Here is a 43,646-nt window from a genome sequence, read left to right as displayed (position 1 = left end):
CATTGAGTTAGTATGAGGTCTCCTAGGAAAGTTTATTATGTAAATGGAATTATAAGGAAAGCACCTACTTATGCTTTTTCGAATCCCTAAAAGTTAGGGACGTTTCTTAATAATATATTTAGGTGGAACTTTATACGGACTAGGTACGGACTATGTACGGACCATCTACGGACTAGCTACAGACCTGACCAGACGCAAAACAGGTATACAGGTTGTAAAAAGAGTTCAATACATTCTTTGAGAGCCCTATATAGGGTTTTAAATAAAACTTAGACTGTTTGTAAAGGCTATATGTATGCGTAAAAAAAAAGAGCCAAATGCTATGACTCTTTTTTAAAACCTTATTTTATGGCTTGCATAAGCCTTATTCGCTTCCTTTAACAAAAGCTTCCATAACTTCGTTACTTACTCCCATATTGCTAAAACCACCATCGTGGAATAAGTTTTGCAAGGTGACCATTCTTGTTAAATCACTAAACATGGCTACCGTGTAATTGGCGCAGTCTAAAGCGGTAGCATTTCCTAAAGGCGCCATTTTATCTGCATAAGCTATAAAACCATCAAAACCTTTTACACCACTTCCTGCTGTTGTTGGAGTTGGCGATTGTGAAATGGTATTTACTCGAACCGTTTTATCTTTTCCGAAGATATAACCAAAACTTCTGGCAATACTTTCTAAATAGGCTTTATTATCTGCCATATCATTATAATCTGGAAACACACGCTGTGCGGCCATATAGGTTAATGCAACAATGCTTCCCCATTTATTCATAGCATCCTTTTTATATAAAGTTTGCATAACTTTATGAAAAGACATGGCTGAAATATCTGTACCTTTTTGAGTCCATTCGTAGTTTTGATCTGAATAGGCATTTCCTTTTCTTACATTAATTGACATCCCAATTGAATGCAAAACAAAATCCAGCTTGCCTCCTAAAATCTCGACTGATTGTTCGATCAGGTTTTCCAAATCTTCCAAAGAAGTAGCGTCGGCAGGTATAATTTGCGAGCCTGTTTTTTCGGCCAATGCGTTTATTTGCCCCATTCTTAATGCTACTGGTGCATTTGTTAATACAAAAGTACCGCCTTCTTCGTGAACACGTTCGGCTGTTTTCCAGGCTATAGAATTTTCATCAAGCGCCCCAAATATAATTCCTCTTTTTCCTTTTAATAAGTTGTTAGACATATCGCTAGTTATTTTTGTTTGGTGTTACGTTCTTTAAAGGTCAAAGTTAATAAAACTTTCATCTATAAACTTCACTTTTATTTTATTAATTAAGTAATTGCTTGGCGTGCGCTAAGGCCGAACTTGAAATTTCTGTTCCTCCAAGCATTTGTGCTAATTCTACCAAACGTTCGTCGTAGTTTAATTCTTTTAGATTTGATAAGGTTACATTATCCACATCTTCCTTAAACACTTTAAAATGTGTATGACCTTTGGCGGCAATTTGAGGAATGTGCGTTATGGCAAATACTTGCATATATTGACTCATTTCCAGCATGATCAATCCCATTTTATTGGTAATTTCTCCAGAAACTCCAGAATCTATCTCGTCGAACATTATGGTCGGCAATTGTTTGTATTTAGATAAAATAGATTTTATAGCCAGCATAATTCTAGAAAGCTCCCCTCCAGAAGCCGCTTTTTTTAGCTCGTTAAACTGCCCTCCTTTATTGGCAGTAAACAAAAACGACAACTCATCTTTTCCGTTTGCAAAAAAGGCATCACTTATATGTAATGTGATTTTAAACTTGGCATTTGGCATGCCTAAGGTGCTTAGAATTTCTTCCAATTGTTTACTCAATTCTGGAATGGCTTTTAATCGGTTGTCATGCAACAGTTTTGCCAGTTTGTTTAAAGCCTCGTTTTCGGCCTTTAACTCCTTTTCTTTTTTCTGAATGTTTTCGTCTAGATTTTCAGTTTCCGAGACTTTTATACTCAAACTCTCCTTGATTTCAATTAATTCTGAAACTGAAGTTGTCAGATGTTTTTTAAACAAGTTGTTAAGCAACAAGAGTTTCGCATTTACTTTTTCCAAGCGTTCCGGATCTGCATCCAATTGCTCCTGAAATTTTTCGACTTCCGAAAACACATCATCCAACTCTATAAAACTACTTTCAATTCTTTCAGCAATACTTTGATATTTATGTGCAAAAGAACCTATTTTTTTAAAATTAGCCTGTAGTTGATTCAACAGGAATAACACACCAATCTCCTCTTCATTCATGACTTGGGATGCGTGTAAAAGAGATGCCTTAATTTCTTCGACATTGCTTAAGGTTTCAAATTCTTCCTCAAGCAATTCCAATTCACCGTCAAGCAGGTTTGCTTCAGTAAGCTCCTTTAATAGATATGAATTATAATCGTATTCCTTAATCGCTTCTGCTTTAAAAGCCAATAGGATGTCCAATTCTTTTTGAAGGGTTTTATGTTGTTTCAGCTGAAGGGCGTAGGATTTTAATACGTCTTTATTGTTTGCCAAGGCATCGATAATTTCAAACTGAAAAGAATCGTCTACCAACTGAAGGGTTTCGTGTTGTGAATGAATGTCGATAAGTTGTTCGCCTAAAAGTTGCAAACTATTTAAATTTACAGGCGAATCGTTTACAAAAGCCCTAGATTTTCCAGAAGGCAAGATTTCTCGCCTTATAATGGTTTGGGTTTCATAATCGAGATCGTTTGCCAAAAATAAGTTCTCTAAATTATAATTGCTTACATCGAAAACGGCTTCAATTACACACTTTTTTGAAGTGTCTTTTATACTACTTAAATCGGCCCTTTTTCCAAGAATAAGAGATAAACCTCCTAACAAGATGGATTTTCCAGCGCCGGTTTCGCCAGTAATTATAGAAAAGCCTTGGTTAAAATTTACCTGAAGGCTATCTATTAAAGCATAATTTTTTATGGATAAGGATGTAATCAAAAGTATTTCTAGAATTTAGGTTAAAGGTAAGTAATTTCAAGAAATGAAAGCAACAAAAACACTTGATATAATAGCTGTTTCTTTGTTAGCAGATTTAGAATTTAATCTCTCTCCACTTACTAGAATACATGGGCGCAATATTGTTTAGCACACCCACCAATTTTGTGATATCTACTTGAGGTCCTGCACTAAAAACATCCAGAATTTCATCAGACTTGGCATCAAAGAAAGTTCGAAGAAGAAAGGAGTTAGGTCTCACTCTATTCATGGCTTCCAAGCTAATTAACGCATTGGAGATATTGGTTTTTGCTTCTTTTAGGTTTTCACTCATCAGGTCCAATCCATTTCTGTGATATTGATACATCGTCTTTCTGTAGCCTTCAAAAGTTTGAGACAACATATTGTCTATTAACACATATCTGGTTTGGTTGCCATCACTTAGTTTCCATCCTTTGGTATTTTCGCCTTGCGAATAGTTAACTATGGTTTGAGCCTGTTTAAAATGTGGGTCTCCACCATTTAAGGAAAAGGTGTCGGCGTCTATGCCTAAAATCATATATACATGAAATGCCAAGACAGAAATTAGATTGGATTCAAACGAATTCGGATTATAAACCATATTTTGGAATTCGAGGTATCTAAAGCCAAAATCCTTGTCGTTTATGTTGTGTACAGTCGTTGTATAGGAGGACCCAAAAACAGGTCTGGAAGATTGCACTTGAATAGTAGCGTTAAAAACATCACCAGAATACTCCGTAATATTAATATACATGGAGCTTTCTATACGTTCTAACGAAGAAAAATCCTTAGTGGTCCATTTGGTATTATTAACAAACTCGAAGATTTGCTTTTCCAAGGTTTTAAATACAGGTAAATTACTGTTTCCTGTTTGTTCCGCATTGATAACTACTTTACAGTTTAATTCTTGTGCATGCATTGAAACACCAGAAATCAACATTAAAAATATAAGGATCCTATTCATGTAATACTTTTATAATTTCGTTTAGAAGATCTTGAGCTACTTCTGCTTTTGACTTTAATGGATATGCTGTAACCTTTTCTTTATTGTCTATTATGGTTACTTTATTGGTGTCGAGTTGAAAACCTGCTCCTTTATCTTGCAACGAATTTAAAACAATTAAATTTAAATTCTTTCTTTTTAATTTTCCTTTTGCGTTTTCAAGTTCGTTTTCTGTTTCTAAAGCAAAACCGACCAAGATTTGTTTTTTCTTAATGGCACCTAAAGAAGCTAAAATATCCTTTGTTTTTTCCAATTCGAGCGTTAAACTGGAGTCGTTTTTCTTTATTTTCTGATTGGCTACTAGTTTCGGTCTATAATCTGCCACTGCAGCTGCTAAAACAGCCACATCCACTTGGTCGAAATATTTATGTGATTCCACATACATATCTTCTGCCGAAGTTACACGGATAACATGCACCAAGCTATGATTCAAATTAAGATGTGTTGGTCCAGTTATCAATATTACCTCAGCACCCAGATTGGCTGAAGCGTTCGCAATTTCGAATCCCATTTTTCCACTGGAGTGATTTCCTATAAAACGAACGGGATCTATAGCTTCGTATGTTGGTCCGGCAGTAATTAATATTTTCTTTCCGTGAAGCGGTAACTTGCCAAGAACATCATTTTCAATAAACGAAAGAATGTCTTCTGGCTCGGCCATTCTGCCTTCACCAAATAAACCACTGGCCAATTCGCCACTGGTAGCAGGAATAATAATATTCCCAAAACTCTCCAATTTCTTAAAAGATTGTTTTGTAGTAGGGTGCTTGTACATGTCCAAATCCATTGCTGGCGCAAAATAGACTGGGCATTTAGCTGATAAGTACGTTGCCAACAGCAAATTATCGCATATACCATTTGCCATTTTTGACAAGGTATTGGCTGTTGCTGGGGCTATAATAAAAAAATCTGCCCAAAGACCTAATTCTACGTGGTTGTTCCAAAGTTCGCTATCCACATCGTCCACAAAGGTTGAGTAAACAGGGTTTTTAGACAAGGTAGATAGTGTTAACGGAGTAACAAAGTCTTTTGCAGATGGTGTAATAACTACTTTTACATGGGCTCCAGCTTTTACAAAAAGCCGAACCAATGTTGCAGCCTTGTAAGCGGCAATTCCAGCACTAATGCCTAACAGGATATTTTTGCCGCTTAATATAGACATGGTGTTTATGCTTGAGTATCGTCTTCGGTGTTTCTGTAATAAATTTTATTGTCTAACCATTCCTGCACTGCTAAAGCATAAGGTTTTGGTAGTCTTTCATAAAATTTAGACACTTCAATTTGCTCTTTATTTTCAAAGATTTCTTCTAAACTATCGTTAAAAGTAGCAAACTCTTCAAGTTTTTCAATTAACTCTTTTTTAATTTCAGAATTAATTTGCTCTGCTCTTCTAGAAATAATAGAAATAGCTTCGTAAATATTTCCCGTAGGCTCTTCAATTTTATTTCTGTCGTAAGTAATTGTATTAACAGGAGCTTTGATTTTTTTTAAATCCATTTTATTCTATTTAGCTTTTAGTACTATATTTTTCTAATTCTTTAACAATATCTTCTATCATCTCGTTGGCTTCTTCCATACGTTCCGAATTGCTGTAATTCTTTTTGTAGTTGTTGTAGTGCACTTTTGCTTTTTCAAGACGTTCTTGTTTCTTGGATTCCACACTATTCATAGCAACTTTATAAGCCGAGTCCAATTTGTAATAAAATGCATCTTCTCGATACACAGACCCTGGAAACTCTAATATAAAGTTATCAAAGGCTTTAATAGAAGCGTTATAATCTGCTGTATAACCTGCAATAGTATTGTATTGCTTTGCAATTTCGAAGGCCTTTTTCTCTAATTTAAAATCCAATTCCTGAACCAATTTATTTGCTTCAGCTAAATATTCTGAGTCTGGAAATAAATTAATAAACACCTGTAATTTTTCTAATGCTTCTTTAGTCTCTGTCTGGTCTTTAGAGAAAACAGGAGATAGCATATACGCACTCTTTCCACTTAAAAAAGCGGCTTCATCTACTTTTTCACTTTCAGGATATGAGGCTACAAAACGCTCAAATTGGTAACTGGCCAAATAGTAGTCATGCATTTCATAAAACGTATTGGAGTACAAAAACATGAGCTTTTCAGCTTGTGGTTTTCCTCTATAATTTGGAACTATTTGAGCAAACAACTTATTTGCTTTGGCATATTTCCCTTTATTGTATAATTCTTCCCCTAACCTAAATTTTTCAGCTATATCCGGCCTTTTCAAAGCTTTTTGATATTGGCTACAAGAACTTAAAACAGTGAAAGTTATAAATAAATAAAAAAGTTTCTTCATAATTTTTAAACAGGATGCAAAATTAAGCTATTATAATGGATTTTAAAAATATTATTTTCAGCTAAAATAAACGGTTGAACACGCTTTATATTAGGTTTAAGTATAATTTAACTATTTTGAAAATTATTTGTAAAGCTTCCAATCTTTGTTTTTAAGGAATTTGTAGCAACAACTAGTGGCAATCTAACGGTATCGTCACACAGGTCTAATTGTTCTAAAACAGCTTTAATTCCAGCGGGATTATTTTCAGAAAAAATTAAAGAAATCACTTCCATAAACTGATAATGAAGCTTATAGGCTTCCTTCGAATTTCCTTCCAATCCTAATCGAATCATTTTCGAGAATTCCTTCGGAAAAGCTTGTCCTATAACCGAGATAACCCCTGCTCCACCTGCTAAAGCTACTGGCAGGGCTAAATCGTCATCACCCGAAATAATCAAGAAATCTTCAGGTTTATCTTTTATTAACTGAAAATACTGGGAAAGGTTTCCTGCTGCTTCTTTAATGGCTACAATATTCTCAAAATCCCTTGCTAATCTAATAACCGTTTCTGGTAACATGTTAGACGCCGTTCTTCCTGGAACATTATATAGAATTATAGGTTTTGGCGAGGCTAACGAAATGGCTTTAAAATGCTGATAGATGCCTTCTTGAGTTGGCTTGCTGTAGGCTGGAGAAACTGATAAAATGGCAGAGATATGTGTAAAATCCGTTGTTTGTAATTCTTCAATTATATCTGCTGTATTATACCCTCCTATTCCCAAAACCAAAGGCACACGATTGTTGTTTGTCTTTACTATGGCAGCAATAATCTCCTTTTTTTCTTCTTTGGTAATTGTAACGCTTTCTCCAGTTGTACCACTTATTACTATATAATTGGTGCCGTTTTCTATATTAAAATTCACAATGTTGCTCAAAGCTTCATGATCGATACTTAAATCGTTTTTAAAAGGCGTAACAATAGCAATTCCTAAACCCGTTAATTTGTTTTTCATGCGTGTAATTTGTTTAATACGTTTAAATATTTCTTTAATTCGGTTTTAAAAAGATCCAACTTATTAAAATCTGTTTTAATAATCAAATCGTTAATCCGTTTGTCCAATTGAAAAATCCCGACTTTTAACGGTGCTTTAGATGCTGCTGTTAAATATTTCAGTTCCAAAACATCTGTCGCATAATAACTAATTAACAAATCGAATTCAGTATCAATAAATGCTTGTAATTCGGCGTTTTTAACTTTTCCGTTCCAGGTAAAATCCTTCGTATTAAAACAGGCATCCCAAGAATAGGCAAGCACATCTTTACTTGATGTAAACGCAACAATCTTCAATTTATTAGGTCGTACATCCAAGGTTTGGGCAATAGCCTTTAGGGCTTCAAGATCGCTTGTTTCATCGGCATTTAAAATAATCCCTAAATGTTCTATTTTAACTGTATTAAAATGTGCTTCTCGATTTTTTAGAATGCTATTCAACCTCTTTTTTATAGATTTTTCTTTTAAACCCTTTAAAATCATTATATCTTTATACTTTGTTACAAAGGTAGTAAAAGTACACACAAAAAATTATTAAAACATACATGTTTCATCATGAATTTTAAACCACTTTTCGCTCTATTTTTTATTGTTTTTATAGTTGGCTGTAAACAGGAAACGCACTATTTAACACGAATTGAAGGAAAACAAATAGCTATAACGGATAGTCTGGCAACTGACGCACATATTGAAGCCTTTGTGAAACCTTATAGAGATCATTTAAACAAAGATTTAGATAGTGTTATTAGCTATGCCACAAATACTTATTCCAAAAGCGATGGTGAATTAAATACGGCTATTGGGAACCTGTTTGCCGATGTAATGTTCGAGGAAGGAAATCCAGTTTTTAAACAACGTACCGGAAAAAACATTGATATGGTTTTAGCCAATCATGGAGGTATACGAGCCATAATTTCCAAAGGCAATATTACTACAAGAACAGCTTTCGAAATCATGCCTTTTGAAAACAGCATAGTGGTTGCCCCCATAAAAGGATCGCAAGTAAACCAAATGATTGCTTATTTGCTTGAGGCCAAAAGAGCGCATCCTATTTCCAAACTAAAAATCGTGGTCGATAAAAACTATCAGTTAGTTGAAGCCACCATAAATAACAAGCCAATAGATACTTCTAAAATTTACTATGTGGCCACAAACGATTATCTATATAATGGTGGAGATGGAATGGATTTCTTCAAACCTAATGATACCTTATATATTTTAAATTATAAAATACGAAATGCCTTTTTGGATTATTTCCGTAAACATGATACCATTAATCCTGTTATTGACGACAGGTTTATAAAATTAGACCATTAAGTTTGGAAAACATCCATGCCTAATCTTTAAACCTCAATAGAGATAATGATATGGTTGTATGTGACAAATAAAAAATACGATGTTTAAACCCATGAAAAGAAGAAATTTTATTCAAAAAACTACAGCAGCAACCGCTTTAGTTACTGTAGGTGGCTTAAGTTTACCTTCATTTATATCGGCTGACAAAAAAACTCAAATTACCATTCTACATACGAACGATGTGCATAGCCATATTGATCCTTTTGGACCTGAAGATGGTAGAAACCCTAACAAAGGAGGGGTTGCTAGACGAGCAAGCTTGATTGAAACTATTAAAAACGAAAATCCGAATACGCTTTTATTGGATGCTGGAGATATTTTTCAAGGCACACCTTACTTTAATTATTATGGAGGTGAATTGGAATTTAAACTCATGAGTAAATTGAAATATGATGCGGCAACCATTGGAAATCACGATTTCGATAATGGCATAGACGGTTTATACGCACAATTACCACATGCGGAATTCGATTTCCTTTCGGCCAATTACGATTTTTCAAATACCATTTTAGATACGCATGTTAAACCATACAAAATCTTTAACAAAGCAGGTATAAAAATTGGCGTTTTTGGATTAGGAATTCAATTGGATGGCTTGGTATTAAAAGATCTTTATAAAGAAACCGTGTATCACGACCCTATCGAAATAGCACAGGATATGAGTCGGATTTTAAAAGAAGAAGAACACTGCGATTTGGTTATTTGCCTCTCTCATATAGGCTATAAATACAGCAATGACCCAGAAAAACCAAGTGATTTAAAACTTGCTACTAGTACAAAAAATATTGATTTAGTTATTGGAGGGCACACACATACGTTTTTACCAAAACCTACGGTTGCTCAAAATATTGAAGGTAAAAATGTGCTTGTAAACCAAGTAGGCTGCTATGGGATTAATTTAGGACGCATCGATTTCTTTTTCGATACCGACAAAAACAAAACAGCTAACGGAACCTCTATTATTGTCTAGGTAGAGAAAATATAGTTCTTGATGGAATTAATTCTGAATTCATTTTATCGGTAACCAATTGTCTTTTACGCAATCTGTTTTCTCCTATAATAAAGTTGAACAAGAGGAAGAGGCCAACCAAGTGCAAAACATGATTTAGCATAACAAAACTCCAATTGTAAATATAGTAATTACTGATATAGTACAACACATCCGAAAATACAAAACACAAGGTTGTAAATAAAAACAAGATTGCTTGTTTGGTATCTGAACTCAAATAAACCACAAATGAAATTAAGCTCAACACCAACAACGAAATACTTTTAGCGGCAAATAAATTAACTTCGGCAGTATCGATAATCTGGGCTTTGACTACTCCAAACAACTCGTATAAAAAATAGGAGTTAATACTAATTACAACCACTAAATAAGCAGCAACCACCTTATCAAATCTAATGCGTTTTATTTTGGACCCTATAAAAATCGTAAGTGCCAAATAACTTAAAAAATGCATAAATCCAGAAAATTTCATGAGGGTATTATTGGTCAGAAAAAGTGAGGAAAAATCACCAATAAACGACAGAATGAAAAAGATGATAAACAAAACGTGAACATACCGGTTTTTAATATAATAAAACATTATAAAAATGGGTATAAACAAAGGTTTTGTAATTTGAATCAATACATCGCTTTCGCTTAAAGAAGCAAAAATATTCAGTAGAATAAGTAGGAACAGAACACCAAGAAATATCCTGTTATAACTATAATTTAGCCATTCTTTCACAATAAAAAACATAAGTAGGTTGAGTCAAATATATGTAATTACATCGACACAAACGTGCCGTTCATCGAAAAGTGTGTTAAATTTAGAAAAACAACTTCTATATGTTTTAAGAAAACTGAAAAGACAGCCAATAAGTTAGGAGTAAAAAATGCAACGCTTAAAGATTTAATTAAACAATCGAAAAGTTTTTACACTCCTCGTTCTTGCATAAAAATAATAGAACCCAAAGGCCATGACAAATAAAAATGTAGAAATAAAATTTAGCATGTTCTTATCGGAAATATAGAAATACGCTATTTGTACGAATTCCGAAAACACGATAAATAAGGTAGCTATAAAACAAAGTAAGGTCTTTTTATTGTCGTTATAAAAGTAGGATATTAAAGAAAACGTCAGCAATAAAAGTATTACTGTGTTATAAATTAATTCTAAATAAATCCAATTAGTATTCTTTATAATGGGATTTACAATACTTAAAAGCATATATACAATGTAGATATTCAATACACCCAACACAAAAAGTTGTAGCTTATAATTTTTAAAAACTTTCTTAAAATTTAAACCTTTAATTATATCAATCAACAAGGATAAATAAGCTAAAATATACAAGAGGTTGCCTACAAAATAATAAACGTGCAATTGTTTACCCGTTTGCAAAAAGTATTCAGTAAAAACTATGAGCTCCGAAATAGAGAAAAACAAAAGAAACCAGGAGAAATACAGAGATCTATCTCTGGTATTCATAAAATATAGCACCGTAATTAAAGGCACAATCAATGCTCTGGAAACAGCGGAAATATAGAATTCCTCCTGAACTTGAAAAAGAGTAAAAGAAACACATAGCAAGATTATAAATGCTAATAAAATGTTCGACTTAGTTAAAACCATACAACTCTGATTTGAAAGCAAATATATACAAAATTAACTATTTGTCGGTAATTATACACATTTAATCGATAAAATGTGATTTTTTAAATTATCTTTTAGAATAAAACAAGCTAAACAAAGCAGTACCATTAGCCACCAAGCACTTATAAGCATTTTAATATTCCTTCTAAAAAATATCCTTTATATAACTATTGGGCCGTGAATTTCTTGATTTCATAGTAGCGTAGAAATAAAACAACAAAAACGCACTTAACTCTAACAATATAGAAACAAGCCGAATAAGGAACATTTGTTCCGAGAAATAAAAATATCCTAGCAATAAAAATTCTGAAAAGGTGACGGCTAGACAAGCACAAAATAAGAGCAGAGCTTTATTGTTTTCGTGAAGTATATAGTTAAAAAAGGACATGCTTAAGATGGCCAAAAGAATAACATTATACGTCTGCTCCACAATCTGAATCATTATTAAATGATTTGTTACGAATAAAATAGGATTGATTATGGTAACCATAACAAAAATAATATAAATATTAAGCAAGGTCAACACAACAAAGTGGATGGGAAATTTTTTTACAATAATCGTCATGTTTACCGTTTTTACTATTTCTAACAATAAGAAAACATAGGAGAACATATATAATCCATTGCAAATAAAATACATGACTTCAACAAAACTTTCCTGATCGAAAAAATTTATAAGATCTGAAATGGAATAAGTAAGCAAAAACAAGCTAAAGAGTAAAGATTTCTTTTTAACTTTTATAAAGTAAAAAATAGTAATTATGGGTGCAATTAGCATTTCAAGAAAGAGACCATCACTAAAGTGAAAAAGCTCAAAAAAAGAAAAGGCTAATACATGGTTTGCCATAATGCCCTAGTTATTTATTAGTTTTCGGAACAAATGTATTTAATAAAATACAATTAATTGATAGACAAATTCACTTTATCCATTTTTTTCAATATAACTTAGGAAACCATATCTATAAAGTCCTGCTCCGTTATTATAGAGACCCCTAATTTTTCTGCTTTTGTTTTTTTACTTGGCCCCATATTATCTCCAGCCACAATATAATTGGTTTTTCCGGATATAGACGAGGACACTTTTCCTCCATTATCTTCTATCAACTTTTTTAGCTCATCTCTGGAAACTGTATGGAATACACCCGAAACCACGAAAATATTTCCTTCTAGTTTATTTGTCTGATTGGCTAGTTTTTCAGCCGAGATTTCCAATTGAACTCCATAATTTCTCAATCTTTCGATGATTACCTTATTGGTTTCGGCATTAAAAAAATCGATAACACTTTCGGCTATTCTCACACCTATTTCATCCACATTAATTAAATCGTCGTGAGTTGCTTGAGCTAAAGCATCAATGCCCTTATAATGCTTGGCAAGCTTTTTTGCAACGGTTTCACCCACATATCTAATGCCTAAAGCATATAAAACACGTTCGAATGAAACTTGTTTAGATTGTTCAATTCCATTAATTAAATTTTCGGCACTTTTTTCGGCCATTCGTTCCAAAGGCAAAACTTGACCTTTAGTCAACTCGTATAAATCTGAATAATTATCTATTAAACCTTCGTTTACCAATAAAGCAACTGTTTCTCCTCCTAAACCTTCTATATCCATAGCTTTTCTGGAAATAAAATGTTGGATCCTACCTATAATCTGCGGTTTACATCCATTGTAATTTGGACAGTAGTGCTGTGCTTCCCCTTCGGTTCTAACCAATTCAGTTTCGCATTCTGGACAATGGGTGATGTATATTGTTGGTTGGGAATATTCTGGTCTTTTACTTAAATCGACGGCAATAATTTTAGGAATAATCTCTCCTCCTTTTTCAACAAAAACCTCATCTCCAATACGAATATCCAGCTTTTCAATTTGATCGGCATTATGTAAAGATGCTCTTTTAACAGTTGTTCCAGCCAATTCTACAGGTTCCAAATTTGCAACTGGAGTAATAGCTCCTGTTCTACCAACTTGATAACTTATACTGTTTAATCTGGTAGAAACCTGTTCTGCCTTAAACTTATAAGCAATGGCCCAACGTGGTGCTTTTGCTGTATACCCAAGTTCTTCTTGTTGTTGCAAATTATTCACCTTTACAACCACACCATCCGTTTCATAGGGTAAATTGTGCCTGTGTTCGTCCCAATAATTTATAAATTCTAAAACCTCATCAATGGAATTTACAAGTTTAGCAGCTTGCGGCACTTTAAAACCCCAAGAGCGGGCCTTTTCTAGGCCTTCAAATTGTGTACTTATATTTAGATTGTTTCCTACAATACTATATAACAAACATTCCAAAGGTCTTTTAGCAACTTCGCTACTATCTTGAAGCTTCAAGCTTCCAGAAGCTGTATTTCTAGGATTTCTATAAGGCTCCTCTCCTATTTCTATACGCTCTTCGTTCATTTTGTTAAAACCGTCAAACGGCAAAACAATTTCGCCACGAATGTCAAATTTCTCTGGATAATCGCCTTTTAATTGTAAGGGTACAGATTTAATGGTCTTGATGTTAGCTGTTACATTATCACCTTGAACGCCATCTCCTCTAGTAACGGCTTTTATTAGACTTCCATTTTCATAAGTCAAGCTAATGGAGGCACCATCGTATTTTAGTTCGCAAGTAAATTGCAGTTGGCCATCCACCAATTTTTCAATTCTGGTTTCCCAATCCAATAAATCTTCTTTGGAATAGGAATTATCCAAAGAATACATGCGCTGTTCATGAACAAGGGTTTCAAAATTTTTGGTAATTTCACCTCCAACCCTCTGACTCGGAGAATTGGCATCAAAAAATTCTGGATGCTGTTGTTCTAAAGCAATAAGTTGATTAAGCTTGACATCAAAATCATAATCGGAAATGATGGGATTATCCAACACATAATAATTATAATTATGTTTATTAAGCTCTTCGCGTAATTGTAAAATCTGTTCTTTAATAGTCATCGATTAAAAATTCTTTATACCTTTTAACATGCGGTTATTTCCAAAAATATCCGGTTTTAACTCTAAATCGGTAAAGCCTTTATCTTGTAGCAATTGTTTGGTTTCGTTTCCAAGATATTGATTAATTTCAAAAAACAAACAGCCTTTTTTGTTCAAATTATCCATGGCAAAATTGGCAATAGCCTCATAAAACTGCAACGGATTATCATCTTCAACAAATAAGGCCAAATGTGGTTCGTAATTTAAAACGTTATTCTTTATTTCCTTTTTCTCCAAGTGTCTCACATAAGGCGGATTGGAAACTATGATATCAAATTCCAAATCTTTAAATTCCAAATTCCAAGTACTAGAGTTTAAAATATCTACTTTAAAAAAATGAATGTCTGCCTTATTTAACTCTGCATTATGTTTCGCTATTTTTAAAGCCTCTTCACTAACATCTATGGCATAAACTTTGGCGTTTGAAATATTTTTAGCCAAAGAAACAGCTATGCAACCCGATCCTGTACCAATATCCAAGATGGTTAAAGGCCTTGAATCTTGAACTTTGAATCTTGAACTTTCAATTACAAATGTGACTAGTTCTTCCGTTTCAGGCCTTGGAATCAACGTATGTTCATTCACTTTAAAAGGCAAACCAAAAAATTCGGTTTCGCTAATAATATATTGAATAGGTTCTTGCACTTTCAATCTGCTCAACGCTTCAAATAAAGGCTGTTCCTCATTTTTTGAAATAGTTAAATCTGGTTCTAGAACCAATGCAATTCTGTTTAGCTTTAAATAATGTGAAATTAAAATATTAAAAAAGCTGCTAACTTCGTTGGCACCAAAAATGCCATCTAATTCTGTGTGAAAAATGTTTTGAATTTCCTTTAATCTCATAATGCTTTTATCATCCAAACATTACAAGAATAATGTCCTGTGTTTCCCATAGGTTTATCTAAAGATTCAAATCCCACTTTATTGTATAATTTTTTAGCATCTTTCATATATGGTAAGGTTTCCAAATAACACTTTTTATAACCAAAAGCTTTTGCACTTTCTAAACATTTTTGCATCATTTCCTCTCCCAAACCTAGACCTCTGGCCTCAGGTAAAAAATACATTTTTTGAAGTTCACATATTTGATCTTCACAACCAACTAATGGCGCAACTCCCGCTCCTCCAAGTATCTTTCCTTCCCGTTCAATTACAAAATAAGCAGACTTTTCGCTCCTATAAGTTTCTGTCATCTTATCCAAAGACACATCTTCATAAGCTGTCCCCACTTTAGGAGCTCCTAATTCGACTAAAACATCACGAATTACCTGTGCCATTTGCTTATTATCTGCTACAGATATTTCTCTAATAACAATATTATTATAGCTCACTTTATTATGTTATTTTTACACTGAAATTTCTCGGGATGAAGATACATGAAAAATACCTAAAACGCTGTATTGAAATTGCTAAAAATGGGCTCGGAATTACTGCTCCAAACCCAATGGTTGGTTGTGTTATTGTGTATGAAAACAACATTATTGGCGAAGGTTTTACGAGTGCTTATGGCGGAAATCATGCTGAAGTAAATGCCATTGAGGCTGTTACAGATAAATCCTTATTAAGCAAAGCCACGCTTTATGTAACCTTAGAGCCTTGCAGCCATTTTGGAAAAACCCCTCCTTGCAGCGATTTAATCATAAAACACAAAATCCCTCAGGTGATTATTGGAGCCACAGACACACATAGCCAAGTAGCTGGAAAAGGTATCGAAAAATTGAAGGCTTCTGGATGTCAAGTTACAGTTGGGGTTTTGGAAAACGAATGCAAAGAGCACCACAAACGCTTTTTCACTTTTCATAACAAAAAACGGCCTTATATTATTTTAAAATGGGCTCAAACCGAAGATGGATTTATTGCTCCAGAAACCAGAAACGAACAAAAACCAGTCTGGATAACCAACGAATATTCTAGGCAATTGGTACATAAATGGCGCACAGAAGAACAAGCTATTTTAGTGGGAACTAAAACGGTACTTGACGACAATCCAAGTTTAACGGTTAGAGATTGGACTGGAAAAAATCCCACTCGTGTGGTTTTGGATAAAACAAACAAGCTTTCAAAAGAATATCAAATTTTTAATAACGAAGCCAAAACCCTGATTATTACAGAAAATGAAATAGATTTTTCAAGTAATCTGGCCAATCAAATCTGCAGTTATTTACATAAAAAAGACATTCAATCTATTATTATCGAAGGAGGAAGACAAACACTTCAAACTTTTATAGATGAAAATCTTTGGGATGAAGTTCGGGTTTTTAAAGGAAAATCCATCTTTAATAAGGGTGTAAAAGCCCCTAAATTTAAAGGAAAACAAATTCAAGAAGTTTCTATTTTAGAAGATATATTACAAATATATTCAAATCAATAATAAAAAAGTTTCGAGATAATTATGATTAAAACCCTCATATTCGATTTTGGTGATGTCTTTATCAACTTAGATAAAGAAGGCGCCATGAATCACGCCCTAGAAATATTTAAACTACAGAGCTTTTCTGAAGAAATGATTGCTTTTAACAGCTTTTACGAACAAGGCCTAATTTCAACAGAAGAGTTTTTGGAATTTTATTTGGAAAACTTCCCCGATTTAACTGAGAACGATGTGCTTCATGCCTGGAATTGCATTATAAAGGATTTTCCAGAACATCGGTTGGAGTTTATTAAAAAATTAGCATCCGAAAAAAAATATCAGCTTATTTTATTGAGCAACACCAATACGCTCCATATAGATTTAATAAAAAATGATGTTCCGTTCTACGAAGATTTTAAAAATTGCTTTGATGTGTTTTATCTGTCACATGAAATCAATCTTAGAAAACCCAATGCCGATATTTACCAATTTGTTTTATCTGAAAATAAATTGTCTCCAGAAAGCTGTTTATTTATAGACGACACAGAAGAAAACACAATTGCAGCAGCTAAATTAGGAATCCATACTTGGAACATTGATCCAAAAACAGAAGATATTATCAACTTATTTACTGTTAAAAAAGACCTCTTTTGATCTACTTATTATTAAGTATTCTAGCCTCAACGCTTATTTTTTTAATCTTCAAACTATTTGATAGATTTAAAATAAACACACTTCAAGCCATTGTATTTAACTATATAACTGCTTGTTTTTGTGGTTTTATAACTTCTAAAAACAGTTTTGATGTTCAGGAAATTATCCATTCTCAATGGTTTGTTGGCGCCTTAGCTTTAGGATTTTTATTTATAAGCATCTTTTATGCTATGGCTATTGCTTCACAACGCAATGGCATATCCGTTGCTTCTGTTGCCACAAAAATGAGTGTTATTATTCCTGTAATATTTGGCATTTACGTCTATCATGAAAGTACGGGGTTTCAAAAACTATTAGGTATTTTATTTGCCTTGATTGCTGTGTATTTTGTGTCGGTTAAAAAAAATGCGCCTTTCAATTTTAAAAGCAATCTAATGCTTCCTTTAATTATATTTTTGGGCTCAGGAATTATAGATACATCTATAAAATACCTAGAATCCACTTATATTAAGGAGGGAGGCATTCCTCTATTTACCGCAACTATTTTCTTCTTTGCAGCATGTATCGGCATTGGGATTCTTATTATAAAAATAATTAAAAAAGAATTCAAATTCAACCCTTTAAGTGTCCTTGGAGGGATTGCTTTAGGGATTGTAAATTATGCATCCATCTATTATATTCTAAAAGCCTTGAATCATGAATCTTTAGAAAGCTCAACTATTTTTACTATTAATAATGTGGCTATCGTTTTATTTACTTCTATGGTTGGCTTATTGATTTTTAAAGAAAAACTATCTTTTAAAAACTGGATTGGGGTTGGGCTAGCAATTATTTCAATCTTATTAGTAACTTTGGCTTAATGGATAAAAAAGACACGTACAAAACCTTAACCAAACCCTCTAATGAAGTTTTATTTAAAGATAAAAACAGCAAGTTTTTTGGCTATGCTTTTCCGGTTTTAAATGAAGATCAAGTAAAAGAACATCTAGAAAATTTAAAAAAACAACATCATTCGGCCAGACATTGGTGCTATGCCTATCAATTGGGTACAGATGAAAACAACCTTCAGTTTCGGGCAAACGATGATGGCGAACCAAATAACAGTGCTGGTATGCCCATTTACGGACAAATACAATCCTTTGAAGTTACAAATGTCCTCATCGTGGTTGTTAGATATTTTGGAGGTGTAAAACTAGGTGTTGGAGGTTTGATTTCAGCCTACAAAACAACTGCACAAATGGCTTTGGAGGCGTCAAAAATAGTATCCAGAACCATAAATAAGCGTTTTGAAATACGTTTTGATTACAAAAACATGAACAAAGTGATGCGCCTCATAAAAGAACAGAATCTTAAAATTGTTAACCAAACTTTAGAATTGGATTGCAAGATTGAAATTTCAGTAAGATTAAAAGACGTTTCAAAAACCGTAGAAAGTTTTCAATCCATTTTTGAGATTGAAATAAAAGAGCTGGACAGTTAGTCTATTAATTTCTCAAAAATATAATCAGGACATTTTATTGGTCTTTTGGTTTTCATGTCAATAAAAGCTAAAACCGTGGTGGCAATTACCAACAATTCCCCCTCTTGATTTGTAATTTCATATTCAAATTCAATTCGAACAGAAGGCTCCTTTTTAAGTTGTGTTTTCACTTTAACAACCTCATCGTAAAGCGCTGATTTCTTATAGTTCAAACTCATGGAAATAACAGGCAACATGATGCCATCATCTTCCATTTCTTTATACGATATTCCCTTCTTGCGCAACCACTCGGTACGCCCCATTTCCAGGTATAATGCATAATTTGCATGATGTACCACTCCCATTTGGTCGGTTTCACCATATCTCACTCTTATTGGTATTTCATCGAAATTCATATAGGACTTTAATTTATTTTTTGTAGTTTAGGCAAAGCTTTAAACATGAGAAAAATTTTATTCATATTCAATAGCAATTGATTTTTTTTTTAAGAAATTTGTTCACATATTTGTCCAGCTATAAAATCAGTCAGAGAATTCAAGTCTCTATAATAATTAATCTATAAATCCTTAAAATTATAATGAGTGTAACTGCGCAATCGGTTTGGAAAAATTGTCTTGAATTCATAAAAGATAACATTCAGCCGCAAGCATATAAAACATGGTTTGAACCAATTATTGCAGTGAAGCTTACTGACAAATCTTTGAGCATACAAGTGCCTAGTAAATTCTTTTATGAATGGCTCGAAGAACATTACGTCAAAATCTTAAAAGTAGCTTTAACAAAAGAATTAGGAGAAACCGCCAAGCTTGTTTACATTATTCGAATGGAAAACACCTATGGTAACAAACAACCATTTACGGAAAAAATCCCTAGTTCTAATCGCTCTGCTGTAAAAGCGCAAGATGTCGATATACCATTAAATAATAAAAGCCCAGAACTACGTAATCCATTCATAATTCCTGGAATTAGAAATGTAAAGATCGAGTCGCAACTTAATCCTAATTACAGTTTCGAGAATTTCCTAGAGGGAGATTCTAACCGTTTGGCAAGAAGTGCTGGATTGGCTGTTGCTTCAAAACCTGGAGGAACCTCTTTTAACCCCTTATTGATTTTTGGAGGAGTTGGTTTAGGGAAAACCCACTTGGCACATGCTATTGGTGTTGATATTAAAGATAAATACCCAGAAAAAACAGTTTTATATATTTCTGCTGAAAAGTTTACGCAACAATATATAGACTCGGTAAAGAAAAACAATAGAAACGATTTTATTCATTTCTATCAAATAATAGACATCCTAATTATTGATGATGTACAGTTCCTTTCGGGAAAAACAGGAACTCAAGATGTCTTTTTCCATATTTTCAATCATTTACATCAAAATGGGAAGCAGGTTATTTTAACAAGTGACAAGGCTCCTGTTGATATGCAAGACATTGAACAACGCTTATTATCTAGGTTTAAATGGGGACTTTCCGCAGAATTGCAAAGTCCAGATTTTGAAACACGCGTATCTATTCTGAAAAACAAGTTATATCGTGATGGTGTAGAAATGCCAGAAGATATTATCGAATATGTGGCGAAAAACATCAAAGTTAATATTCGCGAATTAGAAGGCGCCATTATTTCATTAATTGCCCAGTCGTCTTTTAACAAAAAGGAAATCACGATAGATTTAGCGAAACAAGTGGTTGAAAAATTTGTAAAAAACACAAAGCGCGAAGTATCTATAGATTATATACAAAAAGTAGTATCCGATTATTTCCAAATGGATATCGATACGCTTCAATCTAAAACCAGAAAACGTCATATCGTTCAAGCTAGACAATTAGCCATGTTTTTTGCTAAAAAACTAACCAAAGCATCTTTGGCAAGTATTGGGTCTCAAATTGGAAAAAGAGATCACGCTACTGTGCTTCATGCTTGTAAAACGGTAGACAACCTTTCCACAACAGATAAGCAATTTAGAAAATACGTTGAGGATCTTTCAAAAAAATTAGCTGTTTAATTAAATAATTTCCGGGTTTTACGGAGAATTAACTATGACTAAAATTCTAATGGTTTGTTTGGGTAATATTTGCCGTTCTCCATTAGCCGAAGGCATTTTACAATCAAAACTTCCAAGAGACATGTTTTTTATAGACTCGGCAGGAACAGGAGATTATCATATTGGCAATCCCCCAGATCCTAGATCCATAAAAATAGCCAAGAAGTACGGTTTAGATATTTCGAACCAAAAAGGACGACAGTTTTCCTCATCCGATTTTGATACTTTCGATTACATCTACGTTATGGACAGTTCAAACTATCAAAATGTGATACGTTTAGCTAGAAACGATCAAGATATAGCTAAGGTTAAAATGATCCTTAACGAAATATACAAAAATCAAGATTACGATGTTCCCGATCCATACACAGGAGGTATCCAAGGTTTTGAAAGCACCTATAAAATGTTGGATGAAGCTTGCCAAGAAATAGCAAACAAACTCCTTAAGTAACAGATACTGAGAGATTTTATATTTTTATCTGTTTTTTTCGTACTTTGTAATACTAATTTTTAAAAATTAAACTCAGATGAAAAATAAAGCCAATCTCTTCATTATTTTACTAATTCCTTATTTTCTTTTTGCTCAAGATATCGAATTAAATGTATTCGCATCGGGCCTTAACAACCCATTAGATTTAAAACACGCAGGAGATAATAGATTATTCGCTGTAGAACGCGGAGGTTTAATTAAAATCATTAATCCTGATGGATCCGTAAACGGAACTCCTTTTCTAGATATAGACACCAAAGTTTTAAGTGGTGGTGAACGAGGCTTATTGGGCTTGGCTTTTCATCCACAATACCAAACAAATGGAATTTTCTTTGTAAACTACACGAACAATAGCGGTAACACAGTTATAGCAAAATACACAACAAATCCTCCAAGCTCCAACACAGCGAGTGCGGCTTCAGAAGAAATTTTATTTACGGTCAATCAACCATACAGCAATCATAATGGTGGCGATTTAGCTTTTGGAAACGACGGCTATCTATATATTGGCTTAGGAGATGGTGGCGGTAGTGGAGATCCTCAAAACAGATCTCAAAATCTAACAACCCTTTTGGGGAAAATGCTTCGTATAGACGTAGACAACCCTCAAGGCAGTAATAATTATGGTATTCCTAGCGATAACCCCTTTCCTGATGCTACAAATCCGAATGCTTTACCGGAAATTTGGGCTTCTGGCTTAAGAAATCCATGGCGATTTTCGTTCGATAGTCAAACACACAATCTTTGGATTGCCGATGTAGGACAAGGACAAATTGAAGAAATTAATATGGTTTCAATCAATCAAGCGGGACTCAACTATGGCTGGCGTTGTTATGAAGGCAATCAAACATATGACACCTCTAGCAATTGTCCAGATAGTTCTGAATTAACCTTTCCAATTGGACAATACACCCATTCTTCTAGTGGGAACTTTAAATGCTCGATAACTGGAGGATATGTATATAGAGGAACGCTACAACCAAATTTAAATGGTTGGTATTTTTTCGCCGATTATTGCAGCAACGAAATTGGCCTCCTTAAAAATACAGGTGGAACTTGGAACATGACTTTTACCCAACCCTATTCTGGTAATGGCTGGACAGCGTTTGGTGAAGATGTTAATGGCGAACTTTATGTGGTTGGTATTGATTCTGGATCTATTTTTAAAATTATAGACCCTAATTTAAGTATTGCCGATAACGACTTGTTGAAAGTAAGTATTTATCCCAATCCAGCAGATAATTTATTTACCATTAAAAGTTCGAATCCTCAAATTCTAATAGAAACAATAAACATTTACAACCTTCAAGGAAAATTAATACAATCCATTTCTGGAAACGAAGCTTCTAAAATTCAAGTAAACACTAAAAACATAGCAAAAGGGCTTTATTTAACAGAAATTATTTCCAATACAGGACGTAAAAAAACCCACAAACTTATTATTAAATAAAATTTAATTAATGACAGGCCCACTCGGAAAACTTTATTTAATACCCACTACTTTAGGTGAAACCGCGCCTTTAGAAGTACTCCCTATTTCAGTTAAAAAAATTATCGAACAGGTAGATGTTTATATTGTTGAAAATGAAAAGACTGCCAGACGTTTTATCAAACATATAAAACCAAGTAAAAAACAGTCTAGTTTGCAAATGTTTCATCTAAACAAATTTACAGATGCTTCCGAACTTCCTAGCTTTTTAGAACCTTGTTTACAAGGTAAAAATGTGGGATTATTATCTGAAGCAGGCTGTCCAGCAATAGCAGACCCAGGAGCAGATATTGTAAAATTAGCCCACCAAAAAAACATAAGAGTCGTACCATTGGTTGGGCCTTCGTCCATAATTATGGCTCAAATGAGTTCTGGTATGAATGGCCAAAGTTTTGCTTTTAATGGCTATTTACCTATAGATAAAGATGAAAGGAAGAAAGAACTAAAACGTTTAGAACAACTTTCCTTTAGTCATAACCAATCGCAATCTTTTATAGAAACACCCTATAGAAACAACAAATTACTTGAAGATATCTGCAGTACCTTAAACGACTTAACTATGGTTTGTGTGGCCTGCGACATTACGTTGCCTACTGAGTTTATAAAAACCCAAAGCGTAAACGACTGGAAAAAAAACAGCGTAGATCTACATAAAAGACCTACGCTATTTATTATCCATAAAGACTAATGCCTAAGCCGAGTGTTTTACCTTGGCTTTTTTATTTGGCTCAATCTTCGATGTATCATAACCCGAGAATTTTTTAATGTAATAAGCTACTGAAGTCCCGTATGCATCGGAAAAACCGTCGGCACCAAAACTTCTTAAGTATTTTTTTACATTTCCAGGTCCGGCTAAATGCGCTGCTGCTAGAATTCCAGACTCTGTAATTTTTGTTCCGTTAATTACTTTCCCAGAAAAACGTTTAATGTCTTTCCTTAAAACCCATTTATTACGTTCCGCATTAGCTATAAATGCCTTTTCTTGTAATTCCGGATTACTTAAAAAGTGAACTGGATTGTGGATTCCTATCAACTTTAAAGTTTCCTTTCCAAACTGATACTTTCCTAAATACCCTAAAGTATTCACCGTAAAATAATCTCCTCCAGATTCCTTAAAGCCTAAAGCTTCTTTGAATCCTACAAAAGATTTTCCTAAAGTTGGTGAATAAGGTACTTGGGTTTCGTGCATTGGGAATAAGTTGTCTTGAGAAACTTCTCCGCGATCTTCATCGTTAAATGCATATCGTGGCGAGGTGTAATTTTTCTCTTTTACCGATTCATTCATATAAATCGATCCAACAACTAAGAAACATATTGTAAGTGATAAGACTAAGTAACTTCCAATATTTTTTATCATATCTTTAAATTTCTTCAGTAATTATCTATGTGGTAATCACTTGAAAATTTCAGTGTGCAAAGATAGAACTTTTTTTTAATATCTGAAACTTAATCGATTAAGTGTTTCTAAAAATAGATTCCGTGAAACTTAATGCCATTTTTATCGGTGAACTCCATAGCTGGAAATGGCACTTTTATCACATTAAAAACATCAAAAAGTGTCTTTAATACGTGCGAATTTGTTTTAATTCTGGTTAGGTCCACATCCAAACTCAAGTAATATTGTCGGTAAGGATCTGGATAGGTTACTGGCTCATCTCCTGATGAATTTGTACCAGAAACCATACCTTCTGCCCCATAACCAAAAGCTACATTTAACCATTTGGGAATTTTACTGTCTTTAAAAAAACTATGTAAATTAAAACTTAACCAATAGGTTTGACCGTTATAATCCTTTAAAAACTCTTCTGAAAGCCCACTTCCTAATTTATCTGGATTCTGTGACGCATATTTCGTTCTATGAAAAGAATACTTCAAAGCTATTCGTTGTTCATTCCAAAGCAATTCCTGTCCAACATACAAACCGGTTCCTGAAACATTAGCTGCCATATCTCCCCAAGAAAATCCCCATTCTTCTGAAAAACCATCAAATATTTCTACAGCAGTTAAAAATCCCAATCCTAAACTTGCACCATAAATTAACTGCGATTTTTGGCTGGCTCCACTCCAATTTAAAGTGTTTGCTCCCAACCTACTTAACTGATATGCAGAAAACACATGTCCGACCTTGTCCATTTGAAACCATTCGTTATTATCGTCGAAAGTGTGAAATTTGGATTTTGGATAATTGGCATACCATAACTGATTTAATCCAACCAAAGTTAAGCTGGCAATAGAAACCTCTGAAATTACTACAGCATTCCGTCTAGATATATTTAAAGTATCGCTGGGTTCTAAAAAATTATTTAAACCACTTTGAGAAAAAGAAGCCAAGGTGATTAAACACGCTATTATGGTATGTTTAATCTGCATTTGAATTTATTTGTTGATGCCTTGAGCTGATAAATAACTTTGATATTCTCTAGCATTTGCATTGTGCTGACTTAAGGTTTTGGCGAATTTATGATAGCCTAATCTTTTAGCATCCGCAGCAAAATAAAGGTATGTATGTGTTTCAGGATTTAAAACAGCATCTATTGCGGTAATATCTGGCATAGCAATAAGTCCTGGAGGCAAACCAGCATATTTATAGGTATTATAAGGCGAATCTATATCTTTATGGATATTTAAAACCCTTTTAATAATGGTGTTTTTATATTCTGGTAATTGGTATGCTGCAAACTTTAAGGTTGGATCCGCTTGCAAAGGCATGCCAATGCGTATTCTATTTAAATATACACCTGCAATTCTTGGTTGCTCCTCGGCTTGTTTAGACTCTTCATGCACAATGGAAGCCAAGGTCATCACTTCATTTTCTGTTAAGCCCAAGGCTTTTGCTTTGGCTTTTCTGCTATCATTCCAGAATCGATGGTATTCTTTTAGCATTCTATCCCTAAATTCAATGGCTGACGTATTCCAGAAAAATTCATAACTATTTGGAATATACATTCCTAAAGAAGTGGCTTTTGAAAAGGAATTATTGGTAAGAAATTGCTCATCATTCATAACTTCAAATAACTTTAAACTATCTGCCTCTATTTGCATGGAAACTCTTCCTGCAAGAGCTTTTAGATCTGGCTGATTATTAAATGCTAGATTTAGCGGAAGGTTTTTACTTCTAATGGAATTGATGATATCGTTATTATTCATTCCTTTTTTAATCAGAAATCTTCCAGCCTTGATATTGGAAATGTATTTTTTCTGTTTGGCAAGAGCGTCAAACTTTTCAATATCCTTTAATAAAGGTTTTAATTGTTCCCTTACATCAGAATAATTGGCATTGGTAGGCACATAAATATACGCCTGATCGTTATTGAAGGCTGTGTTGCCCACCAACATAACTCCGTAAATATAGTTGGCAAAAAGACCAGCAATTACTAGTCCGATTAAGGCGATGGCAATAAGAATTTTTTTGAAATACATTAATTAATTCGTTGAAGTAAATATTCGTTTTTATAAGAACCGTTTACGTAGTTCCAATCCTTTTTTAATCCAATAATCTGAAAGCCATGTTTTGCAAAAAGCTTTAAGCTGGCTTCGTTCTCTTCGGAAATATTACAATACAATTGATGTAGGTTTAAATGTGTTTTACAATAATTGATTAATAATCCCAAGGCCTCATTTCCGATTCCTTTCTGTCTTTCGGCAGTTTCCTTGATTAAAATTCCAACTCCTGCCCTACTATTTTTAAAATCGAAATCAAACAGGTCTATCATTCCAAGGGCAATATTACTATAATTTGAAATAACTAAACGCAATTGTTTTACTTCAAATATATCATTATGCGCATTTTCCAGATATTGCATAATTAAAAATCTAGAATAAGGCGTTTGGGTATGACTAATTTCCCAAACAGTTTCATCGTTTTCTACACTGTGTATAAAATCTAAATCTTCAGGTTCCAAAGCTCTTAAATAAATGTTTTCTCCCTTTAATGTTAGCATGTCCAAGTTCCTTTAAATACGTTAACTGCTGGTCCAATAAGCCAGATATTTCTATAAATGCCCTTGTCTTTTTCAAAAGAAACCTGTAAATCGCCTCCTTCAGTTTTAAGCGTTACCATGTTGTTTTTAGTTTGGCCAATTTCAAACATGGCAAGAGCAACAGCAGTTACTCCTGTGCCACAAGATAAGGTTTCATCTTCTACGCCACGCTCGTAAGTTCTTACCTGAAAAACAGCTTCAGAAAGTTTTTTTACGAAATTAACATTGGAACCCGCTTCATTATAAGGTTGTCCATAGCGAATTTTTGAGCCAACTTCTTTTATGGGTAATTCCTTTAAATTGGTTTCCAACTGAACGTGATGTGGTGATCCTGTATTTAAAAACACATGATTTGGATGGTTTTCTACTGAAAGTACGTCCTGCATTTGCAGTTTCACAATATTACTTTCAATAATGGCGTGATGCATGCCGTCAATGGCTTCAAACGAAGCTTTGTTTTGAATAATACCTAAGTGCTTGGCAAAAGCCGTAATGCATCGACCACCATTGCCACACATGGAGCTTTCATTTCCATCGGCATTGTAGTAAACCATTTTAAAATCCCATTCTGGATGGTTTTCCAATAGAATAAGGCCATCGGCACCTATGCCAAAACGTCGGTCGCATAAGTTTGCAACCAGTTTGGTATTGTTTTTGTCGAATTGTTGTTGACGATTATCAATCATCACAAAATCGTTCCCAGTTCCTTGATATTTGTAAAATGTAAATTCCATAAGTCAGGCAAATATAAGAATTAAGACGATGAATCATCTTGTTAAACACACGTTAAATGTGACGTTAAAAATCGTTAAAACTTAAAAACAAATTCAATAATAAATTAATTTTAATCGTTATTAAACTATAAACCTTATAATTCTATTAAATAATGAAAAAGATCATAACTCTAGTTTTAGTTTCGGTGTTAGGTGGAATTATTACACTTTCTGCCTACAAACTTTTTTTAGAAAATAATAACCCACGAGCAAACGTCCTTATGGAGGACGTTCCCGTGGTTTTCCCTGTAAACAATTATTCCAATTCCAGTTTTATTCCAGAAAATAGTATCGATTTTACTATGGCTGCCGAAAAAACAATTCATACCGTGGTCCATGTTAAAAACACCACTTTAGGAAATTCTGGACAGATGACTTTCGAGGATTTATTTTTTGGTAGATCCCCACAACGATCTCAAGTGGGCTCTGGATCGGGTGTAATTATTTCTCCAGATGGATATATTATTACTAATAATCATGTTATTGCAGGCTCGAAAGAACTTACCGTTACCTTAAACGACAACAGCACATACAACGCTAAGATTATAGGTTCAGATGACAAATCGGATATTGCCCTATTAAAAATTGACACGGAACAAGAGTTACCGTATACCACTTTTGGAGATAGCGATCAGGCTAAAATTGGCGAATGGGTGCTAGCCGTTGGAAACCCATTTAATTTAACCTCTACAGTAACTGCTGGTATTATAAGTGCTAAATCCAGGGATTTAACAGGAGGTAGAAGCACACAATCCTTTATTCAAACAGATGCTGCAGTAAATCCAGGAAATTCTGGTGGCGCCCTGGTAAACACCCAAGGTGATTTAATAGGAATTAACACAGCAATTTCTTCGCAAACTGGCTCTTATATTGGTTACTCATTTGCCGTACCAAGTAATATTGCGAGAAAAGTAGTAGAAGATATACTTGAATACGGAAACGTCCAAAAAGGTGTTTTAGGAATTTCTGGGGGAGCTTTGAATAGTAGTTTTGCCGAAAAATTAAGTGTAGCCGAAACTGAAGGCTTTTATATTGACTCGGTAGAAGAACAGTCGGGAGCTTTTGAAGCTGGACTTAAACCTGGTGATATTATAAAGAAAATTGATCATGTGAAAATTTCAAAATTCTCCGATTTAACAGGCTATTTAACTACTAAACGACCAGATGATATTGTGAATATCACCATCTTAAGAAACGGACATTTAAAAGAAATACCAGTTACACTAAATAGAAATCTAACCTTTACCATTCCACAGTTAGGAATTGTAAAAAATGCCACCAAAGAAGAGCTTAAAAAATACAACACCACAAATGGCGTAAAAATCTCAAATTTGGGACAAACCTATTCTAAATATTTAAGAGCCAATGGCGTTCAAGAAGGAGATATTGTAATTTCAATAAACAATAGCAAAGTATATAATATAGATGATGTTCAGGAAATTATATCCAACAAATCAGATTATGAACCTTTAAGGATCGAACTTATAAATTCTAAAGGCGAAATAGAACGTTATAATTTCAAATAAATAAATTAAAGAAAATTAGATACAATCCTCTGGAAAATTCCAGAGGATTTTTATTTTACAAACTGAGTCTAATACAGTTAAAATGTCTTATTTTTGCATCCAAATTCAACTCAACCATTTGTATGGTTGAAAAACATTTAACAACACATACTAAAAATTAAAAACAATGAGTTTTAACGAAACTTTTGAAAACGAGTTAGCCTTTCAAGCAGATAGAAGAAAAGCTACGGTGGAATTTATTAAGATTGTAAGCGACCTTTGGTACGACAAATCGATTGAATTGGTACTTTTTAGAAACCAATTAATCGATAGAAATGTTAGTCAAATTTTAAGTTTACACGAATACGCAGGAGAAGTTGTTGAAAAACCAATTTCTATCTTCGATTCTGTTGAAATTGCCCAAGCCATTCAAACCTTAGATTTGCCACCAGCCAGATTGGATATTGGAAAGTTAACTTACGAATTTCATTTGGAAGAGAAGAAATTTAGTAACGCTTTAGCTTTTGTTGCCGATAAATTAAAGGATGCCAGCAAACAAAATACCATAATTCCTAAAGATGTGGTTCTTTACGGATTTGGTAGAATTGGACGTTTGGTTGCACGCGAATTAATTACACTTACAGGAAGAGGAAGTCAACTACGTTTAAGAGCTATTGTTACTCGTGGCACTATAGACCAAACGGTTTTAGAGAAAAGAGCCTCTTTATTGAGAAACGATTCGGTACATGGAGATTTTCCAGGAACTGTTGTTGCAGATTTAAAAAATAGTGCTTTAATAATTAATGGTACAACTGTTAAAATTATTTCAGCAGACAACCCAGAAGACATCGATTATACAAGCTATGGCATTAACAATGCACTAGTAATAGACAACACAGGAGCTTTTAGAGACAAAGAAGCCTTAAGTAGACATTTAACTTCAAAAGGTGCGGATAAAGTATTGCTTACTGCGCCAGGAAAAGGCGTTCCAAATATTGTTCATGGCGTTAACCATTTAGAACATGACCCAGATCACGTAGATATCTTTTCTGCAGCGTCTTGTACAACCAATGCCATTACTCCTATTTTAAAAGTAGTAGAAGACGCGCTGGGTGTAAAAAGCGGACATCTTGAAACCATTCATGCGTACACAAACGACCAAAATTTGGTTGACAACTTTCATAAAAAATACCGTCGTGGTCGTGCGGCTGCATTAAACATGGTAATTACCGAAACTGGAGCTGGAAGTGCTGTGGCAAAAGCTTTACCTGCTTTAGAAGGAAAATTAACATCCAATGCCATTCGTGTTCCTGTTCCTAATGGCTCTTTAGCTATTTTAAGTTTGGAATTGGAAAAAGAAACCTCTCTAGAAGGAATCAATGCCATTATAAAAAAATCTGCTATCGAAGGCGATTTGGTAGAGCAAATTAAATATGAGCTAAGCGATGAACTGGTTTCGACCGATATTATTGGAAGTTCTGCGCCTGCTATTTACGATAGTAAAGCAACAATCGTTAGAAAAGACGGTAAGAATGTGCTGTTATATATCTGGTACGATAACGAATATGGCTACAGCCATCAAGTCATTAGATTAGCAAAGCACATTGCCAAAGTAAGACGTTATACCTATTATTAGTATTTAAAACATCTAAAATATTATTTCAACCGTATATAATAAAGCCTCACAGTGTGAGGCTTTTTTCATAATTGGCAATTAAAACTTAACTTAATTTCTTATTTTCGTAATTATAAACATCAAAAAAACAAAAATCCCAAATGAAAATTTTTAAATCCTTGTTGTTCGTCCTATGCCTTGTATCTGTTAATACCTACGCACAAGAACAAACAGACGACGATAAACTTTCGTTAACCAGTGGCAGTATTGATAATCAATTCGATTACGTTATAAAACGTTCTAACAACTATCAAGATTACAAAGTAGTTAAAGTCAATTGGTTACATACTCTAAAGGCCCATACCTTAGATTCCTTAAAGGCTATTCAAATCCAATTAGACAGTACAAAATTGGTTATAAGAAATCAAGCAGAAGAAACAGTTTCTTTAAAATCTAATTTATCCAATACGCAACATGAGCTAGACAAAACAACCTTAGAGAAAGACAATATGGCTTTATTTGGGATGCAAATGAGCAAATCTAGTTATAATGCCCTTATGTGGTCTATAATCGGGTTACTGTTAGCTTGCTTACTATTATTTATTTATAAATTTAATAATAGCAATTTAGTAACCAAAGAAGCTAGAAAAAATCTAACAGATATTGAAGATGAATTTGAAGAGCACAGAAAAGTGGCTTTAGAAAGAGAACAAAAAGTAAGACGTCAGTTGCAAGACGAATTAAATAAACAAAAATGAATTAAATAGAAAATGAATTCTATTGATTAAAAATCTGTAAACAATAATTTACAGATTTTTTTTGTTTTTATTTTAAAATTTTTCAATTTAACATACTTACAAAAGCAAACAAAATTCGCTAACTATGGATATATCCAATATAAAAATTTCATATATCCAAATTAAAGGAACTTCCCTATAAAACTCGAAATTACATAAAACATTTCAAGTATATTTGCACTTCTAAAGTATTATCATGCGCATAGATATTATAACTGTTTTACCAGAATTACTTAAAAGTCCGTTCGAAGCTTCAATTTTAAAGCGAGCAATTGAAGCTAACTTGGTGGAAGTTCATTTTCATAATCTAAGAGATTTTACAACGGATAATTACAAAACCATAGACGACTACCAATTTGGTGGTGGCGCTGGCATGGTTATGATGGTAGAGCCCATAGATAAGTGTATCTCTAAATTAAAATCTGAAAGAGATTACGACGAAGTTATTTATATGACACCAGATGGCGAAACTTTAAGCCAAGGCATTGCCAATCAGCTATCTCTAAAAGAAAATATCATTATCCTTTGCGGGCATTATAAAGGTGTCGATCAACGGGTGCGCGATCATTTTATAACCCGAGAAATATCAATTGGAGATTATGTCCTTTCTGGAGGAGAACTTGGAGCTGCTGTTTTATGTGATGCTATTATCCGACTAATTCCTGGCGTCTTAGGAAACGAAACCTCTGCATTAACAGATTCCTTTCAGGATAATTTATTGGCACCTCCAATCTATACACGTCCTAGAGAATATAAGGGTTGGCAAGTTCCTGAAGTTTTATTTAGTGGAAATTTCCCTGAAATTGAAAAATGGCGAGAAGAAAAAGCTTACGAACACACAAAAAACAGACGCCCAGATTTACTGGATGACTAGTTAAAAAGGTCCGATACAATAGAGATTAGGAACTAGCAGTCTAGGAAATAGCAGTACTTAAAGTGTGTATAACTGACAACCAAAAAATTCGTCAAAAAAACTTACAACTCATAACTCAAAACTCAAAACTTTTTACTTATATTTGCACCCAATTTCGGGTTAACCTCTGGCGAGAATCGTATATGTTGTTTCGAATTAATTATAATTAAATATAAAGATATGGAATCTTTAGTAAAATTTGTACAAGACGAATTTGTAACAAAAAAGGAATTTCCTGCATTTAAAGCTGGAGACACAATTACAGTATACTACGAAATTAGAGAGGGTGAAAAAGTACGTACTCAGTTCTTTAAAGGTGTAGTAATTCAAAAAAGAGGATCTGGTTCTACAGAAACTTTTACCATTAGAAAAATGTCTGGAACTATTGGCGTAGAACGTATTATGCCAATTAATATGCCTTCCTTACAAAAAATCGAAGTAAACAAAAAAGGTAAAGTTCGTAGAGCTCGTATCTATTACTTCAGAGGTCTTACTGGTGAGAAAGCAAGAATTAAAGAAAACATGAAACGTTAATAAACGTTTAATAACTTTGAAAAGCCCTGTAAACACAGGGCTTTTTTTATTAACAAAAGTTAACAACTCCAGTTCATAACCTGTTGATATCTAATATGTTAAAATGCTTGGAATTAAAGACATCTTAGCGTATCTTAGTACAAGAATTTATAAACAACGTTTAGTTGGTTTCATGTAAATGAATTAGTTATAGACTCTAAAAGAAACGTTCTTTATTATAATTGTTTTTTGAGGTTTTAAGGATATGTGTGAATACATATATACCAAGAGATCATGATACTTAAAGAAGGTTTGGCTGTTTAGACAGTGAAATCCTGAAGAAGTTGAAAGTTTGTGTAAACTGAATGTTACGAAAGTAAATTTAGCCAACAGATTCAATGTATTTTAGATTGTAGATTGCATAGCAATAAACAATAGGTAATACATCAAGAAAAACAGTTTATCAGAAACATTTCGGCAACAGGTCAATACATTTTGAAAGTTGTATTAAACGAATGTTTCTTTTGAAATAGTCACACTTGAATTTAATGTTGTGAACAAAAGTTTATACTATTTGGTAGCAATGTCAAATTAGATCACGTGAAACTGTTTCAAAGAAAGCCATGTCAAAAATAGATTTATATCTATTGTGATATGGCTTTTTGTTTTATAGTAACTTCTTATAAAGTTCCTATCTTTGGCTTTCCAAAAAAATATCCGTTAAAATGAACCTACCTCTTATTATAGACCAAGATTTTAAAAAAGTCGATTTCACAAAAAACGAATTAGAAAAAGCGGAGTACGATAATTGTAGCTTTATAGATTGTGATTTTTCCGACTCTTATTTGACAACAATCTCTTTTATAGAATGCGAGTTTATTGATTGTAACTTGAGTAATGTTAAAGTAAAGAATACGACATTTAAAGATGCCGTATTTACAGAATGTAAGTTATTAGGGGTTTCTTTTACAGATTGTAATCCATTTCTACTCTCGTTTTCCTTTAATAGATCCAACTTAAATTTCTCTTCATTCTATAAATGCAATCTTAAAAACACTCATTTCGATACTTGTCTCTTAGAAAATATCGATTTCTCTGAAGCGAATCTAAGTCAAGCCATATTTTTAGAATGTAACTTAAACCAAAGTGTCTTCAATAATTCCAATTTGCAAAAGGCAGATTTTAGAACTTCATATAATTTCTTCATAAATCCAGAATTAAACAGCTTAAAACAAGCAAAATTCTCTAAGGAAGGAGCTCTAAATCTACTAAAATCTTATAATTTAGATATAGAATAATCGAAATCGACAACAGACAATTCACTTTATTATCATCTTGACAAAACACACCTATTTAAGGGATTCTTCACTTTAAAACAGTTTATATTTTCATATATTTGCATGGCTTAAAAAACAAGCAATTCTATTAAATAAAACTGAAAATTCTTATGGCAAATCCATCTACAATTATTTATACCAAAACAGATGAAGCTCCAGCTTTAGCAACTTATTCCTTTTTACCAATTGTTCAATCGTTCACCAAACCAACTGGAGTTGATATTGAAACAAAAGACATATCTATTGCAAATAGAATTTTAGCTGTTTTTCCAGATTTTTTAACTGAAGACCAAAAGGTAAGTGACGATTTAGCGATTCTTGGGGAATTGGTTAAACAACCTGAAGCTAATATTATAAAATTACCAAATATTAGCGCATCCACTCCTCAATTGAAATCTGCGATCGAAGAATTACAAGCTAAAGGTTTTAAATTGCCTAATTATCCAGATGAACCTAAAACCGATTCTGACAAAGAAATAAAATCCCGTTACGATAAAATTAAAGGATCTGCTGTAAACCCGGTTCTCCGTGAAGGAAACTCGGATAGACGCGCTCCAAAAGCCGTTAAAAATTACGCCAAGAAAAACCCTCATTCTATGGGAGCTTGGAGCAAGGATTCTAAAACGCATGTAGCAACTATGGACGAAGGTGACTTTGAACATAATGAAAAATCGATGACTTTAGACAAGGCTACTACGGTTTCTATTCAGTTTAAAGGAACCAATGGCGAAACTGAAATCTTAAAAAACAACCTAAACCTTTTAGAAGGCGAAATCATAGATGCAACCGTTTTAAGCAAAAAAGCATTAATTGAGTTTTTAGATACTCAAGTTAAAGATGCTAAAGATCAAGGCGTGCTTTTCTCTTTACATATGAAAGCTACCATGATGAAAATAAGTGATCCAATTATTTTTGGTCATGCTGTAAAAGTGTTTTTTAAAGAACTTTTTGCCAAACATGGAGAAACTTTTAAATCCATTGGTGTCGATGTGAATAACGGATTTGGAAATCTCATAGAAAAATTACAGGATCTTCCTACCAATAAACGTCAAGAAATAGAAGAAGACATTGCAGCTGCTTATAAAAATGGACCAGCATTGGCCATGGTTAATAGTGACAAAGGCATTACCAATCTTCACGTACCAAGTGATGTTATTATTGATGCTTCCATGCCAGCCATGATTAGAACATCGGGAAAAATGTGGAATGCCAATGGAAAACTACAAGATACCAAAGCCGTAATTCCAGACAGTAGTTATGCTGGTATTTATACAGCAACTATCGATTTCTGTAAAGAACATGGGGCTTTCGATCCAACAACTATGGGTTCTGTTCCAAACGTTGGACTTATGGCTCAAAAAGCTGAAGAATATGGTTCTCACGATAAGACCTTTGAAATGGCAGCTAATGGAACTGTTAGTGTTATAGGCGCTTCAGGAAAGGTGTTGATTGAACATAAAGTTGAAGCTGGAGACATCTGGCGTATGTGCCAAGCTAAAGATGCACCCATCCAGGATTGGGTAAAATTAGCCGTTACCAGAGCTAGAGCATCTCAAACTCCTGCTGTTTTTTGGTTGGATAAAAACAGAGCTCATGATATTGAATTAATTAAAAAGGTGAATTTATACTTAAAAGATCACGATACGGCTGGTTTGGATATTAGAATTCTATCTCCTTTCGAAGCTACAAAATTCACTTTAGAAAGAATTAAAGATGGAAAAGACACAATTTCAGTTTCCGGAAACGTATTAAGAGATTACTTAACCGATTTATTTCCAATTTTAGAATTGGGTACAAGTGCTAAAATGTTATCCATTGTTCCTTTAATGAATGGTGGAGGTTTATTTGAAACAGGCGCTGGTGGATCGGCACCAAAACACGTGCAACAAGTTTTGGAAGAAAACCATTTACGTTGGGATTCCTTGGGTGAGTTCTTAGCATTAGCTGTTTCTTTAGAGCATTTAAGTGAAGTTACAAACAATCCAAAAGCCTTAATTTTAGCTGAAGCGCTAGACCTTGCTACAGAAAAATTATTGGATAATAGAAAAGGGCCTTCTAGAAATGTTGGAGAAATTGATAACAGAGGAAGTCATTTTTATTTAGCTATGTATTGGGCTCAAGCATTAGCGCAACAAACTAAAGACAGTAAATTGCAAGACACCTTTGCTCCTGTTGCCAAAAAATTAGAAGAAAATGAAGAGCAGATTCTGCAAGAATTAAATAGCGTACAAGGTCACCCAATAAATCTTGGTGGTTATTACCAATTTGGAGAAACTGAAACTAGAAATGTTATGAGACCAAGCCAAACATTTAATAGCATTTTACAAGCTATTTAGTAAAAAACAATATTTTGTTAATTAAAGCTCCTTCCGGGAGCTTTTTTTATAACTTTAGTAAAAATACGCGCTTAATGAAGATACGAATACTCTGGTTGTTTATAATTTTTGGATTAAAAAATAATGGCGTTTTTGCACAGGATAAAGTAACCCTAAGTGGTATTGTATCCGATGTTAAGAATAACGAAACACTTATTGGAGTAAATATTTTATTTCCTGAATTAAATACTGGAGCGACTACAAACGAATATGGGTTTTATTCCATAACCATTCCAAAAGGAACCTATAGAATAGTTATTAGCTATTTAGGATATCGGGATATATCTGAAACTATCTCATTTGAAACTAATTTAAACAAAGATTTTAGCTTAGCGGAGGCATTTGAAAATTTAAACGAAGTGATTATTACGGAGAATGTGGAAAAATTAAACATTAAAAAACCACAAATGAGTGTTAATACTTTAACTTCAAATACCATAAAGCAAATTCCAGTGGTTTTTGGAGAAGCCGATGTTATTAAAGCCATTACCTTATTGCCTGGGGTTACAAATGCTGGCGAAGGCTCTTCTGGATTTAACGTACGCGGTGGAGCTGCCGATCAGAATTTAATACTACTAGATGAAGCTACTATCTATAATTCCTCTCATCTTTTTGGTTTCTTTTCTGTGTTTAATCCAGATGCCATTAAAGATTTGAAATTATATAAAGGTGGCATTCCAGCAAGATATGGAGGACGTGTTTCTTCAGTCTTGGATATTTATCAAAAAGAAGGAAATAGTAAGGAATTTCATGTAAATGGCGGCATTGGCCTAATATCTAGTAGACTTTTGGCTGAAGGCCCCATCAATAAAGGCCAAGGATCCTTCTTATTAGGAGGAAGAGCTACTTATGCACATTTATTTCTACCCATTTTCGACATTGAAAACAAAGCCTATTTTTACGATTTAAACACCAAGATAAGCTATAAACTCAATCAGAATAATAATGTATATCTATCTGGTTATTTTGGAAGAGATGTACTTAGTTTTAGCGATAGTTTTAAAAATACCTATGGAAATACCATATTAAATTTTAGATGGAACCATTTGTTTTCAGATAAATTATTCTCAAATCTCTCTTTAATCTATTCCGATTATTATTACGGCTTGGATTTAGGTTTTATAGAATTTAACTGGAATTCCGGCATTAGAAACTTCAATTTAAAATACGACTTTAAACATTATCTCAGCAATAAAATAAAATTACAGTATGGTTTAAACAGTATTTACCATAAATTCAATCCAGGTGAAATAGAGCCTTCAAATCCGGAGTCCGGAATTAATGCCCAAAAACTAATAGATAAATATGGTTTCGAAAACGCCATATATATTGATGTTGAACACAAACTAACAAATAGATTAATGGCATCTTATGGTTTACGTTATAGCTCGTTTTTACGCTTGGGTCAAGATGAATTAAACATGTACACAAACGACCAAGCTGTTATTTATAATCAAGATTTGCAAATTTATCAAAAAGCAGTACCTATAGGAGCTGAAAGTTATAAGCGTAGTGATGTGATAGAATCTTTCGGAAATTTAGAGCCAAGATTGGCACTGGCTTACGAGTTAAACTCAAGTTCATCTATTAAAGCTAGTTACAACCGAATGAATCAATATTTACATTTATTGTCCAATACAAGTTCTCCAACACCTCTGGATATCTGGACACCTAGTGGTAAATATATCAAGCCACAACAATTGGATCAAGTTGCTTTAGGATATTTTAAAAACTTTAAAGACAATATCTATTCCTTAGAAGTTGAGACATTTTATAAAAAAGTAAAAAATAGAATTGATTATATCGATGGTGCGGACTTAATTGCAAATAACGCCATTGAACAAGTTATTTTAAATGGGGAAGCCAAGGCTTATGGTTTGGAAGTGCTATTTAGAAAAAACTTAGGTCGCTTTAAAGGTTGGTTTGCCTACACCTTGTCCAATTCTGAACAAAGAACACCTGGAAGAACCCCTTACGAACCTGGAATAAATAATGGTGATTGGTATAAAACACCTTACGACAAAACCCATGACGTCTCCATCACAGCTAGCTACGATTTAACTAGAAAGTGGAGTTTTAACATTAATTTCTTATTTCAAACAGGACAACCAATTACCTATCCAAATGCTCAATACGTATATAATGGACTTAACATTCCAAATTATGGATTGAGAAATGAGTACAGATTGCCAACTTATAACAGATTGGATGTTTCAGCGACTTATACACCAAAACCTGACAAAAACACAGGATGGCAAAGTGAATGGGTTTTTGGAATTTACAACGTATATAATAGAATGAATGCAGCTTCCATTTCATTTAAACAAAATGAGGAAACACGAGTTAATGAAGCTTTGAGATTATCAATTTTCGGAATTGTTCCTTCAATATCATATAACTTCAAATTTTAATACCATGAAGAAACATGTTTTTTTAGTACTTATAACTTTGGCTCTTGTCTCTTGCGAAGATGTTATAGATGTAGACGTACCAACTTCAGATCCACGTTTGGTCATTGAAGCTTCTATAAATTGGGTAAAAGGAACACCTGGAAATAATCAAGTTATCACACTAACCACTACTGCTCCGTATTTTAATGATGGTGTCCCTCCTGCCAATAATGCGCAAGTAAGCATTATAGACCAGCATAACAATGTATTCGATTTTGTTGAAGATGGCGAAACCGGTAAGTATTACAACTCTAATTTTATTACTGAAATAAATGGAGTTTATAATTTAACCGTTATATATAAAAATGAAACTTATACAGCTACAGAAACCCTTTTACCAGTTGCAGAAATTGAATATGTTGAACAAAATTTAGAAGGTGGTATTTCAGGTGAAGACACCGAAATTAAAGCATATTTCACAGATCCTGTAGATGAAGAAAATTATTATTTCTTCGAATATATACCAAACATTCCTGTTTTAGCCACATTGGATACCAATAAAGATGAATTTGTAAACGGAAATCTAATTTTTGGTTTTTATGTAGAAGAAGAATTAAAACCTGGAGACGAAGTTCTTATAAGAAGCAATGGTGTATCAAAACAATTCTACGAGTTTATGTATATTCTATTGCAACAAACGGGTTCAAGCGGGGGCCCTTTTGAAACGCAGCCAGCTACCGTTAAAGGAAATTGTATGAACATTTCCAATCCGGATAATTATCCTTTAGGATATTTTAGATTGTCGGAAGTTTCAGAAGTAAACTATGTCGTACAAGAATAATCTTATCTAAAACGAGTACTTGAAATATAAAATTGAGTATTTTTGAAATCATGGAATTTATAAAAACTACAGAACAAGACTCTAACTATAATCATCTAGAAAAGATGACGGTTCACGAGTTATTATCAAATATTAATGCCGAAGATAAAACGGTCGCACAAGCTGTAGAAAGAACCTTACCACAAATTGAAATCCTAGTTAACCAAATTGTTAAAAAACTTGAAAAAGGTGGGCGTTTATTTTATATTGGTGCTGGTACAAGTGGTAGATTAGGTATTTTGGATGCGTCCGAATGCCCTCCAACCTTTGGTGTTTCACATAATTTAGTAATAGCCATAATTGCTGGAGGCGATTCTGCCATACGTAAAGCAGTGGAATTTGCAGAAGATTCAGCAACAGAAGGCTGGGAAGATCTACAAAAATATAACATCTCAAAAAACGATGTCGTAATTGGTATTGCTGCCTCTGGTACAACACCTTATGTTATCCATGCTTTAAAAACCTGCAATGAAAACCGTATTATTACCGGTTGTATAACTTGTAATGAAAATAGCCCCTTGTCGCTTACAGCAAAATATCCTATTGAAGTTGTTGTCGGACCAGAATTTGTTACGGGAAGTTCTAGAATGAAAGCTGGAACAGCCCAAAAATTAGTTCTAAATATGATAACAACAGCAACCATGATTAAATTAGGACATGTAAAAGGAAATAAAATGGTGGATATGCAACTAAGCAATAATAAACTAGTTGAAAGAGGAACAAAAATGATTATGACCGAACTTAATATTTCAGAAAGTGAAGCTCGATTGCTTTTAAACAAATATAAAAATGTTCGTGAAGCAATAAAAAAATATAAAAATGGATACTAAAAGAACAAATAAAGATGTCTTAATAAAAGGCCTAAAAAAAATGGGGCTTTCCCTATTATGCATGTTTCTTGGTCCTACTTTAATCTATGTAGCTTTTAGCAATCAAGAGAAACCCTTGTATATTCCTATATTAATTGTTGCTATATTAATTTGCGTACTTGCAGTTTATCTCGCTTTTAACGGTTTAAAAACCATTATGGATAGTATGTTCGATAAACCTTCTTCTAAAAAAGCAAGTTGATAAAAAACAGACTGGTAAAAAGAGAGGAATCGCACTTAGCCTTTCAAGCTTTCAAGAACCAATCGTAATTCTCCATACGTATATTTTTCATCGAGCTGATGTTTTAAATCTGAAAGACTTTCAAAAGTTCTCTTAGGAATAAGTTCTTTCAATTCTTTAAAATGTGCTTCAGACATTAAATCTGTTATTTTAACTTCTTTTGAAGGTATAAAACTAGCCAAATGCCCGAAAATTGTATTTTCGTTTAACTCCCTTTCTTCAGAAATATCCTGTATGCTTTTACCTGCTTTAAAGAGTTCTAGTGATATTTTTTTAGTATCCCCTTTCTTTTTATTAATTGGCGTTAGTTCAATTTCATAATTGGTTTGAGGGACTTCTATATGGTTATCTTCACAGAAATCACCAATCACTTTTAAAATAGCATTTCCATATTTTTGGACACGCATTTTTCCCATACCATTAATTTGTAGCAGTTCTTTTGTTGAAGTCGGTAAAACTTCACACATTTCGTATAAAGACTTTTGAGTGAAGATTTGATAGTGGATTAAATCATTTTCCTTGGCAATGGAATCTCTTAATTCCCTTAGTAATTCAAATAATATCACATTAGATGTACCTTCAACAACGGTTTTCCTTTTTGTCTTAGGTTTCTCTTTAGTTATGAATGCAGACTTTGCTTTTAATCCTAAGAACTTACTGCTACTAAATCTATTATGTAACTCTTTAAAGTAAAGTAGTTTTACCTCTAACAATTCCTCAAGTACATCGAAATGTTTTGTTAGTTCCTTTTCAACTTCCTTATTATCTGTTGTAAAACCAAGAGATTCCCATGCAGATACAATAACCGTATCCGTATGTTTCGAAAAATAATCAATAGCCTTAGTAAATCGTTCTTGAACAAGTGTACTATCTTCTGGAAGTTCTCCGTTAATTAGCATACTACTCAACTGATCAATAAAATTGGTGTTAATTTTCAAAAAAGGAATAATAGCTTCATCTTTTATAGATAATAGAGCCTGCTCAATTATTCCTTCTACACTAGTTCTGTTTTTATAATAAATGTCCAAAGCGCGATTAACGGGAAATAGAAAGTCGTGAAAATTGAAGATTTCAAAAATGCAGTCCAATTGAAATTTTCTTTGTGAAAGTTTTAAAATATCTTCATTGGGCGAATTTGCTTCAGATTGTTTAGTAAATGAACTAATATCATCATTACTAATAATCTGACTAGAATTGATTTTACTTTTCAATACCAATCCCTCTAGAGATTTACATCTACTCAATGCCACATAGGTTTGACCATGAGCAAAAGCACCCTGTGCATCTATAATCGCCTTTTCAAAAGTTAAACCTTGGCTTTTGTGAATGGTAATAGCCCAAGCTAAACGTAAAGGCATTTGTTTATAAGAACCTATTCTGTCTTCTTTAATAGCCTTCGTTTCATTGTCTACCGTATAATTGATGTTTTCCCAAACTTCCGGACTTGTGCTTATGTCGAAATCATCTTCTGGACAACGTATAATCACTTCACTTTTATTCAGTTCAATAACCTTTCCTATCTTTCCATTAAAATAACGCTTTTCAGGAGAACTATCGTTTTTAATAAACATGACCTGAGAACCAACCTTTAGCTCCAATTTTTCGTCGTTAGGATAGGCATATTCTGGAAATTTACCTGCTACTTCTGCCTTATAGCTATAAACTCTAGAAGACAATAACTTCAGTTCCTCCAAATTAACTTGCTCTGCCTTTCTATTATGTGTGGTTAAATAAATGTAACCTTCTGAAGGGTTAGGCTTGAAGTCTTCAATATAGCGCATATTGAGTTCATCGGCTGATGCTTGTGTTAGCGTATTATTTCTAACTTCATTTAAAATCTGGATAAATCTCTGGTTATCCTGTCTATATATATGTTTCAATTCAATCGTTAAAGCCTCACAAGATTGAAATACGTTACTGCTAAAAAAAAATCCAGTTTTATAATAAGCTTTCAAAAGATTCCATTCGTGATCTTTAATAACTGGTGATAGTTGTTGTAAATCACCAATCATTAAAACTTGTACACCACCAAATGGTTTATTAGATTTCCTATACCGTTTTAACACCTGATCAATACCGTCCAATAAATCGGCTCGAACCATACTAATCTCATCAATAATTAACAAATCCAACGATTTAATAATATCAATTTTGGTTTTACTAAATTTTCTATTGAAGTTGGAATTTTGGAGATTTTCATCCCCAGGAATTAGAGGGCCAAAAGGCATTTGAAAAAATGAATGTATTGTAACGCCCTTAGCATTAATAGCTGCCACTCCTGTGGGTGCAACAACAATAAGACGTTTAAGAGACTCCTTTTTTAGTTTATGTAAAAAAGTTGTTTTACCAGTCCCCGCTTTTCCAGTTAGAAATATATTTCTGGACGTATTATTGATAAAAGCCCATGCTAAGTCTAGTTCTTGATTACTTTTCAAAAGAATAATATATAAATCGTTTCATTACAAATTTATATAAAGATACAAACATATTCTATAATAAAATTCCAAAAGACCTTTGGAAAAGGTTGGTTGTAGATTCAAAAAAAGTTATAAAAAAAAAGTCCCGATCCATTAAAATGAATCGGGACTCTAAAAAAGGCGATGACCTACTCTTCCACAAATGCAGTACCATCGGCGCTAATGGGCTTAACTTCTCTGTTCGGAATGGTAAGAGGTG

At 33.5% G+C, this 43,646-nt stretch carries 41 protein-coding genes and 1 rRNA gene; 21 read left to right on the top strand and 21 right to left on the bottom strand.

Annotation, left to right across the window (positions count from 1 at the left end; translation table 11 throughout):
• Positions 1-364 precede the first annotated feature (364 nt).
• The 8 genes from VKY47_RS00845 to VKY47_RS00810 form a co-directional block, all read right to left on the bottom strand.
• On the bottom strand, positions 365-1,186 hold the full coding sequence (locus tag VKY47_RS00845; protein WP_324309587.1) for an enoyl-ACP reductase FabI: 822 nt from the start codon (positions 1,184-1,186) through the stop codon (positions 365-367).
• Between the two features lie 85 nt (positions 1,187-1,271).
• Entirely contained in the window at positions 1,272-2,924 is a 1,653-nt protein-coding gene (recN, locus tag VKY47_RS00840; RefSeq protein ID WP_324309585.1) for a DNA repair protein RecN, read from the bottom strand.
• A gap of 94 nt (positions 2,925-3,018) precedes the next feature.
• A complete protein-coding gene (gene porD / locus VKY47_RS00835; RefSeq protein ID WP_324309584.1) occupies positions 3,019-3,906 on the bottom strand; it encodes a type IX secretion system protein PorD in 888 nt (295 codons plus the stop codon).
• Positions 3,899-5,107: a bifunctional phosphopantothenoylcysteine decarboxylase/phosphopantothenate--cysteine ligase CoaBC gene (gene coaBC / locus VKY47_RS00830; protein ID WP_324309582.1), complete on the bottom strand. Its 1,209-nt coding sequence runs from the start codon at positions 5,105-5,107 to the stop codon at positions 3,899-3,901. Before coaBC ends, porD begins: the two co-directional genes overlap by 8 nt.
• A gap of 5 nt (positions 5,108-5,112) precedes the next feature.
• Positions 5,113-5,442 carry a DNA-directed RNA polymerase subunit omega gene (locus VKY47_RS00825; protein WP_324309580.1) on the bottom strand — a complete coding sequence of 110 codons (330 nt, stop codon included), beginning with the start codon at positions 5,440-5,442 and terminating at the stop codon, positions 5,113-5,115.
• Positions 5,443-5,452: 10 nt separating this feature from the next.
• Entirely contained in the window at positions 5,453-6,265 is an 813-nt protein-coding gene (locus tag VKY47_RS00820; protein ID WP_324309579.1) for an outer membrane protein assembly factor BamD, read from the bottom strand.
• 107 nt (positions 6,266-6,372) lie between these two features.
• The gene (dapA, locus tag VKY47_RS00815; protein WP_324309578.1) at positions 6,373-7,260 is read right to left on the bottom strand and encodes a 4-hydroxy-tetrahydrodipicolinate synthase; all 888 of its coding nucleotides are present in this window, start codon (positions 7,258-7,260) and stop codon (positions 6,373-6,375) included.
• Positions 7,257-7,781 (bottom strand): DUF6913 domain-containing protein, encoded by a 525-nt coding sequence (locus tag VKY47_RS00810; RefSeq protein ID WP_324309576.1) that lies wholly within the window; start codon positions 7,779-7,781, stop codon positions 7,257-7,259. Before VKY47_RS00810 ends, dapA begins: the two co-directional genes overlap by 4 nt.
• A 72-nt stretch (positions 7,782-7,853) precedes the next feature.
• Here VKY47_RS00810 and VKY47_RS00805 point away from each other — a divergent pair, with 72 nt between their 5' ends.
• Complete coding sequence (locus VKY47_RS00805; RefSeq protein ID WP_324309574.1) at positions 7,854-8,615, top strand: 5'-nucleotidase; 762 nt, start codon at positions 7,854-7,856, stop codon at positions 8,613-8,615.
• Positions 8,616-8,706: 91 nt separating this feature from the next.
• Entirely contained in the window at positions 8,707-9,624 is a 918-nt protein-coding gene (locus tag VKY47_RS00800) for a bifunctional metallophosphatase/5'-nucleotidase (RefSeq protein ID WP_324309572.1), read from the top strand.
• On the opposite strand, the gene VKY47_RS00795 is transcribed toward VKY47_RS00800, so the two are convergent.
• From VKY47_RS00795 to VKY47_RS00775, 5 genes are all read right to left on the bottom strand, one after another.
• Positions 9,614-10,135, bottom strand: coding sequence for a hypothetical protein (locus tag VKY47_RS00795; protein WP_324309571.1), 522 nt, complete (start codon positions 10,133-10,135; stop codon positions 9,614-9,616). The two genes, VKY47_RS00800 and VKY47_RS00795, sit on opposite strands and share 11 nt — an antisense overlap.
• A 1,306-nt stretch (positions 10,136-11,441) precedes the next feature.
• A complete protein-coding gene (locus VKY47_RS00790) occupies positions 11,442-12,143 on the bottom strand; it encodes a hypothetical protein (RefSeq protein WP_324309570.1) in 702 nt (233 codons plus the stop codon).
• A 98-nt stretch (positions 12,144-12,241) separates the two neighbouring features.
• Entirely contained in the window at positions 12,242-14,236 is a 1,995-nt protein-coding gene (gene ligA, locus VKY47_RS00785) for an NAD-dependent DNA ligase LigA (RefSeq protein ID WP_324309568.1), read from the bottom strand.
• A gap of 3 nt (positions 14,237-14,239) precedes the next feature.
• A complete protein-coding gene (prmC, locus tag VKY47_RS00780) occupies positions 14,240-15,118 on the bottom strand; it encodes a peptide chain release factor N(5)-glutamine methyltransferase (RefSeq protein WP_324309567.1) in 879 nt (292 codons plus the stop codon).
• Positions 15,115-15,606: a GNAT family N-acetyltransferase gene (locus VKY47_RS00775; RefSeq protein WP_324309566.1), complete on the bottom strand. Its 492-nt coding sequence runs from the start codon at positions 15,604-15,606 to the stop codon at positions 15,115-15,117. Before VKY47_RS00775 ends, prmC begins: the two co-directional genes overlap by 4 nt.
• A gap of 35 nt (positions 15,607-15,641) precedes the next feature.
• On the opposite strand from VKY47_RS00775, the gene ribD reads away from it, so the two are divergent.
• The 4 genes from ribD to VKY47_RS00755 are packed head-to-tail and all read left to right on the top strand — an operon-like array spanning position 15,642 to position 18,759.
• Positions 15,642-16,646 carry a bifunctional diaminohydroxyphosphoribosylaminopyrimidine deaminase/5-amino-6-(5-phosphoribosylamino)uracil reductase RibD gene (gene ribD, locus VKY47_RS00770; RefSeq protein WP_324309564.1) on the top strand — a complete coding sequence of 335 codons (1,005 nt, stop codon included), beginning with the start codon at positions 15,642-15,644 and terminating at the stop codon, positions 16,644-16,646.
• 21 nt (positions 16,647-16,667) lie between these two features.
• On the top strand, positions 16,668-17,279 hold the full coding sequence (locus VKY47_RS00765) for an HAD family hydrolase (RefSeq protein WP_324309562.1): 612 nt from the start codon (positions 16,668-16,670) through the stop codon (positions 17,277-17,279).
• Positions 17,276-18,139, top strand: a complete 864-nt coding sequence (locus VKY47_RS00760; protein WP_324309561.1) for a DMT family transporter — start codon at positions 17,276-17,278, stop codon at positions 18,137-18,139. The genes VKY47_RS00765 and VKY47_RS00760 overlap by 4 nt, the downstream gene beginning before the upstream one ends.
• On the top strand, positions 18,139-18,759 hold the full coding sequence (locus tag VKY47_RS00755; protein ID WP_324309559.1) for an IMPACT family protein: 621 nt from the start codon (positions 18,139-18,141) through the stop codon (positions 18,757-18,759). Before VKY47_RS00760 ends, VKY47_RS00755 begins: the two co-directional genes overlap by 1 nt.
• Here VKY47_RS00755 and VKY47_RS00750 read toward each other — a convergent pair.
• Positions 18,756-19,154 carry an acyl-CoA thioesterase gene (locus VKY47_RS00750; protein WP_324309558.1) on the bottom strand — a complete coding sequence of 133 codons (399 nt, stop codon included), beginning with the start codon at positions 19,152-19,154 and terminating at the stop codon, positions 18,756-18,758. The genes VKY47_RS00755 and VKY47_RS00750 overlap by 4 nt on opposite strands.
• Positions 19,155-19,336: 182 nt before the next feature.
• On the opposite strand from VKY47_RS00750, the gene dnaA reads away from it, so the two are divergent.
• From dnaA to VKY47_RS00730, 4 genes are all read left to right on the top strand, one after another.
• Positions 19,337-20,764 (top strand): chromosomal replication initiator protein DnaA, encoded by a 1,428-nt coding sequence (dnaA, locus tag VKY47_RS00745; protein ID WP_324309557.1) that lies wholly within the window; start codon positions 19,337-19,339, stop codon positions 20,762-20,764.
• 34 nt (positions 20,765-20,798) lie between these two features.
• A complete protein-coding gene (locus VKY47_RS00740; protein WP_324309556.1) occupies positions 20,799-21,254 on the top strand; it encodes a low molecular weight protein-tyrosine-phosphatase in 456 nt (151 codons plus the stop codon).
• 76 nt (positions 21,255-21,330) lie between these two features.
• On the top strand, positions 21,331-22,743 hold the full coding sequence (locus VKY47_RS00735; protein WP_324309554.1) for a PQQ-dependent sugar dehydrogenase: 1,413 nt from the start codon (positions 21,331-21,333) through the stop codon (positions 22,741-22,743).
• A 10-nt stretch (positions 22,744-22,753) separates the two neighbouring features.
• Positions 22,754-23,470 (top strand): SAM-dependent methyltransferase, encoded by a 717-nt coding sequence (locus VKY47_RS00730; protein WP_324309552.1) that lies wholly within the window; start codon positions 22,754-22,756, stop codon positions 23,468-23,470.
• Positions 23,471-23,473: 3 nt separating this feature from the next.
• Here the strand turns inward: VKY47_RS00730 and VKY47_RS00725 are convergent, their stop codons facing one another.
• The 5 genes from VKY47_RS00725 to dapF form a co-directional block, all read right to left on the bottom strand.
• Positions 23,474-24,067 carry a peptidoglycan-binding protein LysM gene (locus tag VKY47_RS00725; RefSeq protein WP_324309551.1) on the bottom strand — a complete coding sequence of 198 codons (594 nt, stop codon included), beginning with the start codon at positions 24,065-24,067 and terminating at the stop codon, positions 23,474-23,476.
• Positions 24,068-24,246: 179 nt separating this feature from the next.
• Positions 24,247-25,152, bottom strand: coding sequence for a DUF2279 domain-containing protein (locus VKY47_RS00720; RefSeq protein ID WP_324309550.1), 906 nt, complete (start codon positions 25,150-25,152; stop codon positions 24,247-24,249).
• Positions 25,153-25,158: 6 nt separating this feature from the next.
• Complete coding sequence (gene mltG, locus VKY47_RS00715; protein ID WP_324309549.1) at positions 25,159-26,202, bottom strand: endolytic transglycosylase MltG; 1,044 nt, start codon at positions 26,200-26,202, stop codon at positions 25,159-25,161.
• On the bottom strand, positions 26,202-26,723 hold the full coding sequence (locus tag VKY47_RS00710; protein WP_324309548.1) for a GNAT family N-acetyltransferase: 522 nt from the start codon (positions 26,721-26,723) through the stop codon (positions 26,202-26,204). Before VKY47_RS00710 ends, mltG begins: the two co-directional genes overlap by 1 nt.
• Entirely contained in the window at positions 26,717-27,496 is a 780-nt protein-coding gene (gene dapF / locus VKY47_RS00705; RefSeq protein ID WP_324309547.1) for a diaminopimelate epimerase, read from the bottom strand. The genes VKY47_RS00710 and dapF overlap by 7 nt, the downstream gene beginning before the upstream one ends.
• 152 nt (positions 27,497-27,648) lie before the next feature.
• Between dapF and VKY47_RS00700 the strand changes: the two genes are divergently transcribed.
• The 11 genes from VKY47_RS00700 to VKY47_RS00650 all read left to right on the top strand — a co-directional run bounded on the left by VKY47_RS00700 (position 27,649) and on the right by VKY47_RS00650 (position 40,931).
• On the top strand, positions 27,649-29,061 hold the full coding sequence (locus VKY47_RS00700) for a trypsin-like peptidase domain-containing protein (protein ID WP_324309545.1): 1,413 nt from the start codon (positions 27,649-27,651) through the stop codon (positions 29,059-29,061).
• A 166-nt stretch (positions 29,062-29,227) separates the two neighbouring features.
• Entirely contained in the window at positions 29,228-30,676 is a 1,449-nt protein-coding gene (locus VKY47_RS00695) for a glyceraldehyde-3-phosphate dehydrogenase (protein ID WP_324309543.1), read from the top strand.
• Between the two features lie 140 nt (positions 30,677-30,816).
• A complete protein-coding gene (locus VKY47_RS00690) occupies positions 30,817-31,413 on the top strand; it encodes a tRNA (guanine-N1)-methyltransferase (RefSeq protein WP_324309541.1) in 597 nt (198 codons plus the stop codon).
• Positions 31,414-31,648: 235 nt separating this feature from the next.
• Positions 31,649-32,326, top strand: coding sequence for a tRNA (guanosine(37)-N1)-methyltransferase TrmD (gene trmD, locus VKY47_RS00685; protein ID WP_324309540.1), 678 nt, complete (start codon positions 31,649-31,651; stop codon positions 32,324-32,326).
• 219 nt (positions 32,327-32,545) lie between these two features.
• A complete protein-coding gene (gene rplS / locus VKY47_RS00680; RefSeq protein WP_324309539.1) occupies positions 32,546-32,899 on the top strand; it encodes a 50S ribosomal protein L19 in 354 nt (117 codons plus the stop codon).
• Between the two features lie 704 nt (positions 32,900-33,603).
• On the top strand, positions 33,604-34,176 hold the full coding sequence (locus VKY47_RS00675) for a pentapeptide repeat-containing protein (protein WP_324309538.1): 573 nt from the start codon (positions 33,604-33,606) through the stop codon (positions 34,174-34,176).
• Positions 34,177-34,325: 149 nt separating this feature from the next.
• On the top strand, positions 34,326-36,551 hold the full coding sequence (locus VKY47_RS00670; RefSeq protein ID WP_324309536.1) for an NADP-dependent isocitrate dehydrogenase: 2,226 nt from the start codon (positions 34,326-34,328) through the stop codon (positions 36,549-36,551).
• A 74-nt stretch (positions 36,552-36,625) separates the two neighbouring features.
• Complete coding sequence (locus VKY47_RS00665) at positions 36,626-39,001, top strand: TonB-dependent receptor (RefSeq protein WP_324309534.1); 2,376 nt, start codon at positions 36,626-36,628, stop codon at positions 38,999-39,001.
• A gap of 4 nt (positions 39,002-39,005) precedes the next feature.
• A complete protein-coding gene (locus tag VKY47_RS00660) occupies positions 39,006-39,821 on the top strand; it encodes a DUF4249 domain-containing protein (protein ID WP_324309532.1) in 816 nt (271 codons plus the stop codon).
• Between the two features lie 50 nt (positions 39,822-39,871).
• Positions 39,872-40,690: an N-acetylmuramic acid 6-phosphate etherase gene (gene murQ / locus VKY47_RS00655; RefSeq protein ID WP_324309530.1), complete on the top strand. Its 819-nt coding sequence runs from the start codon at positions 39,872-39,874 to the stop codon at positions 40,688-40,690.
• Positions 40,680-40,931 carry a DUF6095 family protein gene (locus tag VKY47_RS00650; RefSeq protein ID WP_324309529.1) on the top strand — a complete coding sequence of 84 codons (252 nt, stop codon included), beginning with the start codon at positions 40,680-40,682 and terminating at the stop codon, positions 40,929-40,931. The genes murQ and VKY47_RS00650 overlap by 11 nt, the downstream gene beginning before the upstream one ends.
• A 35-nt stretch (positions 40,932-40,966) precedes the next feature.
• Here the strand turns inward: VKY47_RS00650 and VKY47_RS00645 are convergent, their stop codons facing one another.
• A complete protein-coding gene (locus VKY47_RS00645) occupies positions 40,967-43,405 on the bottom strand; it encodes a helix-turn-helix domain-containing protein (protein ID WP_324309527.1) in 2,439 nt (812 codons plus the stop codon).
• A 157-nt stretch (positions 43,406-43,562) separates the two neighbouring features.
• Positions 43,563-43,646, bottom strand: a 5S ribosomal RNA gene (rrf, locus tag VKY47_RS00640); the annotation flags it as partial.

The sequence above is a fragment of the Xanthomarina sp. genome, assembly GCF_035306705.1.
In the GTDB taxonomy this organism is placed as follows: Bacteria; Bacteroidota; Bacteroidia; order Flavobacteriales; family Flavobacteriaceae; genus Xanthomarina.
This window is presented reverse-complemented; position numbering and strand designations above follow the sequence as displayed.

Coding starts and splice junctions, on each gene's coding strand:
- VKY47_RS00845 (WP_324309587.1), bottom strand. CDS start 1,186: ATGTCTAACAACTTATTAAAAGGAAAAAGAGGAATTATATTTGGGGCG.
- porD (WP_324309584.1), bottom strand. CDS start 3,906: ATGAATAGGATCCTTATATTTTTAATGTTGATTTCTGGTGTTTCAATG.
- coaBC (WP_324309582.1), bottom strand. CDS start 5,107: ATGTCTATATTAAGCGGCAAAAATATCCTGTTAGGCATTAGTGCTGGA.
- VKY47_RS00825 (WP_324309580.1), bottom strand. CDS start 5,442: ATGGATTTAAAAAAAATCAAAGCTCCTGTTAATACAATTACTTACGAC.
- VKY47_RS00820 (WP_324309579.1), bottom strand. CDS start 6,265: ATGAAGAAACTTTTTTATTTATTTATAACTTTCACTGTTTTAAGTTCT.
- dapA (WP_324309578.1), bottom strand. CDS start 7,260: ATGAAAAACAAATTAACGGGTTTAGGAATTGCTATTGTTACGCCTTTT.
- VKY47_RS00810 (WP_324309576.1), bottom strand. CDS start 7,781: ATGATTTTAAAGGGTTTAAAAGAAAAATCTATAAAAAAGAGGTTGAAT.
- VKY47_RS00805 (WP_324309574.1), top strand. CDS start 7,854: ATGAATTTTAAACCACTTTTCGCTCTATTTTTTATTGTTTTTATAGTT.
- VKY47_RS00800 (WP_324309572.1), top strand. CDS start 8,707: ATGAAAAGAAGAAATTTTATTCAAAAAACTACAGCAGCAACCGCTTTA.
- VKY47_RS00795 (WP_324309571.1), bottom strand. CDS start 10,135: ATGAAATTTTCTGGATTTATGCATTTTTTAAGTTATTTGGCACTTACG.
- VKY47_RS00790 (WP_324309570.1), bottom strand. CDS start 12,143: ATGGCAAACCATGTATTAGCCTTTTCTTTTTTTGAGCTTTTTCACTTT.
- ligA (WP_324309568.1), bottom strand. CDS start 14,236: ATGACTATTAAAGAACAGATTTTACAATTACGCGAAGAGCTTAATAAA.
- prmC (WP_324309567.1), bottom strand. CDS start 15,118: ATGAGATTAAAGGAAATTCAAAACATTTTTCACACAGAATTAGATGGC.
- ribD (WP_324309564.1), top strand. CDS start 15,642: ATGAAGATACATGAAAAATACCTAAAACGCTGTATTGAAATTGCTAAA.
- VKY47_RS00765 (WP_324309562.1), top strand. CDS start 16,668: ATGATTAAAACCCTCATATTCGATTTTGGTGATGTCTTTATCAACTTA.
- VKY47_RS00755 (WP_324309559.1), top strand. CDS start 18,139: ATGGATAAAAAAGACACGTACAAAACCTTAACCAAACCCTCTAATGAA.
- VKY47_RS00750 (WP_324309558.1), bottom strand. CDS start 19,154: ATGAATTTCGATGAAATACCAATAAGAGTGAGATATGGTGAAACCGAC.
- dnaA (WP_324309557.1), top strand. CDS start 19,337: ATGAGTGTAACTGCGCAATCGGTTTGGAAAAATTGTCTTGAATTCATA.
- VKY47_RS00740 (WP_324309556.1), top strand. CDS start 20,799: ATGACTAAAATTCTAATGGTTTGTTTGGGTAATATTTGCCGTTCTCCA.
- VKY47_RS00735 (WP_324309554.1), top strand. CDS start 21,331: ATGAAAAATAAAGCCAATCTCTTCATTATTTTACTAATTCCTTATTTT.
- VKY47_RS00730 (WP_324309552.1), top strand. CDS start 22,754: ATGACAGGCCCACTCGGAAAACTTTATTTAATACCCACTACTTTAGGT.
- VKY47_RS00725 (WP_324309551.1), bottom strand. CDS start 24,067: ATGAATGAATCGGTAAAAGAGAAAAATTACACCTCGCCACGATATGCA.
- VKY47_RS00720 (WP_324309550.1), bottom strand. CDS start 25,152: ATGCAGATTAAACATACCATAATAGCGTGTTTAATCACCTTGGCTTCT.
- mltG (WP_324309549.1), bottom strand. CDS start 26,202: ATGTATTTCAAAAAAATTCTTATTGCCATCGCCTTAATCGGACTAGTA.
- VKY47_RS00710 (WP_324309548.1), bottom strand. CDS start 26,723: ATGCTAACATTAAAGGGAGAAAACATTTATTTAAGAGCTTTGGAACCT.
- dapF (WP_324309547.1), bottom strand. CDS start 27,496: ATGGAATTTACATTTTACAAATATCAAGGAACTGGGAACGATTTTGTG.
- VKY47_RS00700 (WP_324309545.1), top strand. CDS start 27,649: ATGAAAAAGATCATAACTCTAGTTTTAGTTTCGGTGTTAGGTGGAATT.
- VKY47_RS00695 (WP_324309543.1), top strand. CDS start 29,228: ATGAGTTTTAACGAAACTTTTGAAAACGAGTTAGCCTTTCAAGCAGAT.
- VKY47_RS00690 (WP_324309541.1), top strand. CDS start 30,817: ATGAAAATTTTTAAATCCTTGTTGTTCGTCCTATGCCTTGTATCTGTT.
- trmD (WP_324309540.1), top strand. CDS start 31,649: ATGCGCATAGATATTATAACTGTTTTACCAGAATTACTTAAAAGTCCG.
- rplS (WP_324309539.1), top strand. CDS start 32,546: ATGGAATCTTTAGTAAAATTTGTACAAGACGAATTTGTAACAAAAAAG.
- VKY47_RS00675 (WP_324309538.1), top strand. CDS start 33,604: ATGAACCTACCTCTTATTATAGACCAAGATTTTAAAAAAGTCGATTTC.
- VKY47_RS00670 (WP_324309536.1), top strand. CDS start 34,326: ATGGCAAATCCATCTACAATTATTTATACCAAAACAGATGAAGCTCCA.
- VKY47_RS00665 (WP_324309534.1), top strand. CDS start 36,626: ATGAAGATACGAATACTCTGGTTGTTTATAATTTTTGGATTAAAAAAT.
- VKY47_RS00660 (WP_324309532.1), top strand. CDS start 39,006: ATGAAGAAACATGTTTTTTTAGTACTTATAACTTTGGCTCTTGTCTCT.
- murQ (WP_324309530.1), top strand. CDS start 39,872: ATGGAATTTATAAAAACTACAGAACAAGACTCTAACTATAATCATCTA.
- VKY47_RS00650 (WP_324309529.1), top strand. CDS start 40,680: ATGGATACTAAAAGAACAAATAAAGATGTCTTAATAAAAGGCCTAAAA.